The 43,832-nt window shown below is 31.8% G+C and carries 34 protein-coding genes (1 of these 34 only partly in view); 10 read left to right on the plus strand and 24 right to left on the minus strand.

Annotation, left to right across the window (positions count from 1 at the left end):
- The 17 genes from ACH5TW_RS06770 to ACH5TW_RS06850 all read right to left on the minus strand — a co-directional run.
- Positions 1 to 3,868 carry the start of a T9SS type B sorting domain-containing protein gene (locus ACH5TW_RS06770; protein WP_439335742.1) on the minus strand. 4,463 nt of this gene lie to the left of the window's left edge, so 3,868 of the gene's 8,331 nt are visible here — the first part of the coding sequence; it begins with the start codon at positions 3,866 to 3,868; its stop codon lies off the left edge, out of view.
- A 320-nt stretch (positions 3,869 to 4,188) separates the two neighbouring features.
- The gene (locus ACH5TW_RS06775) at positions 4,189 to 6,804 is read right to left on the minus strand and encodes a PorP/SprF family type IX secretion system membrane protein (RefSeq protein WP_439335743.1); all 2,616 of its coding nucleotides are present in this window, start codon (positions 6,802 to 6,804) and stop codon (positions 4,189 to 4,191) included.
- 3 nt (positions 6,805 to 6,807) lie between these two features.
- Positions 6,808 to 8,247, minus strand: coding sequence for a T9SS type B sorting domain-containing protein (locus ACH5TW_RS06780; protein WP_439335744.1), 1,440 nt, complete (start codon positions 8,245 to 8,247; stop codon positions 6,808 to 6,810).
- A gap of 66 nt (positions 8,248 to 8,313) precedes the next feature.
- Positions 8,314 to 9,651, minus strand: coding sequence for a beta-helix domain-containing protein (locus ACH5TW_RS06785; RefSeq protein WP_439335745.1), 1,338 nt, complete (start codon positions 9,649 to 9,651; stop codon positions 8,314 to 8,316).
- A 201-nt stretch (positions 9,652 to 9,852) separates the two neighbouring features.
- Positions 9,853 to 10,296 carry a hypothetical protein gene (locus tag ACH5TW_RS06790; protein ID WP_439335746.1) on the minus strand — a complete coding sequence of 148 codons (444 nt, stop codon included), beginning with the start codon at positions 10,294 to 10,296 and terminating at the stop codon, positions 9,853 to 9,855.
- Between the two features lie 349 nt (positions 10,297 to 10,645).
- Positions 10,646 to 11,605 carry a fumarylacetoacetate hydrolase family protein gene (locus ACH5TW_RS06795; RefSeq protein ID WP_439335747.1) on the minus strand — a complete coding sequence of 320 codons (960 nt, stop codon included), beginning with the start codon at positions 11,603 to 11,605 and terminating at the stop codon, positions 10,646 to 10,648.
- A 17-nt stretch (positions 11,606 to 11,622) separates the two neighbouring features.
- Positions 11,623 to 12,762, minus strand: a complete 1,140-nt coding sequence (locus ACH5TW_RS06800) for an FAD-dependent monooxygenase (protein WP_439335748.1) — start codon at positions 12,760 to 12,762, stop codon at positions 11,623 to 11,625.
- A gap of 25 nt (positions 12,763 to 12,787) precedes the next feature.
- A complete protein-coding gene (locus ACH5TW_RS06805; protein WP_439335749.1) occupies positions 12,788 to 13,903 on the minus strand; it encodes an alpha/beta hydrolase family protein in 1,116 nt (371 codons plus the stop codon).
- A 45-nt stretch (positions 13,904 to 13,948) separates the two neighbouring features.
- The gene (locus tag ACH5TW_RS06810) at positions 13,949 to 14,941 is read right to left on the minus strand and encodes a VOC family protein (protein WP_439335750.1); all 993 of its coding nucleotides are present in this window, start codon (positions 14,939 to 14,941) and stop codon (positions 13,949 to 13,951) included.
- Positions 14,942 to 15,117: 176 nt separating this feature from the next.
- Complete coding sequence (locus tag ACH5TW_RS06815; RefSeq protein ID WP_439335751.1) at positions 15,118 to 15,747, minus strand: O-methyltransferase; 630 nt, start codon at positions 15,745 to 15,747, stop codon at positions 15,118 to 15,120.
- Between the two features lie 6 nt (positions 15,748 to 15,753).
- On the minus strand, positions 15,754 to 16,047 hold the full coding sequence (locus tag ACH5TW_RS06820; protein WP_439335752.1) for a DUF3861 domain-containing protein: 294 nt from the start codon (positions 16,045 to 16,047) through the stop codon (positions 15,754 to 15,756).
- A gap of 112 nt (positions 16,048 to 16,159) precedes the next feature.
- Complete coding sequence (locus ACH5TW_RS06825; RefSeq protein ID WP_439335753.1) at positions 16,160 to 17,371, minus strand: MFS transporter; 1,212 nt, start codon at positions 17,369 to 17,371, stop codon at positions 16,160 to 16,162.
- Positions 17,372 to 17,383: 12 nt separating this feature from the next.
- Positions 17,384 to 19,012 (minus strand): arylsulfatase, encoded by a 1,629-nt coding sequence (locus ACH5TW_RS06830; protein WP_439335754.1) that lies wholly within the window; start codon positions 19,010 to 19,012, stop codon positions 17,384 to 17,386.
- 126 nt (positions 19,013 to 19,138) lie between these two features.
- Complete coding sequence (locus tag ACH5TW_RS06835) at positions 19,139 to 22,003, minus strand: TonB-dependent receptor (protein WP_439335755.1); 2,865 nt, start codon at positions 22,001 to 22,003, stop codon at positions 19,139 to 19,141.
- A 295-nt stretch (positions 22,004 to 22,298) separates the two neighbouring features.
- The gene (locus ACH5TW_RS06840) at positions 22,299 to 23,207 is read right to left on the minus strand and encodes a helix-turn-helix domain-containing protein (RefSeq protein ID WP_439335756.1); all 909 of its coding nucleotides are present in this window, start codon (positions 23,205 to 23,207) and stop codon (positions 22,299 to 22,301) included.
- A 106-nt stretch (positions 23,208 to 23,313) separates the two neighbouring features.
- Positions 23,314 to 24,072 (minus strand): cyclase family protein, encoded by a 759-nt coding sequence (locus ACH5TW_RS06845; RefSeq protein WP_439335757.1) that lies wholly within the window; start codon positions 24,070 to 24,072, stop codon positions 23,314 to 23,316.
- Positions 24,073 to 24,364: 292 nt separating this feature from the next.
- Positions 24,365 to 25,234 (minus strand): helix-turn-helix domain-containing protein, encoded by an 870-nt coding sequence (locus tag ACH5TW_RS06850; RefSeq protein ID WP_439335758.1) that lies wholly within the window; start codon positions 25,232 to 25,234, stop codon positions 24,365 to 24,367.
- A 207-nt stretch (positions 25,235 to 25,441) separates the two neighbouring features.
- On the opposite strand from ACH5TW_RS06850, the gene pcaH reads away from it, so the two are divergent.
- From pcaH to pcaF, 9 genes are read left to right on the plus strand one after another with little or no spacing between them, the layout of a single operon-like run.
- Positions 25,442 to 26,149 carry a protocatechuate 3,4-dioxygenase subunit beta gene (pcaH, locus tag ACH5TW_RS06855; protein WP_439335759.1) on the plus strand — a complete coding sequence of 236 codons (708 nt, stop codon included), beginning with the start codon at positions 25,442 to 25,444 and terminating at the stop codon, positions 26,147 to 26,149.
- 2 nt (positions 26,150 to 26,151) lie between these two features.
- On the plus strand, positions 26,152 to 26,694 hold the full coding sequence (gene pcaG / locus ACH5TW_RS06860; RefSeq protein WP_439335760.1) for a protocatechuate 3,4-dioxygenase subunit alpha: 543 nt from the start codon (positions 26,152 to 26,154) through the stop codon (positions 26,692 to 26,694).
- A 12-nt stretch (positions 26,695 to 26,706) separates the two neighbouring features.
- Entirely contained in the window at positions 26,707 to 28,017 is a 1,311-nt protein-coding gene (gene pcaB / locus ACH5TW_RS06865; protein WP_439335761.1) for a 3-carboxy-cis,cis-muconate cycloisomerase, read from the plus strand.
- Between the two features lie 35 nt (positions 28,018 to 28,052).
- The gene (locus ACH5TW_RS06870; protein WP_439335762.1) at positions 28,053 to 29,120 is read left to right on the plus strand and encodes an aromatic ring-hydroxylating dioxygenase subunit alpha; all 1,068 of its coding nucleotides are present in this window, start codon (positions 28,053 to 28,055) and stop codon (positions 29,118 to 29,120) included.
- Positions 29,120 to 30,103, plus strand: coding sequence for a PDR/VanB family oxidoreductase (locus tag ACH5TW_RS06875; protein ID WP_439335763.1), 984 nt, complete (start codon positions 29,120 to 29,122; stop codon positions 30,101 to 30,103). The genes ACH5TW_RS06870 and ACH5TW_RS06875 overlap by 1 nt, the downstream gene beginning before the upstream one ends.
- A 20-nt stretch (positions 30,104 to 30,123) precedes the next feature.
- Complete coding sequence (pcaDC, locus tag ACH5TW_RS06880; protein WP_439335764.1) at positions 30,124 to 31,248, plus strand: bifunctional 3-oxoadipate enol-lactonase/4-carboxymuconolactone decarboxylase PcaDC; 1,125 nt, start codon at positions 30,124 to 30,126, stop codon at positions 31,246 to 31,248.
- 11 nt (positions 31,249 to 31,259) lie between these two features.
- Entirely contained in the window at positions 31,260 to 32,450 is a 1,191-nt protein-coding gene (locus ACH5TW_RS06885; protein ID WP_439335765.1) for a 4-hydroxybenzoate 3-monooxygenase, read from the plus strand.
- Positions 32,451 to 32,461: 11 nt separating this feature from the next.
- Positions 32,462 to 33,808 (plus strand): 3-oxoacid CoA-transferase, encoded by a 1,347-nt coding sequence (locus ACH5TW_RS06890; RefSeq protein ID WP_439335766.1) that lies wholly within the window; start codon positions 32,462 to 32,464, stop codon positions 33,806 to 33,808.
- 6 nt (positions 33,809 to 33,814) lie between these two features.
- Positions 33,815 to 35,026 (plus strand): 3-oxoadipyl-CoA thiolase, encoded by a 1,212-nt coding sequence (pcaF, locus tag ACH5TW_RS06895; protein ID WP_439335767.1) that lies wholly within the window; start codon positions 33,815 to 33,817, stop codon positions 35,024 to 35,026.
- Between the two features lie 115 nt (positions 35,027 to 35,141).
- Here the strand turns inward: pcaF and mnmE are convergent, their stop codons facing one another.
- Positions 35,142 to 36,539 (minus strand): tRNA uridine-5-carboxymethylaminomethyl(34) synthesis GTPase MnmE, encoded by a 1,398-nt coding sequence (mnmE, locus tag ACH5TW_RS06900; RefSeq protein ID WP_439335768.1) that lies wholly within the window; start codon positions 36,537 to 36,539, stop codon positions 35,142 to 35,144.
- 354 nt (positions 36,540 to 36,893) lie between these two features.
- On the opposite strand from mnmE, the gene ACH5TW_RS06905 reads away from it, so the two are divergent.
- On the plus strand, positions 36,894 to 37,322 hold the full coding sequence (locus ACH5TW_RS06905) for a hypothetical protein (RefSeq protein ID WP_439335769.1): 429 nt from the start codon (positions 36,894 to 36,896) through the stop codon (positions 37,320 to 37,322).
- Here the strand turns inward: ACH5TW_RS06905 and ACH5TW_RS06910 are convergent.
- The 6 genes from ACH5TW_RS06910 to ACH5TW_RS06935 form a co-directional block, all read right to left on the minus strand.
- Entirely contained in the window at positions 37,314 to 38,144 is an 831-nt protein-coding gene (locus ACH5TW_RS06910) for a CvfB family protein (RefSeq protein WP_439335770.1), read from the minus strand. The two genes, ACH5TW_RS06905 and ACH5TW_RS06910, sit on opposite strands and share 9 nt — an antisense overlap.
- A 250-nt stretch (positions 38,145 to 38,394) precedes the next feature.
- Positions 38,395 to 38,733, minus strand: coding sequence for a DUF2853 family protein (locus ACH5TW_RS06915; protein ID WP_439335771.1), 339 nt, complete (start codon positions 38,731 to 38,733; stop codon positions 38,395 to 38,397).
- Between the two features lie 100 nt (positions 38,734 to 38,833).
- Positions 38,834 to 40,594: a 2-succinyl-5-enolpyruvyl-6-hydroxy-3-cyclohexene-1-carboxylate synthase gene (gene menD / locus ACH5TW_RS06920; protein WP_439335772.1), complete on the minus strand. Its 1,761-nt coding sequence runs from the start codon at positions 40,592 to 40,594 to the stop codon at positions 38,834 to 38,836.
- A 50-nt stretch (positions 40,595 to 40,644) separates the two neighbouring features.
- Positions 40,645 to 41,760: a chorismate-binding protein gene (locus ACH5TW_RS06925; protein WP_439335773.1), complete on the minus strand. Its 1,116-nt coding sequence runs from the start codon at positions 41,758 to 41,760 to the stop codon at positions 40,645 to 40,647.
- Positions 41,761 to 41,763: 3 nt separating this feature from the next.
- The gene (locus ACH5TW_RS06930) at positions 41,764 to 42,189 is read right to left on the minus strand and encodes a PaaI family thioesterase (protein ID WP_439335774.1); all 426 of its coding nucleotides are present in this window, start codon (positions 42,187 to 42,189) and stop codon (positions 41,764 to 41,766) included.
- Between the two features lie 251 nt (positions 42,190 to 42,440).
- A partial coding sequence (locus ACH5TW_RS06935; RefSeq protein WP_439335775.1) for a T9SS type A sorting domain-containing protein occupies positions 42,441 to 43,832 on the minus strand: 1,392 nt, incomplete at its 5' end.

The raw sequence follows: 43,832 nt of genomic DNA on the forward strand, positions 1-43,832 counted from the left end.
GAAATTGATACGTACCATCTGTAGTAGCTGTATGCGTAAAGGATGATCCTGTAACAGAAGTAGAACTTCCATAAGCAACTCCATTAAAAGAAACTTGATAGGTAAATGGTGCTATACCATTTGAAATATTTCCAGTAATAATACCATCGGGTGATGCAGTACAATCTAAATCTTTAGTTATTATCATGTTTACTGTAACAGGTGGTAATGGAGAGATTGTATAGGATTCTGCATACGTACAATCATTAGCATCTCGTACTTCAAAAGTATAAGTATCAGATACTAATCCTGTAAAAACATTTGAAGTTTGATAACCCGTTGTTGTTGGCAATATTATTCTATACTCCAAAGGTGTTGTTCCTCCTGTTGGGGTTAAGGTTACATCTGAAGTTAATACTGGACAACTTATAGACGTATTAGTAAAATCTAAATCTGTTGGAGGGTTTAAAGAATCTATAATTACAGGTGCCGTAACAAATGAACAGTTATTAGCATCTTGTATGGTTACTGTATAAGTTCCATCTGTTAATCCAGAAAAAGTAAGACCCGGCTGAAAATTTATACCATCTATACTATAAACATAAGGCCCTATTCCTCCAGTAACTCCTGAAACGGTTATTACACCATTAGTTGTACATGTATAAGGCGTTGTTAATGTAGCTGCTCCGTTAATTGCTGGAGCAATTTCAATAGTAATAGCTTGTGGTGTTGTAATACAAACATCGGTTCCATAAGTATACTGAACTAAAACTTCATAATCTCCAGCACTCAAACCAGTGAAAACTGATGAGTTCGAAAACGTAACTCCATTATCTATACTATATTCTAAAGTATTTCCATTAAGATTTGTAACGTTAAAATCTATGCTGCCTGAATTTACTGCATCAGCACATAAAATATCTGTTTTAGATACTGTGAAATCAGGAGAAGGTATTGTATTTACTGTTATTGATGTATCTGCAGAACAATTATTTGAATCTACAACAGTAATATCATAAACACCTGTTGTTGTTACGTTAATTATAGGTGATGTTTGAAAAATTGTTGTACTGTTTACAAAATAGAAATATGGTTCCGTTCCTCCAACTGGATAGACTGTAATTTCTCCATCTGTACAAGTTAATGGTTTTGTTAAAGCAGATGTAGCTTCTAATAATAGAGGATTTATAATTTCTATATCTCCAGTATATAAACAACCATCTTCAGTAGAAACATTTACAGTATAAATTCCTGGGTTTAAATTATTAAAAGTATAGTCACTTGCTATAATTGGCCCTACGCTATTTACAAGAGTAGCTCCTTCATAAATTGAGAAATAATATTGAGGACGAGCGTCATTTGCTGCGACAATTACACTACCAAAATCTCCATTACAAAATGGTTGGATTATATTTGTTGAAACCGTAAAATCACGTTGTCTTATTTGTACATCTGGAACTGAAAAAACACATGGGTTTGGAGTTACTCCAATTTGCCTTACGTTTACACTATAAATACCTGGTGAAGTTATAGGAAAAATATTAGTTGGTTGATAATTTATACCATCAATACTATATTCGTAACCACTTGGAACTCCTCCAACATTAATTTCTCCGGGTGTTGTACAAATTATATCTTTTGTTGTAGCTGTAGGTACTAATAAATTTGTATAAATATTGAAGTAAAACTGATTAAAGCAACCTCCTGTATAATTTAAAGTCAACCTATATTGACCCGCAGTATCTGCAATAAAATCTGGACCGGTTGTTATTTGGTTCCAAGTACAAGCAGAATCTTCATTAGCACAATCTTGATTTATAATTGCAGTACAACTTGTTTCATCTAATTTTTCCCATATCATAGATGTTGTATCAGTGATACCTGTTTGAATAAACCTTGAATCGTTTGCACCACACAAAAAGATATTAGGCAATAATTTACCATCATTAGGACAAGTAACCACTTGATCTGCAAAAGGGATAACTGGATTTGTAACATTAGCTCCAAATGTAATAACTTCAAACGTTTGCTCTGTGGATTGACAAGGTGCGATAGCAGTGTTACTTACATAATATGTTCCTGGTGTTGTAACTGTAATAGATTGTGTAGTCCCTATCACTGGAGTTCCTGAAGGACTCGTAGACCATGAATAGGCATCATATCCACTACCTGAAGTTAATAAAACATTATCACCACAAAGTATTACTTCTTCCTCAAAAGTACAATTTAAATCTGCTAAAAAATTTGTTGCAGCAGGTGTTAATAAACACCCAGTATTAGCACTAAAACTTGGATCATCAGTAATAACAAAAGTTGAATTTATTGTACCATTATATGTTACATAAGCTTGATTTGTTATTATATTAGAGCAAGCGTCATTTAATAAACTACATGAAGATACTACAGTTACCTTAAAACGTATTTCTTGAACAGGGTCATTCTCTTCAACTACAGAATCATCGACACTAAAAATAAGTTCTCTAGTTGTTGAGTTATAACTTTGAACTGTTACTCCAGGAGGTAATAACCCCATATCTGTTGGATAATTAAAATCAATATTTATAGGCAGTATATCTCTAATAATAAGATTGGTCGCATCATCATTACCGGTATTTTGAAAACCAATTACATAATTTAATTCATCACCAAGATTAACCAATTGATTTCCAATATCATTCCCTGCTGGATCTTCAACTATTTTAGTTAATGTTATCTTAGGTTCTATAATTTCAACAGCAAAAGATGTTAAAAACACACCATATCCATCTCCATTAGTGGTTAATTTTAAATCTCCAGCAGTAGCATCATTAGGCAAAACGGAGTTTAATGGATTTGGTAATCTAAAATTATTAACATCTAAACCAAGAGTATTTAAACTTGCTGGATTTCTATTAGTAACATGTGCACCATCAATAGTAATACTAGAATTAAAAAAATTATTTGGTTGATTTATTACGTCACTTAATACGGTATAAGTACCTGATGTACTTGCTTTGAATTGAAATGAATCACCAGTAATACCAATATCACCTTCCAAAGCTGCAACTCCAATATTAGAATTTACTGGTAAAGGACTTGGCAAGGTTTGAAAACCTGAAACTGGAATATCTAATTCTGTGGTATTTTGTACACCAGCATATCCATCAAAAACTGAAATAAATTTACTTGGCAATATAGGGCTTTCATAAATAACTACTAATGTCCATCCCGCTGAACACCCTCCTCTTCTTATTCCTCTTGTAGCTCTTAAATTTGCTACAGTATATTCACCATCTGCTTCTGGTAAACCTTGTAATAAGCTTGTTACATTCTTATAACATATTATTGGTGAATCTTTAAATGAATTTTCTACGCCAGAACCATAATATTCATATCCATCAAAAATAATATCATCCTCATCACCTACTGGATCAGGGTTATTATCAGCTACTAGATCTATAAATCCGCCTGTTGGAAGTTTAAACTTAATTTGATTCCAATCTTCCAGTCTAGGTGTGCCTTCAAATTGCACACTTCTATTATTAGCTACTTCTAATGGATAAACAGAAGCCCAATATAAACCAGCGTATAAAATATTTTTACAATTATTGTTTATAGCTAAATCTGCGCTACTTGAACTAAATATTGATGGGTCACCTCCACTTGCAACATTTACATAAACACCTTCATTATTATTATTTATTTCTGTACCATTATATGGCAAAGGCAAATCTTTAGCTGTAACTATACTATTACCAATTAAAATGATATCTCCTTTTACTTTTATACTTCCACCAGGAAGTCTAGGTGAAAAAGGGACAGGTAATTGAGCAAAAACATAGTTACTACAAAACAGAGTAATAAACAATAAAAAAACAATTCCTTTGTTTACATAAGTAGTTTTTTTCATGGTGGCTATATTTAGAATTTCTTTTAAACTTTGGGGAATAAAAAAGAAATGTCACTCGTTATTTAATTGCTTAATTACAAAAAAGATTACTAATACTACAAAAAATGAATTTCATCCTTTATTTAAAGTTTTTAAACGGCATAAATATCGGTATTTTTTTTGTAACAATGAAAAAACGAACCAAAATTAATGCGTTTTATCGACAAATAAGTCTTTTAAACCGCTTTTAACCTATAAAATTAAATATTTTACTTACAAAAAAAGATTTGAGGATTTATTTAAATTAATCAGATTTGAGAAACAAAGATTAGAAGATACTCTTAATTTTCTATTTTAACCATAGACATTTTACTATTGTAAGGTTTGTTTTCTTTTGATTTCATAGCATTCTTAGCAGAATCTATGTAATCGTACTTATTGTAATAAATATAGTATTTACTAGTATTTACATCAAAAAAGAAATTAACATTATTCTGTCCTGATGCAATAACTTTTCTTAAAAACTCATCTCTTTTATTAACATCACTATGAACTGCTATTACTAAATAATAACCACTTTCTTCATTAGAAACATTTTTTACAATTTTGATATTATTATTTAACTCTTCCCCAAAATCAAAATCTGACTCACTTAATGGTTCTGCACTTAAAGGCGTATTTTGTTTTATTTGATTTAATGATGCTCTATCTTTATTATAACGATCTTCTTCATTATCATAAGATGCACGTTTTATTCTTCGTTTTCTTTCTATTTCAGTAGCAACTTTAACAACTTCTAAAGTAGAAAGTAAACTTGCTTTTGTTTGAATTGCTCTTGATTGAACAGATTGTAATTCCTCAATCTTTTGTTGATAAAATACATTTGTAGCTTCAGTTTTATCTTTAACTATTTTTAATCTTTTGCTAAACAAATCTTGAAGCTCTATCAATTTGGATTCTTGAGAATTAATTAGATTATTAAGATTTTCAGTTAACACTTCTATTGCTCTGTTTTCTGCAGAAACACTTTTAAACACCTTTGGTTTAGCACTAATAACCCCTTGTTCACTTAAATCATTCTCTTCTTTTAAATCATCTAAATCTTGCTGCTTAGTTGTAATAAAAGCTTTTAACTTAGTTAATAAATCTTGTTGTTCAATTTTAGAATTTTCTGTTAATTCTATTATTTTCTTTATTTCTAAAGATTCTTTATCGCGAGCAACTTTAACTAACACACCATCTAATTCTAGTGTATCCATTAATTGATTTTCTCTTTCTTGCTTTAATACTTCTTTTTTTACTTTTTCTTCAGCAATAGTTTTAAGTCTATTTTCTTCTTCAATTCTTAATTGCTCTTCTGCTAATTTCTGCTTAGCTAATGCTTTAGCTTTAGCTTCATCTATTAATCGTTGCTTAGTTGCTTCTTCAACTCGTTTCTGCTCTTCTTCTTTTAATCTTAAATCCGCTTCTTCCTTTGCTAATTTTTGTTTAGCTAATTCTTCTTTTTTAGCCTGCTCTTTAGCTATTTTAACTCTGGATGCTTCCTCTTCTTTAGCTTTAGCTTTAGCTTCATCTATTAATCGCTGCTTAGTTGCTTCTTCAACTCGCTTCTGCTCTTCTTCTTTCAATCTTAAATCCGCTTCTTCCTTTGCTAATTTTTGCTTAGCTAATTCTTCTTTTAATTTAGCTTCATCTTTTATTTTCGTTTCAGTAGTAAATTGTTCTTTATTCTCAACTTCAGTTATAAACTGATCTTCTAATTTTTCTTGAGTTTCTTGAGAAGCTTTAGCTAAATTTTTATCTTCAGAAATTGCGTTAATTTTAGCTTCTCTTTTCGCTTTTGCTTCTGCAACCACTCTTGCTCTAGCTTCTTGTTTTGCCTTTAATTTTTCTAATGCTTCAATCTTAGCCTTTTCTTTAGCTTCTGCTATAGCGACTCTATCTACTTTTTCTGTTATTGAAGATTTGGATTTTGAAATTACTCGTCTTGATTTTCTAGTTGAAATGAATACCGATTGTTCATCATCATCACCACTATAATCATATTTAAATACATTTTTAAATTTATAAGCTAAAGTAACTTCATGAGAATTTCCAAAGGTTGACAAATCCCCCATAGACTGTTCATAATTATACTCCAATGAAATTTGATTGGTAATATTTAAACCAATTCCTGCAGAAAGACCATAAAGCGTATTATATCCTACTTGTGCCCAAATTCCTTTTGGAACAGTAAGCATCATTATAGCTGAAATTACTGTTTTATCTTTTTTAAATTCTGATCTAACTAGCCCAGAAAATTTACTTTCATCAAAAAAACCACGACTATTTAAATAACCAGTATACATAATATGACCTTGTATACTTTGTTCTGGATTATCTTCAATGATTTTAGAAGTTTGTAAATTATAAGATACTAGATTATTTATAGAAACTCCTAAATCTATAAAACCTGTTCCATAATTTATACCTGGATTTACAGTAAATATAGTGTTAGATGGAATATTGTTTAATGATAAATCATCAAAATTAGTTATAACTTTACCTGAATTTAATCCGCTTTTATAAGCCCCAAGATTCATACCAAAAGTTAAATTACTATCTCTACCCAAAACAGCATTATAAGCAAAATTTAAAACACCTCCAAAAGTAGTTAACACACCATAATCTTGCTGAAAAACAGCAACTCCTGCCCCTATATTTTCTTTAAACCTCCCTGCATAGCTAAATAAATACGTTTGCGGTGCATTATCAAACTGAACCCATTGCCTTTTATTAGTAAAACTGATATATTTATTTTGCTCTCTAACAAAACTAAAAGTTGGGTTAATAGCATATCTATTAAATTTTAAAGAGTTTCTAACAGGTAACTCAAACGCAACAACCCCACCCTCTTGAGAGTAAAACTGTTGCGAAAAACAGAAAAATAAGACTATATGTAATAGATATTTTTTCATTTTTTATTTGACAACTGTTATAGAGCCTTTTCTTATATTGTTAGTTTCGGTTGTAATTATATAATAGTAAACAGGGTTTATCTCTTTAAAATCTAATTGATTTATTGGCCAATTATTTTGATAATCATTGGTTTTTAGAACAACTTCTCCTTGAGCACTCATTATTATAACTTCTGTATTTGTTCCGCTTACATACTCCTGAGGGATTATCCATGTATCATTTACACCATCTCCATTCGGACTTATTAAATTTGGAATATTTGCAACACTTGGAAATTGTGTACTTACTTTAAATTGAAACTCGGTTGACGCTAAACATCCTGTGGTTTGAGTAATTACAACTTTATAATTTCCTGCTTGAGTAGCTTCATGACTATTACTGATGGCTCCAGATATAGCGACATCATTTAAATACCATACAAACTCTGGATTAACTGCAGTAGTTGTTACCGTAGCAATTAAAGTTTCATTTTCTTCTATAGGATTAACTTCTAAAACATCAATACTACTAGTAAATCCTGTGTTTTCTAAATTAATAGAAGCACTTGTATTACAATCACCTAAATCTATATCTACTGAATATTCTCCAGCTTCATTAGTTTCATACATTTGATTAGTTGCACCAGTTATAACTTCACCATCTTTATACCACTGATATCCATTTGCGTTTATAGCACTTAATGTTGTTGCTCCTTGACTTAAACAGTATGGATTACCTAAACTAGAACTAATTGTAGAAATACCTCCTGTTTTAGATTCACTTACTGTTACATGGTTAGAAGATGATTGTGAAGTACACGTACCATAATTTGTTTCAGCAAAATAAACTCCTGGTTCATTTACAGATAAAGTATTACCTGAAGTCACAAAAACAGATGTAGTAAGACTCGTTTCCTTATACCAATTAAAAGTAAGTGATGGATATTGCAAAGGCGAATTATTTGAATCATTCCCAGGGTTATCAATAGTTAACAAATAACTACCACCAGTACAATATACTCCCGTAGAAATTAAATTATTAATAGTAAAAGGTTCATCTTGAATTTTATAATAAGCAGCAAACGAAACAGAACCAGTACTAGTTGCTACTGGAGTTGTACTCTTTATTCGAAGTTTATAACTTTCTCCTGCAATTGTGGTTGGAAAAGAAAAAGTTAAATTAGCTGGTGATGTAGTAATAGCTCCTTGTTCTGTTGTATAAATAGCTGTAGCATTTGAAAAACTACCAGATTCATCAGAAAGTTCAAGAATAAATTGATTTGTTGTTCCTAACGAAGTATCAGGAGAAAAAGTAAATGAGACATTATATGTATTAAAAGAAGGACTAGCACAAGCTTGGGTAAAACCTAAACTTGGTGTGCTAATAACTATTTGAGCCTCTATAGTTTGAAAAAAACATAAAAAAACAAAAACCGACAGATTAATAATAACATAATTCTTCATTAGATATTAATTTTATTTATAAAATAATAATACCTATCAGCATTATTATTTTAGTGAGCAATAACCTTAGTCATCTACCCTTAATAAATCTTCAGAGGCATAATGATCTTTAGATGCTATTATTTTATTAATACGCAATCTAAAGTCTGGTTTTTTACTATTATCTAAATCAATAAAGGTTTCTGAATTATCGCTTTTTGAGTAAACATTATAAAATGCACTATTACCATACCAGTTTTCTAAATCTTCATTATTTGAATTGTTTTCAACAAAAATGTTTCCATTACAATTATTAAAATACATATTAGCAAACTTGATTTTTTCTAAATTATCTTGATTAATCTGAATTTTATCTTCAAATAAAACGGCTGGGTTAAAACCAGAAATTACACTTTTATCCATATCAAGAGATGTATTTTGACCAATAAAAACAGCTTCTTTAACTAAGCCCATACTAATATCAGACTTTAAATTATCACTCTCATTTAATAATGTTAAATTCTTTGCAACAACTAAAGTTCCTTTTTTGGTGAAATCTACTAATTCTCTTTTGTCATAAGATAAAACCATTATACATCTTGAACCTTCACTACTAGAAATATATGGAGACCTAACTGCTAATGAATTATTAATTTTACATTGTGCTCCATAATTGAACTTAAAATCATTACTATTTGATTTATATGATACAACCTTGTTTAAACAAATATCGCCACCTAAAACTTCAAACGAATCTCCTGCAGAATGACTTATCATAATATTTTCAAAAACAGTTTCGTTTCCTACACTTGCTAATAATAATCCGTTAAAATATCCAGCTGCTTTTATTCTTTTTCCTGCATATTCTATTCTTACATATCTTAATACTCCAGAATTACTTTGATAATTTTCTCCACCGTAATTTGTGTTCCCATAAGCATCTTCAGCTAATTGAGTGTAAAACGCAGATACAGAACCATTACCAAATTTATTAGTTGGAGCTTCACCTAATATAATTAAACCTCCCCAATCTCCTGCTCTTTTAACACTTTTGCTAGAAGTAAAAACAATAGGGTCTGTTTCTAGACCATCGGCTATTATTTTAGAACCTTTAGAAATAGTTAAAGATGCTTTTGAATCATAATCTCCAATTATTATAGTTCCAGGCTCTATCGTTAAAGTAGCATCGTTAGTTACAAAAACATTACCTAAAAGCAAATAAGTGTCTCTTTTAGAAAGTGTTAAGTCATTAGTAATATTACCTGTTAAGATTTGTGTTGGCTCCGGATAATCATTTTGACTTGGTTCGAATTCGGTCCAATTATATAACCAATTATTAGCACCAATTATTCCTTTTTCTTGTTGAGCAAAGACATTTCCAATTACAAAAAGAAATATCAATATTGTGTAAGTAAAAATTTTCATAACTAAATATTTATCGTTTAAGTAGATTTGGGGCACTTAAAAACATTAATCAAAAATACAAAAAACACTATGAAATACCAATTTTTTCGACAAAATACACATAATCTTTGATTTATTAATATATATTAACCGATGAAATGCAATTAATATAAAAAAGAGACTATATAGTAAAGTCTCTTTATTTATGAAAAAAATTAATTATTAATGAAATTCACTATACTCATGCAAAGATTTCATAGTTTCTTCGTAAAATAGTATAGCAGCAATTAAATTATCTGTATCAGAATATGGTAATATACGCCTTTGAAACTCTCCTGTTGATTCTAAAAAATCTTCAGTAGCTTCAAATTGATCATCTAATGCTTTTCTATTATCGCTATCATTTGGAATTCCTAAAGTAGTCATTGTAACTCCTGGCTTTGTAGCAAATGCAATATAAGGTAATAACTTAACAAGACTTTCAATACGCTCTACATATAAAACAAGTAACTCACCTTTTTGCATGCGCTCTAGGTCTTCTTTATTGTGGTATTTTTTTATAGCTACTTTAGAAATTATACTTTTAGCCTCTTTATTTTTTTGAGCAAAACCTATACCAGCTATCAAAAAAAAGCTAAAACTAAGTAACACAATTTTAATTTTCATATCTTAGATTTAAGGGTTTAAAAGACAAATTTATGCAATTAATCGTTAAAAACAATCTTTTTGTCGATTTTTTTGTATGTTAATATTTTATCTCTCGTGTTTATTTAACTAATTTTAGGACAAATTAAAATAACATAGCATTCATAATACGCAATTTCTTTAAATTAGTTGTTTATAAGTATGCGTGGTTAAATTATACTTATGAAAATGCTATTATTTTCATTCTAACAAACACAAATACAAACCTTTTTAAGAAAGACAGATTAAGATTAATTTAACATTAAAAATGCCCAAAACAAATTGTTTTGGGCATTTTTTACAGTATCAACACAAAAAAAAGTAAACTAACTCAAACTACTGTATTTTTTAATATTCCTATGTTTTCAATTTCTAATTCTACTACATCTCCAGGTTCTAGAGGCCTGTGTACTGAAAAATTATTCTCTATTAAACTTCCCCAGCCAACAGTACCACTTCCTAAAATATCTCCAGGCATAAGTGTAACATTGTTTTCAGAAGCTCTCTCCATCATTTCTGGAAATGTATAATGAACCGTTTTATAATTCCCTTCACAAATAGTTTTACCATTAATTTTGGCAGTCATTTTTAAATCTAGTCTACCATCGGTATGCTTAGGCATGGCTAAATGTTTAGGATGTGATTCTCGAGAAATAGAGCATCTAAAAGACTCCATTTCATCTTTAGTAACAATACAAGGCCCTATGGCATTCGCAAAATCTTTTCCTTTATGCGGCCCTAAAGGAACTGTCATTTCTTTTCTTTGTATAGCTCTTGCTGTCCAATCATTAAAAACAGTGTAACCAAAAATATAATCATTAGCATCTTCCACCTTTATATCTTTACCCTTTTTTCCAATAATAACAGCTATTTCTAATTCAATATCCATTTTCTCTTCACCAACTGGTCTTTTAATCTTATCATTAGGACCATAAATAGCTTGATGATTGGTAAAGTAAAATATAGGCATATCATACCAAGCTTCACTTACTGTATGACCAAAAGATTTAGATGCGTTAAGCATATGTTCTTCAAAAGCAACATAATCTCTAAAACTTCTTGGATTGGTTAATGGAGCTAATAACTTAACTTCAGATAATTTATAATGTGCTTCTAAACTTTCTAAATTATTATCGTTTATAATTTTAAAATATACCTCATGATTATCTATAAAGGTTAGCATATCATTTGGCAAACGCTTATCTGCCTTTTGCATTTCAACAACACCATCACCTTTTAACCAACCAATATGTACTGATTCATCTTTTTTCTGAAAAGTAACTAATTTCATAGTATATTTTTAATTGTTTAAAATGGTTTCATTAAAACACCCGTAGCCTGACCTATTACTTTTCCAACATTCGCACCTTCAGGTAGCGACTTCCCTTCAAATTCCAGAAGTTCCCATTCTGCCAAGGTTTCTGATGCATCTACAATAGCCATACAACGCTGATAACGTCTTTTCATAAACGCATTAAAAGCATCATCAATAGTTGCAGCTTTATCCAATTCTTCAGCTAGAACAACACCATCCTCTAGAGCTAGTGCAGCTCCAGAACCTAATTGCGGAACGGTTGCATGAGCACCATCACCAATAACTATAGCTCTATTTTTAAACCAAGGGTCTGGTAAATGACTTGCCTCTATTGGCCTGTAATTCACCAAGTCTGGTTCGGTTATTTGCCCTATAACATCTTTTACAATCTTTACAGAATATTCAGATAGATACTCTTTTAGCATAGGAATATAATCTGATTTTTTAATCCTAGGATTATCGGCTCCTTCTGCAGATACTAAGAACATATACATACTATCTTCAGACATAGGAACAAACCCAATCTTACTACGTTTTCCGTAATACATATAAGCGGTATCTAAATCTTCATGCTTTTTAAAAGCATAACGCCACACAGATACTCCCATATAGCTTGGTTTAAAATCTCCAAAAATCAATTTACGCATATCAGAATTTATGCCATCTGATGCAATCAAAATATCATAAGTCTTTTTAGTTTTATCTGAAAATGTTACAGTAACGTCATCTTTAGAATTTTCAATATGTGTTACGGTTGTCCCCATTCTATATTGCACCCCGATCTTAATAGCTTTATCATACATAATTTCATGTAAAGTACGTCTTGAAATACCATTATGACTAGGATATTTCCCCATTGAAGGAGCACCTGCAAGACCTATAAAATGACCTGTTGAAGTATGCATTTTTAACTGTCCGTAAGGATATCCATGTTTCATGGTTTCATCTGCAAGACCTAAAGCATCTAATGCCTTAAGTGCATTAATTTGTTGAATGATACCAACTCCATATACATCATAAGCATCTAGTTTTTCTGCTATTTCAACTTCAACCCCTTTTTGAGCTAAAGCAATTGCAACAGATTGACCGCCAATACCACCTCCTACAATTAATACTTTATTTACTGTCTTCATAGTTTGCTGGTTTTTAGTTGGTTAATTATTCATGGATTTTATCGGCTATCCAATCAAACATGTCTAAAGCAGGCATGAAATTATCAACCTGACAATGTTGTGATCCACTTTCTCCATCAGGAACAATTTTCATTTGATGTTCACAAGTCAGGTGCTTTTCTAAATTAATAGCGTGTTCAACAAAGTTTTGTTTATCACCTCCGCCATGCATTATGAATGTTGGCATAGATATTTTTTCTGCTATACCATTCTCTAAAGTAAAACCTTCTAATTTCTTAAGAACATCTTCATAACTATTCACTCCCATGATATGCTGAACAATTTCTGCTAATGGGTGTTTACCACTTCTACCTGCCCAAACAGAATAGTAAGACCAAACAGCCCCAAACACCATACATACTTTAAAGCGAGGTTCGAATGCTGCACAACGTGCCGCCATATAACCACCCATTGAAACTCCTGCTATACCTACACTTGTAGTATCTACTTCTTCTTTTAAGTTTTCTAGTACCCAATCTAAAACCGCAGTACCAGCAACATTATAATCGTGACGAGAATGAATATGATTTAATCTTAACGCAGCTCCCTGTCCTGGACCATCCATAGCCAATAAAGCGACTCCTCTCTCCATCAAGTGGTCTCCAATTCCAAAATAAAGTTCTTCGGCAAGACTATCCAAGCCTCCAAACATGACCATTACGGGCGGATTCTTAACACCTTTTGGTTTAAAAAGATACCCTGGTAAAAAGGAACCTTCAAAAGGTACTTCAACCTGCAACGGTTTTTCTTCAAAATATTTAGTTGCTTTTATAAAAGCTTCACGAGCCTTTAAATACGTTGGAATTTTTCTATCATCTTGAAGATTCATAAAAAACTCTGCTGTACGCAAATAATTAAAAGCTCTTAAATAAGTACGTCTAGCAGAAACAAAGGCCTTTTTATTTTCATATTCTTCTGCCCATTCATAAACCTCGTTTCCTTTATTTAACCAAGCAATGTTAAATGTTTCTCTATTATCTGGGTCAATATTACCAGCCGCTTCTAAAATTTCAGCAAATTCACCACCGCCGTAATGCGCCTGTGTTAATGCTCTATTTACTTGATAAGAAGGCATATACTTACCTGGAAAAAAATGCCACATAGTTTTATATATTTTTAAAATTAAAAATTTCTATTTATTGAAAAATTAAATATCTGCTGGTTTAACGGTGCCATCTTCTGAAAGCCCCATTTTTTTACCTTTCCCCATTTCTTTGAAAGGATTTGCAAAGCCCCATGCATCATTTGGATTATCTTGTAAATAATGTACGTCTAAATGATCTGGTGCAAACACCAATCTTGCACAAGCATAATATTCAAATAAAACGCCACTTCCAGGATCTATAATATAAATAAAGAATCCTTCATCTGCCTTATGTCTTGTAGGCGCTCCCATAACACTCTTATAACCTTTTTCGGTAAAATAGTCTAAAGCTAAAAGCACTTCTTCTCTACTATCTACATTCCAACAAATATGGTTTAAAACACCTTGATTTGGCTCTATATTAGGGTCTGTAAAAACAGCAATGTCGTGTGATAGATTAGCTAGAGTATGCAATCCGCCAATTGGTGGCTGTTCATCAGAAATTCTTATTTCATCAGGGTTTTTAAACCCTAAGGCTTTCCAAAATTCCTTTTCAGCTGGATATGCTCCTTTAGACACCATATATGTTACATGATCAAAACGTCGTGGATTAGCTCCATTTCCTCTGTTACTTGCATATCTATCTGCATAAATACTACCACGCTCTCCTTCTTCTCTTAACCATACAACATCCCAAAATACTTCATGCATATGACCTTCAGGAGATTGAAATCTAAATGCTTTTCCATGACCTTGGTCTCCTTCATTCCAACCTCTACCAGCACCAATACTTTCTAAATATTCTACTGCCTCATCTAAAGCTTCAGGGCTATCTGCACGCCATCCTATATGGCCAAGTCCTGAAGTATCACTTTGAGTCAACTTTAATGTATGATGAAAATAATCACCCCAAGCTCTTAGATAAACTGAACCTTCTTCTCTACCAGTTATATCCATTCCAACTATATCACCAAAAAATTCTACTGATTTATCTAGATCTTTGGTTAGCACTTCTACATGTGCCATTTGTGAAAAATAATGCGGATTCTTTGCCATATCTATTAAAATTTATACGTTTTTTTATTAATTTATTATTACAAAAATAAAGCAGTAACCTACTTTTAGTGAATCAAATACATTCTATTAATATTCAAAATCAATCTATTTATTTGTTTTTAAGAATAATTTGACACTTTTTTTATTCATTTTAACCCAAAATGAATATTTAATCTTTATCGTGAATGATATTGACTAACTTCTATTCCACTTCCTATGGGTAACAATATTGATGTAAAAGCCTCTTTCGTTCTAATTATATTTTGATAAGCTTCTGATTCTTTTTTAGAAATTGGTGGAAAAATCATATTATCACCCAATACCCATGCGCCATCATTTAATTTGGATGAAAACAAATTGAAACAGGGTACATATAATTCTTTCCATAAATCTAAAAGAACAAAGTCAAAAGTTTCTTTAGCATTTTTTATGTTAAATAAAGCATCACCAAGTCTGAAATCGACAAATTTTGACAAACCAGCTTTAGATATTTTATCTTTGGCATACATCATTTTATCTAAATTATTCTCTAAAGTAATAACCTTACCTCCATTTGTTCTAGCTGCTTCGGCTAACCAAAGTGTTGAATAGCCATAAGAGGTTCCTATCTCTAAAATGCTTTTAGATTTAGCTGCTTTTATTAAAGTATTCATAAAAATAGCAGCATCTTCACCAACAGGAAGCAAAAACTCATCTCGACGCTTCATTGCATCAATTCCAGATAATGATTTCATTAAATGATTTTCATCATTCAAGCGTTTATCATAATCATCTAAAACTTTATTAAAACTTGGATCTAGATGCATAAATGATTAATTTGACTTTATTTTCTTCATTAATTCACCAAAAGCAGGCCTAAAAGCTTCAAACAAAGGATTATCCTTGTTTTTCAACATAACCTCGCTAAATAATTTTAATCCTATTGCAAACTCTACAGATTGTTGTTCTGTTTTAAATCTATCTCTTTGTTTCATCCGTTCTATAATCGTAAATATATTATCATGATTATCAAACTCTAAATCAATAGGTTCATACGTTTTATCATCTGGTCTTAGCAGCTCCAAAAGCTCTAACCTTAGTTTATATTTATTTGCCTTTTTACTCATATTCTAAAAATCAAAAAATTTTATATTTCATTACTAATTGCAATACTTCACTATCAACTAAAAAAAGACTTAATCTATATTTAACTAATTCTAAGCTTTATTTTCCTAAAACTTAATCAAGTACATGAACAGGAAATTCTTTCCCTTTTGTTTCCTTTAACTTGAAAAGAAAAAACAAAGACAAAACCGCTAATACTGCTGCTACCCATAGGAAAGCAGATTCATGAATTATATCGGAAAGCGCTCCAGAAATAGCAGGTACTATTACACCTCCTACAATTTCAGCTACTGCTGTTGTTAAACCTATAGCTTTTGCTTTTAAATGATTTGGAACTGCCTCTGATGGCACAATTGCTGCAACAAGAGGTATAGCTCCTACCATAAAATAAGAAAGAAACATGGCTGGTCTATGTAATACTGAACCATTTAAATAATAAACGGCAAAAGGGTATAAAATTCCTAAAATAACAGCGATATAAAGTGCTTTTTTTCTTCCAATTTTATCAGAAATACCAGGAAGTACAAGAGATGCTACCAACATTGAAACACCTAAAAGCCCCATAGTCATCTTCATTTCATCACCTGTCATACCTTGAGTAGTAGTAAAATATTTTGTGATGAATGGTATAGTAGCAAACCACCAACCAAAAACACAACAAGCCAATGGAATACCCCATTTCATATTATGATATTTAAGTAATTCTGAAACCGAAAAACTAGATTTTTTGGCAATACCTACACTTTCAGCAGTACTAGGTTTTACATAAAAATACACTATAACTCCTAGAAGAAAACCTGGAGCTGCTGCTACGTAAAAGGCATTTCTCCATCCTATATTTTCAGCGATAGCTACTAAAATAATGGGTGCTAAAATAGACCCAAAAAGAGCTGCTCCAACACCTTGTAAAAGCCCTACATTTAAACCTAAACGATGAGGCGAAGATTCTCTCTCTACAAAAACTTGAGCTAATGGGATTAACGGACCTTCTGCTAGCCCCATAACAATACGAGCAACCAGTAAAGTACCAAATCCTATTGCCATACCAGACCCGAAGGAACAGATAGAAAAAATGAAAATAGCAATAATAAAAGTTGCTTTATTTTTGTTTCTAGAATCTGACCAAGCAGTAGTATAGTAACTCGACGCAGCCCATGCTAAAGATAGACCTGCTGCTAATAAACCTATTTGCGTATTATTTAACGCTAAATCTTTTGCCACGTATGGGATAAGATAATTAAGTGCTAAACGGTCAAAAAACAAACAACCAAAAACAAGTGACATTAAGGTTACAATACCGTTTTCGTATGTGAATAATTTTTTCATTATTTATAAAATTTAATGTGGTTGTTTTCTAAATCCAGTTTTTATTGTCATTTCATCTGTCCAATCTATAGCTCCATTTATTTTTGCCCAATCTTTATAAATAGCATCTATTTTTGATATGGTTTCTGGATGTAAAGCTGAAATATCATTTGATTCTGTTCTATCAATAGCTAAATCATATAACTCCCAAGTATTCCCTGGATAAACTGAAACAGCTTTTAAATCACCCATCCAAACTGCTCGGTCACCAAACCATTCGAAACAAATAGGTTGGTTTCTTTCCCAGTTATCTCCTTTCAATAGCGGTAAAAAACTTTCTCCTGCAAGAGCGTTAGCCTTTATGCCATTAAAAGTTTCTGGATAATCAATGCCGGCAAAGTTTAACAAGGTTGGCATAATATCGACCACATGCGCACCTCCTTTTAAAATTTTACCAGCTCCAACCTGCTTAGGGTAGCGAACAATAAAAGGTGTTGCTGTACCTCCTTCATAAGGAGAAGACTTGTAACTTCTTAAAGGACTATTTGATACTTGAGCCCATTTTTTTGTGTAAGCTTCCATAGATCCTGCTGTACCTACCGATCCTTCATTACGCTTTACTACGAAAGGCATTTTACCAACATCCATATTTTCTGCACCATTATCAGAAAGAAAAATAATCATGGTGTTATCTAATTGATTGGTAGTTTCTAAATAGCTAATTAATTTTCCTATGTTTTGATCTAAATTATCTACCATAGCAGCATAAACCTCCATTTTTAATGCCCAATCACTTTTTTCTTCTTCACTTAAACTATTCCAAGCTGGCAGTAATTTATCTTTTACTGGAGTCCAATTTTCATCTGCCAATCCCATTTTTTTTATGTTCTCAAAACGAATATTTCGTAATTCATCCCAACCTGCATCATACTTTCCTTTGTATTTTGCAATATCTTCTGGCTTAGCATGAAGTGGCCAATGTGGTGCATTATAAGCCATGTATAAAAAGAAAGGTTTATCTTCTGGAGTGCTTTTTACAAATTCAATTGCTCTACTTGTTAATTCGTCTGTTAAGTAAAAATCTTCTTTACCTATATTATAAACCTCATTATCAGCGTATAAAAATGCCGATGAAGGAGGGCCTTTTAATATTGGTTTTGTATCAAAATAACTAGCGCCGCCATCTAAAAAACCAAAGAAATTATCAAAACCTCTTTGCAAAGGCCAATGAGGTCGTTCATTACCTACATGCCATTTACCAGACATATATGTAGAATAACCGCCATTTTTAAATACTTCACCCAGTGTTAATGATTCTTTGTTTAGATACCCTTCATACCCTGGAATACCTAAATCTTCATTAAAAAAACCAATACCCGCTTTATGCGGATACTGCCCAGTAAGCAAACTTGTTCTAGAGGGCGCACAAATAGTGTTATTATAAAATCTTCTTAATCGTGTACCTTCAGTTGCAAGTCGATCGATATTTGGTGTGCTAATTTCAGAACCATAATTACCTAAATCTGAAAACCCCATATCATCTGCCATAATCAAAACTATATTAGGCTTTGTATCAGTTTGCTTTATTACATTATTTTGATTATTGGACTGTTTACAACTCGCTAAAAACAGAGTCATTACAACTAAAACAAGTGTTCTCATTATATTTAATTTAAAAATGAATTAATCAATTTAAGAAAAAAGCTAATTATTATTAAAAGTACTCCTAAAGACACCAAATATTAAAAGTCTGGTGTCCTTAGAAATAATTAGTTCAAAACAATAGCATTAGAATCTATAAGTTGCTGTTAAGAAATAAGCTCTAGGCATACTTCCTTGCGTTGAAAATATTGCATTCGGGTTGTTAGCTATATATTCTGGCGGAAATCCATCTCTGTTTAAAGCAGAAGGGAAACCTCCTGGACCTTGCCACCCCATAATACCATAGTTATCTAAAACATTATTAATATTTAACTGTAAACCGAATTTTTTAGAAAAATCATATCCAAAGGCCAAATCAACATTACCAAAGGCTGGCAAAAGAAAAGAGTTAGGTACGTTAGCCTGTCTAGCTCCCATATAACTATAGTTTAAAGAACCATAGAATTTTTTACCGTTGTAAATAGGATTAATATTGAAAATTACGTTAGAACTATTATCTGCCTCATTACCAGAATAATCGATAATAGAATCATCACCAGGTCCATCTCTACCTTCATCCCAAGCAGTGTATTTATCAGCCTTTGCTTTTTGAAAAACGGCATTGGCTCTAACTAACCACTTATCGGTAATGTTATAAGTTGTTTCAATTTCAAGACCTAATGTTGTATACTCATTAAATTGAAATTCTGGTGAATATCGTGTACCATCAGTGTTAGAAAAAGTTTGAATATTAGGCACATTATTTAAATTACTATAAAAAGGTGTAAATACCAGTTTCAGATTATCTGTACTAACTTTATAACCAATTTCAAATTGTGTAATTTCCTCTAAAAGAGCTGGAGTATTTTCAACTAAGAAATCATCATTTAAGTCTAAGTAAAAGAATGTAGACGGTGCTTTATTTCCACGTGCAAATCTAGCGTAAATAGCTTGTTCTTCACTAAACTTGTAATTAAGACCGGCTGTGTATGAAAAACTATCTAAGTTATAATCATAATTAACAGGAGCTCCTTCTGTTCCTCCTCCATTATCCCAAATTGTTAATGGATTTCCATCCAATCCTCCAAAACTTGGATCTCCTTGGCGTGGATTTGGTACTCCAACATTATTAAATCCTTCTGAGGTTACATTTTCATATCTAATTCCATAATCTAAAGTTAGTTTTGGAGTTATTTTCCAGTTATGACCAAAGAAAAGTGCAAATATACCTTGAGTTGTTTCTCCATTGTCTGAACCTGTCCAACCAACATTCATAAAACCTTCTGGACTAGTTACTTCATAAGTATTACCGTTATTAGCTGATAATGTTATTTGAGCAGGTACAGGACGATCTTGAATTAAACCACCACTTAAACCCATTCCTTTACTCCAGTTAGTTACATCTAACTTAGAACGGCTATAAAAACTTCCTAAATTAAAACTCCCTTTTTCTGTTTTTTTACTAAATACTAATTGATTAGCAAATTCATTTCTATCTATATCTTGATAAAACATTGGCATAAACAATAATGAATTTGGTTGTATATTAGACCCTGGGAAATTATTATTAGCACCAGGTGTTAATCGAAATGGAGGTCCTTGCTGTGTAGGATCAAATGCAAGATCTACAGTACCAAATACCTGTCCAGTTCGTGGATCTGCAAAATTATAAGTACCTGTTCTTGCTGGGTTTGGACCACCTAGTAAACTAGGTATAGCGTAAAATAAAAAGTTGGTAGTACTAATAGGTGTTACTACTGCTGTACCATTTCTTTCGTCATCTTTTCTAGAGTATTTAAAGTCATTTTTCAATGAAAATCCATTGCCAAGATCTTGCCTCCAATTAAAACCAATAGAACGATCTATATTATGTAATAAATCTGTAGAATTAAACGTCCTGTTACCCTCTTCATTGAATGGTATTTCAATAGAAAAATCATAAAGAGCGTATGAGTCATACTTAGAGAAACCATCTGCTATTTGAGGATCATTCCAATTAGTTGATGGAATAAAAGCCATTCTATCATTTTTATCATTTAAATATTTTAGATTTAATTTAAAAGATCCTGTTTTGTATTTTTTAAGGAAGTTAGCTCTAATTTGCCCTCCAATATTTATAGGGTAACCACGATCTCTAGCTCCATCAGATTTACGATAAAAACCTCCTACGTTATAGGTCCAACCATTTGAAAGAGGACCTCCTACATTAAAATCAGCTCTATAATATGGGTTTTCGCCATTTCCTTCTAGACCATATTTAGCTCTAATTTCACCTGCAAATTCATTCCCTCCTGTTTTAGAAACATAATTAAATATTCCTCCTGGTGCGTTTGCTCCAAGTATAGATGCAGTACCTCCTCTAACTGCCTCAACTCGTTCAGTCATAGCATCTGCTCTCAAAAATAAATCTGGAAATAATTCTACATTTGTTATTGGCAACCCATCCTCTTGTAAAGACACATATCGGTACCCATTAATATTATCAATCGAGTTAGCTGACAACCCCCTAGAATATACAGAGTTCCATACTTCTCCCCTTGCTTGGTTTACAAAAACACCAGGAATGTTTTTTAGCAAATCAGATGAACTCGTTGGAGCAACTCTTGCCAATTGTGTAGCACCTATAGTTGTTATAGCTACTGAAGCATCCATTCTGCTTCTAGCATCAAATACTCCTGTAATAACAACTTCATCAAGTTTTGATAAATCTTCTAACATAACAATAGCTAGAGGCTCTTTTAAAGGCACTGACACCAATTTTCTTTGTTTGGCATATCCAATAAATGAGAAAATTAATTGATGCTCTCCTTTTTCAATGTTTTTGATAGTAAATTCTCCATCAAAATCAGTTACTGCTCCTTTAGAAGTTCCATCAATATAGATGGATACACCTGGTAAAGACATTCCGCTTTCATCGCTAACTTTTCCTGTAATTTCACTTTCTTGAGCATTGACATGAATGTTCAAAAAGAAACAAAATAAAGTTAAACTTAGTTTAATAATTGTTTTCATAGTTAATTGGTGTTTATTAATATCTGCTATTTTTTATGAAATTCATCATGTTTTATTAAAAAAAATATTATTATGACAAAATTCAACTCTTCAAAATTAAGATATAATAATACACGATGAGAATCAAAAAAAGGGCAAAAGTATTCATTATCAATCTAAAAAAACACAAAGCCTATTTTACTAACTCATTCAATAATGAAATAACCTTAAATAATCTTAACGCTGTTTGTATACCAAATATTAATTCCTAAAGAGATTATGCTACTCTTTTGCTTTTTAAGAAAAACTATTAAAATTAACTCATTTGAGAATATTCTTTAGGAGTCATTCCTGTTTGCTTTTTAAAAAAACGGGCAAAGTTACTTGGGGTTTGGTCACACAATTTAACAGCAATTTCTGATACGTGTAAATCTGAATACTTTATAAGAGATTTAGCTTCTAAAACTAACATTTCCTTTAATAAATCTTGAGCAGTTTTATTAACACTTGCCTTTACACACTTATTTAAATAGTTGGGAGATATATTTAATAAATCGGCATAATCAGAAATTTGTTTATACTTATAAATATACTCTGTTAAGGCTTGCTTATAGGCTTCAGTTATTCTAAAATAAGAATTCTTACTTTTATTAGTTTCAACAACCACTTCTTTATGAACTTCCTCGAAAAAAGTTAATAAATAAGATGCTACAAGATTTCTTCTTGTCTTCTCTCCTGTCTTATACAAAAGCAACATTCGTTTTAATATGTTTTCACAATTTACTCTTGTTTCTTCTGATAATTTAACTACTGGATTAGATTGTAATTTAAAAAAAGAAAACCGATCTATTAAATAGCCTTTTGGTAAAAAATCAAACAAACTTTGATCGAAATGACAAAAATACCCTTCAGCATCATCACTCATTCTTGAATGTTGAGTAATTTGAAAAGCAGGTAGAAAAAATACTGCTGGACCATCAAATTCTATATTATTTAGCCCCTTACTTCTTTTTGAATATCCTTTTGTTAAAAACAAAAAATCGTGAACTGTTTTTCGGTGAGGACGCACTTTAAAAGCAGCTTTATTTTTAATAATATCTAGATTGTTAACATGATAATCTTTATACTTAACATTAGATGTTTTAGGAATAGAACCAAAAAGAGAATCGTGATAACTACTTATTTCCGATACATTTAAAGTTGGTATTTTATTTTGTTCTGACATATTTTAAATCTACATTTTATTTTCATTAAAATGAAATTTTAAACTAAAAAAAATATATTTCAGAAACAAAAACCAAAATTATTTTCAAGCATCTTATACTACAATTTTAATCTATTATAGCAACAGCTCTTGTCCATCCTGCACTAGCCTTTTCTATTTTAGTTGGAAAACAAGATACCTTAAAACCATATGGAGGCAACTGATCTAGATTAGATAATTTCTCTATCTGACAATATTCTTTATCAATCCCAACATAATGCGCTTCCCAAATAATTCCAGGTTTTGGATTCTTTTTATATTTTTCTACTTGAATATGCAAAGGTATATCCCAACCCCATCCATCTGTCCCTACTACTTTTATACCTTGATCAATTAACCAATGTGTTGCTTTTGCCGAAGCACCAACATGAATTTTCACATAATCATCATCATGAATTCTTTTATCTGCATCACATCGTATAAGCACAATATCAAAAGGTTTTAACCTGTAATTAATAGCTGCCAGTTTTTCTATTAAATCTTCAGGTTCAATTAAATATCCGTCTGGCTTATCTGTAAAATCCAAAACTACACCATCACTAAAAAACCATTCTAATGGTAATTCATCTATAGTTCTTGAAGGCTCACCATTACAGGTTGGTGAATAATGATACGGAGCATCAACATGAGTACCAGAATGAGTTGCTAAGCTTATTATTTCTCCAGCCAATCCTTTGCCATTCATAAAAATATCTCCTTCTACATCTTTAAACAATATTTTTCCAATATTCTCTACACACTCTTCATGGTTTTCATAAGCAATTTTAGTTGGAAGCGGCTCTTTTACCTTCTCAGATATTGTAACTGATAAATCTATAACTCGCATAATTAATTTCTTTTATAATTTATTATCACCCAATCTTTTAACAAAATTCAACCTATTAATTCAAAAAAAAACTATTGCTTAAATATTTATAAGCGATAATTAAAATTCTCAAATCCACAAACAACAAGGCTAAAAACCAACTATTTGATAAATAAGTTGTAAATATTTTACAAAAATGACAAAAAAAAATCATTTACAAGAATCAATTACAAGCTATAAGTATTCAAAATCAATCATTTTTTACATTAAAAACAGATATACCTAACATATTGTATTCTAAAGCACTCAAATACTAAGCTTTTCTAAATTCGCCAGGTGGCACTCCTACTACTTTTTTAAAAAGCCTACTAAAATAAGCAGGGTCATTAAAATTTAAAAAATATGCAATCTCCGAAACCGTATAAGAGGTATTTAATAAGTATTTTTTTGCCTCACTAATTACAAAACCTTGAACAACCTTTAAAGCAGATTCACCTACAACCGCATGACACACCCTATTAAGATGCATTTGTGTTATATTTAATTTCTCTGAATACTGTTCAATTGTTAAAGGGTTTTGTAGCGACTGTTTAATTAGCTTTTGAAAATTTCTAAAATGCACCAATGTTTTGTTAGATGCATTTAATTCAACATATTCATTTTCATACCCTTTTCTATATAGCTTTAAAAAAAGTAACTGAAAATAAGATTGAAGACTAAATTGTTTTTCAACACGGTCTTCTAAAATCTCATTTTTTAATTTATGAACTAAATATGTAAAATCATCAAAAGATTTGATATTATCATTATAAACAAATTGGCTTAACTTATTTAATTTCAAATACAGCTGTGCATTATTTTTTAAAATACTTTCAAAATAATTATCAGAAAACGTCAATACATATCCTTCTATATTAGAATCAAAACTAAACCCATGCATAATAGATGCTGGAACATTAATAACACACGGACTAGAGATAACTATTTTATTTTTCCCAGAAATCAACACGCCTTTTCCTGAGCGTATTATAAACATCTGAAATAATTCTGAATGCACGTGCTGACTTATTTCCCATGCATATATTTTGCTTCGCTTTTCTAAGGACTCAAAATGAATAAAATCTGATATAAAAGAGGCTTGGTTATCACCATAAGGTCCTTTAAACTGTAATATAGGCTTCATAATATGTTAATATATTACACTATAGTTAATTATACATAAAAACAAATTAAATTTTAATTTACTGTAAATTAAACATTTATATTATTAATTAGCAAAAAAAAGAAAACAATATTTTACAAAATGTTAATTTTGTGCAATTATAAAATTATTTAATCCAACACTAAACCTGTCTAATTAAATATTTTTGAAGGAAACAAAATAAGTGTCATGAGTAAACTAATTTATAACCAATTTGATATGGAGGTACAACCTTCATATAAGGCTCCAGATTACAAATCTACTATCCTTAGAGCTCCCAGCAAACCTTTAATTATCACAAAAAAAACACTATCTGAATTATCAAGTCCTGTTTTTAAAGATTTTGAATTAGGATCCTTAGATCATGACTTAACTAAAAATGCAATAAAAGATGGCGAACCTATTGGAGAGCGTATTGTAGTTAGTGGAAAAGTAACAAATGAATTAGGACAACCTATTCCTAATACTTTAATGGAAATATGGCAAGCAAATGCTGCTGGAAGATATGTACATAAAGCAGACCAACACAATGCTCCATTAGATCCAAATTTCTTAGGCGCTGGTAGATGTATGACTGATGCAAATGGAAATTATAAATTTTACACAATAAAACCTGGTGCTTACCCTTGGGGAAATCATCCGAATGCATGGCGACCTAATCATATCCATTTTTCGCTTTTTGGAGGCGATATTTCTAGCAGACTTATTACACAAATGTATTTTCCAAGTGATCCACTATTAGAATTTGACCCTATATATAATGCTATTCCTAAAAGAGGAAGAGAATTATTAATTTCAAGTTTCGACCTTACTGCAACAGAACCCGAATACGCATTAGGATATCGATTTGATATTGTTTTAAGAGGACACAACGCAACACCATTTGAAAACAAATAACCATGGCAACAACAAATAAAACATCACTACAAACACCTTCACAAACAATAGGCCCTTATTTTGCTTACGGATTAACACCTGAGCAATATGGCTATAATTTTAAAAGTTGGATTGACAATAAAATGGTCGACCCTTTAAAAAACACAGACACAATAACCATTTACGGTAAAGTTTATGATGGTGAAGGCAACACAATAAATGATGCCATGATAGAATTATGGCAAAATGATGGAGAAACTAAACTGTTTGGTAGATATGGCACAGGTACCGATGCAGACAATCGATTTTCTTTTTCAACTATTAAACCTAACTCTATTGATGGTCAAGCACCTTATATAAACGTTATTCTTTTCATGCGCGGGCAATTATTACACTCATATACACGCATTTATTTTTCTGATGAAGCACTAAACAATAGCGATATTACTCTAAAATCTATCCCTAAAGAAAGACAACATACTGTAATAGCCAATAAAACTAGTGAAGGTTACGAGTTTAATATTTATATGCAGGGATTAAAAGAAACTGTATTTTTTCAAATTTAATAGTCAATTTTCATGTCTTTATACTCTGAAACATTTTACTCTACTGAAATAAATCAGCTATTATCTGATAAATCTGTAATAATTAATATGCTAAATACTGAAGCAACACTTGCTAAAGCTCAAGCTGAATTAGGTTTAATACCTATTGAAGCTGCTGAAATTATTGCATTTAGCTGCAATGTTGAATATATAGATATTGACAAATTAAAAACCGACATAAAACTGGGTGGAAATGCCGCTATTCCATTAGTACAGCAATTAACAAAAGTTATAAAAAATTCTAATTTTGAAGCTTCAAAATATGTGCATTTTGGCGCTACTAGCCAAGATATTATAGACACCTCTTCTATCCTTTTAATAAAACAAGTTATTTCTTGGATGGAAAACAAGCTAAACATTCTAGAAAAAAGCTTAATAAATATTACTAAAGAACACAAACACACTATTGTTATAGGTCGCACCTTACTACAGCAAGCACGCCCTATAACTTTCGGATTAAAAACCGCAAATTGGCTAGAAAGTATTACCCGATCTAAAATTAGATTGCAAACAGTTAAAGCTAATGTTCTACAAATACAATTAAGTGGTGCTGTTGGTAGCGGCAACAACAATATTACAGATGAAGTTCAAATTAAATTTGCCGAACATTTAAATCTAAAAAACACTTCTCCATGGCAGTCGCAAAGAGATGGTTTAAACGAATTAGCTAGTATTCTTGGGATTTTAAGCGGTTCTCTAGGCAAAATTGCAAAAGACATATCCTTAATGATGCAAACAGAAGTTTCAGAAGCATTTGAAGGCGCTCAAGAAGGCAAAGGAGGATCTAGTACCATGCCACACAAAAGAAACCCTGTAACATGCGCACTCATATTAAGTAATAGCACCAGAACACCTGGACTAGTATCTACAATGCTATCAAGTATGCTACAAGAGCACGAGCGGTCTGCAGGTTATTGGCATGCCGAATGGGAAACATTAACTCAATTAATAGGTTTAACATGCGGTTCTATTGAAAAAAGTATTGATTTAATTGAAAATTTAGAAGTAGACACAGAACGCATGCTTCAAAATGTAGAAATAACAAACGGTCTTATTTATGCAGAAAAAGTAGCTTTTGTATTATCAAATACTTTAGGTAAAATGCAAGCACATGAAGCTATCAAAAAAGCATGTAAACGCTCTATTTCTGAAGGAAAACATTTAAAACAAATAATTATAGAAACACACCCTGAAATAAATAATATTGACACACTATTTCAACCAGAAAATGCTATTGGAAATAGCGTAAAATGGGTTGAAAAAATTCTAAATAATTATTCTTAAACTTTATTAAGAACTACAACTTAAAACTAAATAAAATGACCAAGAATACCACTACATTCACTATGAATGAATCTTTCCCAATGAATGCTTGGTATGCAGTAGCATGGGATGTAGAATTAAAGCATGAGTTGTTACCAAGAACTATTTGTAACAAACCCTTAGTTCTTTATCGTAAAAAAGATGGTACTCCAGTAGTTTTAGAAGATGCTTGTTGGCACCGCTTACTTCCGTTATCAAAAGGAAAACTACGAGGAGATACCGTAGTCTGTGGTTATCATGGATTAGAATTTAATAACGAAGGTCAATGCACTTATATGCCCTCTCAAGAAACCATTAATCCTTCTGCTTGCGTACGCTCGTATCCTACTGTAGAAAAACATCGTTTTATTTGGGTATGGATGGGTGATCCTGCAGTTGCAGATAGCAACAAAATACCAGATATGCATTGGAATAATGATCCTGAATGGGCAGGAGACGGAAAAATGATTGAAGTTAAATGCAACTATAAATTAGTAGTTGACAATTTAATGGATTTAACACACGAAACGTTTGTACATTCTGAAAGTATTGGTGATAGAAATGTAGCCGAAGCTCCTTTTGATGTACATTATGATGAACATACAGCTACAGTAACCCGTTGGATGAAAGGTATTAAACCACCTCCATTTTGGCATGGTCAATTAAATAAAAAAATAAAGCATGATGGCTTAGTTGATCGTTGGCAAGTTATAAAATTTGAAGCACCTTGTACCGTGAATATAGATGTAGGTGTTGCTGTTAGCGACACAGGTGCTCCCGAAGGCGATAGATCTCAAGGAGTTAATGGCTATGTATTAAATACCATTACACCTTCTACAAATCAAACCTGCTATTATTTTTGGGCTTTTAGCAGAAACTACAATCTTAAAGATCAAAGCAATACCACCGAACTAAAAAACGGTGTAGCTTCCATCTTTGCACAAGACGAAGACATACTTGAAGCACAACAGAGAGCTATAAACACAAATCCAACACGAGAATTTTATAATTTAAATATAGATGCTGGTGCTATGTGGGCTAGAAGAATTACAGACAAAATGGTTGAAAACGAAAATCAAGACTAATGCGCTACAGAAACACTTGGGTTAACGCCACCATTAACAATACCGAATTAATAGCTAACAATGTCATGAAAATACAATTAACTCCTGAAAATGGTGTTAAAAATTTTACTGTTGGCTCACATATAGACGTTTCCATCTTAATAAATGGAGTTACAGAAATTCGTAGTTACTCGTTAGTAGGTCAATATCAACAAAAAAAGCCTTATACCATTGCTGTAAAACGCCTACCCTCTAGTCGTGGTGGATCAAACTATATGTGGTCTTTAAAAAAAGGAAACCAAATAAAAATCTCTCAGCCTACCAATCATTTCGAATTAAAATACAATGCCAGTGATTATTTACTTATTGCTGGAGGTATTGGAATCACACCAATATTAGGTATGGCAGAGCAATTGTGCTCAAGAAAAGACATTAGTTTACGAATGTTATATTTAGGTCGAAATAAAGAAGAAATGCCTTTTATAGAACATTTAAAAACACTTTTAGGTGATAGACTAGAATTACATTACAGTGACGAAAGCGGGTATTTTGATATGGATAAACTAAACACTTTAGCAAATAACCAGACACACATATACCTATGCGGCCCCTTATTACTTATGAACAGTGTTCGTAAAACTTGGGAAGCTAGTCCTTTTGAAAATACACATTTACATTTTGAAACATTTGGAGCTTCCGGCTTATTTGCACCTCAAAATTTTACAGTAAAAATCGCACGTTTTAATAAAGAATTAGTTGTAGGCGAAAACCAAACCTTATTGCAAGCTTTAGAAGAAGAAGATTTAGAAATCATGTACGATTGCAAAAAGGGAGAATGTGGCTTATGTCAAGTTGATATTATAGAATATACTGGTGATATAGACCACCGTGATTTATTTTTTAGTGAAGAAGAAAAAAGTAAAAACTTAAAAATGTGCGCTTGCGTAAGCAGAGTTGCTAACGGACACGTAGTAATTGACACCGCTTACAGAAGCAACATTTAATATAAAGACTGAAAATAAAAATGAAAACTAATTATAAAATTCAAGGAACCCCCAATAGTCCAGTACTAATGTTCTCTAATTCTTTAGGAGCAGACCTAAAAATGTGGGATGAACTTGTACCATATTTATTGCCGTATTTTAGAGTTCTTCAATATGACACTCGTGGACATGGACAAAGTGAATTAACTGAAGGAACTTACACTATAGCTATGCTTGGTCAAGATGTTATTAACCTTCTTGACGAGCTTCATATTGATAAAGTCTATTTCTGCGGATTATCTATGGGAGGATTAATTGGACAATATCTAGGCATAAACCACCCAGAAAGACTACACAAGTTAATTATCAGTAATACCGATTCTAAAATTGGTACAGTAAATCGATGGAATGAACGTATTAAAACCATTAACAAACAAGGTATGCAAGCTATTGCAAATGCAACTATGGAAAAATGGTTTACAGAGAGTTATCATAAAACAAATCCTTCTCGAATTGCAGAAATGAAAGAGGTGTTTTTAGCCAATAGCACATTAGGTTACACTGCTTGTTGTGCTGCCATTGGAGCAGCTGATTTTAGATCGGAAATCAAAAAAATCTCTTTAGAAACCCTTATTATCACAGGAGATGAAGATGAAGTCACAAATATAGCTCAGGCAAAAGTTATGCAAAAAGAAATTGCAGGGGCAGAACTAAAAGTATTTAACGCCAGACATTTACCTAGCACAGAATTACCGGCATACTATGCGGAAACACTCATCGATTTTATAGTAGGAAATAAAACTTATGATAGAGGTATGCATGTTAGAAGAACCGTTTTAGGAAATACACACGTTGATAAATCTACTCTAAACAAAAATGAATTCAATAGTGATTTTCAAGAATTCATTTCACACTACGCGTGGGGAGAAATTTGGACAAGACCAGGACTAAACAAACATAATAGAAGCTTAATAACATTAGCAATGCTAATTCCACTTAACAGAAAACCTGAATTTAAAATGCATATTAAAGCTGCTTTTAATAATGGTGTTACTAAAAATGAAATCAAAGAAGTTATTATGCAATCTGGTATTTATTGTGGGCTTCCTGCTGCTAATGAAGCCATACACACTGCAGAAGAAGTCTTTAACGAATTAAGAATTTAACTTCTACCTAAATGAAAGCAATTAAAACACAAGTTGGCATTATTGGCGCTGGTCCTGCGGGATTAGTTTTAGCACACTGGCTAAAAAAACACGGTATTGCATCTGTTATCATAGAACTGCGCTCAAGACCTTATGTTGAAGGCAGAGTAAGAGCAGGATTATTAGAACAAAACACCGTTGATATTATTAAAGAATTAGGATTAAGCAATCGCTTAGAAAAAGAAGGTATTGAGCATGATGGTGTGTTTTTAAGTTTTGACGAAGAGCGAATACATGTACCTTTTTCAGAATTAACCGACGGTAGAAAAATAACAATTTATGGCCAACAAGAAGTTATAAAAGATTTAACTGACGCTTGGTTAGAACAGGGAGAGCAACTTTATTTTGAAGCTGGAGCCAAAAAGATTGTAGATTTTGATACAGATAATCCAAAAATTCATTTTGAAAAAGATGGTAAACCAGGTGTTATAGCATGTGATTTTGTTGCTGCTTGCGACGGTTTTCATGGTATAGGAAGAAAAACAATGCCAAAAGACAGCTATAAATCTTATGATATAACCTACCCTTTTAGTTGGTTAGGAATTTTAGCTAATGTTACACCATCTACTGATGAATTAATTTATGCGTATCATGAAAATGGTTTCGCATTACACAGTCTTCGTTCTGAAACTGTTAGCCGCTTATATTTACAAGTAGATAATAATGAAAATTTAGATGATTGGCCAGACGATCGTATTTGGAAAGAGCTTTCAACACGATTAGCAACCAAAGGCTGGGAATTAAAATCAGGCCCCATTTTCGACAAAAGCATAACACCAATGCGAAGTCACATGATTGACAACCTTCGTTATGGTAATTTATTTTTAGCTGGAGATGCTGGCCATATTGTACCGCCTACAGGAGGAAAAGGCTTAAATTTAGCTGTTGCAGATGTTAAACATTTAGTTGATGGATTTGTAGATTATTACAAAAACAATTCTACAAAACAACTAGATAATTATACTGAAGAAGCACTGAAAAGAATTTGGAGAGCACAAGATTTTTCAAACTTTATGACCACGCTTTTTCATAAACAAGATACACACGGCTCTTACACATACCGTTTACAAAAAGCAAAAATTGATTATATAAAAATGTCAAAAGCATACAAAACAACCATTGCCGAAAACTATGTAGGCATGCCATTTAAATCATTTGAATAATATTATAAAATATGAAACAAGTACCGCAAATAACTGCAAAAGAAGCAGCAGCATTAGTAAAGAATGGAGACACTATACTAGGTGGAGGTTTTGGAATGACAGGAAACCCTGTGCATATTATCCACGCTTTAGCAGAAACCAACACTAAAAACTTAACTTTTATAGCCAATAATGTAGGTGAACCTAATATGGGTGGAGGACGGTTATTAAACAATGGTCAATTAAAAAAAATGATTGGATCTTTCTTTACGTCAAATCCAGAAGCTGTAAAAGCAGCTCAAACAGGCACTATTGAATACGAATTATTACCCCAAGGTACATTAGCAGAAGCTATTCGAGCTGGAGGAGCTGGAATAGGCGGGTTTTACACACCAACTTCTGCCGGTACATTAATTGCAAAAGACAGAGAAACAAAAAACATTAATGATATAGAACAAGTTTTTATCGAAGGTATTCGTGGTAATGTTGCTATTATAAGAGCTTGGAAAGCTGATACTGCTGGAAATTTACAATACCGAATGACCGAACAAAACTTTAACAGAGCTATGGCAACAGCAGCAGATATAGTCATTGCTGAAGTTCAAGAAATAGTTCCAGTTGGAGACATTAATCCTAACGAAATTCACACACCAGGTTGTTTTGTTGATTTTTTAGTTCAAAAAACATTATCTGAAGCAGACTTAGGAACTTCTGCATCCGTGGGATCTTCTAAAGTTATTGATGAAAAGCGAATGAATATGGCTAAAAGAGCTTTTACAGAATTAAATAAAGGAGATGTTGTAAATTTAGGCATAGGAATACCAACACTTGTTGCAGATTTAATAAAACCTGAAGACGGCATTATTTTACATACCGAAAATGGTATGCTAGGTGTTGGTCCAGAACCAGCAGATGGTAAAGGCGCCATGTATTACCCTGTAAATGCAGGTAAAGTCCCTGTTACAGCATTACCTGGAAGTAGCTATTTTGATAGTGCCGATAGTTTTGCAATGATACGTGGTGGCCATATAGACGTTGCAGTAATGGGTGGTTTAGAAGTAGATGCCTCTGGAAACTTAGCCAATTGGGCTGTACCAGGAAAACCATTATTAGGTGTTGGAGGTGCCATGGACTTAGCATCTGGAGCAAAAAAATTAATTATAACTTTAAGACACACAGATCGATCTGGCGCATCTAAAGTTGTAGAAAAGTGTACATTACCTATAACAGATTATAATTGTGTAGATATGTTAATTACAGAATTAGCTGTTTTTAAATTTATAGATAGTCAATTAACACTAATTGAAATATTACCAGGAAGCTCATTAGAAGAAGTGAGATTGAAAACAGAAGCCAAATTTATTGAAAAACTAAATTAAAGAAGCATGAGAGAAGCATATATAATTGACGCTTTAAGAACCCCTATAGGAAGTTTTAGAGGCATATTAGCACCTGTTAGAGCAGATGATTTAGCTGCAATACCTATAAAAGCTTTATTAGAAAAATATCCTAATGTACCTAAAAATGCTATTGATGATGTGATTCTTGGTTGCCACAACCAAGCAGGAGAAGACAACCGCAATGTAGCTCGCATGGCTTTATTACTGGCTGGACTACCCTACTCTGTACCTGGAGAAACTATTAACAGATTATGTTCTTCTGGTATGTCTGCAATTATTCATGCTAACAGAGCTATTAAAGCTGATGATGGCGATGTTTTTATTTCTGGAGGCATGGAACATATGTCTCGCGGGCCATTAGTAATTTCGAAACCTACATTAGCTTATGGAAACAATTCAAAAATGGAAGATTCTAGTTTTGGATGGCGTTTTGTAAACAAAAAACTCCATGAAATGTACGGTACAGATGCCATGGGAATTACCGCAGAAAATTTAGCTAAATTGTATTCAATAAGTAGAGAAGATCAAGATTTATTTGCTTATAACTCTCAAATGAAAGCTAGTAAAGCTCAAAAAAATGGCGTTTTAGCAGAAGAAATTTGCTCTGTTGAAATACCTCAAAGAAAAGGAGATGCTATAATTGTTAACCAAGATGAATTTATTAAACCTAATTCATCTTTAGAAAAACTAGCAACACTTAGAACTGTATTTAAAAAAGATGGTACAGTAACTGCTGGAAATGCGTCTGGATTAAATGATGGAGCCGCAGCCATGTTAGTAGTATCTGAAGAAGCTTTAAAAAAATATAATTTGAAACCAAAGGCTCGCATTGTTACATCTGCAGTTGTTGGTGTTGAACCTAAAGTTATGGGAATTGGTCCTGTTTACGCTACAAAAAAAGCGTTACAAAAAGCAGGATTAAAACTAAGCGACATGGATGTTATGGAATTTAACGAAGCTTTTTCTGCACAAGCCTTAGCTTGTACAAGACAATTGGGACTCGAGGATAACGACCCAAGAATCAATCCTAATGGAGGCGCTATTGCTATTGGACATCCACTTGGCATGTCTGGAACAAGAATAGTGCAAGCAGCAACAAACGAATTAATTAGAACAGGAGGCAGATACGCATTAGCAACTATGTGTGTAGGTGTTGGTATGGGTTATGCCATTATTATTGAAAATACCAATAAATAATAATAATTACAAGTCTTAAAAAAAAGAAAAAACTAACAGGTACTTAAAATTATATATTGATTTAGCTAAGAAAGCAAAATAATAATTTAAGTACTTGTTTTTAACTAATGCTGCATTACTTCCCAATACAAAAATTAGCAAAAATATTACCAAGTAAATCATCGCTTGTAATCTCACCAGTAATTTCTCCAAAGTAGTATAATGCTTGACGAATATCTATAGCCATTAAGTCTCCTGAAAGCCCTGATTCTAATCCGTGCTTAACTTTATCTATTTCATCTAAAGCTTTTAATAAAGAATCGTAATGTCTTGAATTTGTAATAATTGTGTCGTTATTTCTTAAAGCACCTGTATTAACAAAACTGAGTAATTTATCTTTTAGTTCATCGACACCTAATCCGTTTTTAGCTGATAACAAATGAATATTTTCAATATCCTTTTGCAGAATTTTTATCTGATCTTCATTTAATTTATCAACCTTATTAGCTACAATCAACAAGGGTTTTAAAGGGTATTTATTTTTAATCTTCTCTACCTCTATTTTAAAAGTATGCACAAAAGATTCATCTTTAAAATTATTACTATCGGCAAGAAAAACAACTACCTGAGCTTGATCTATTTTTTCAAAGGTTTTTTTAATACCTATACTTTCTACTACATCCTTTGTTTCGCGAATACCTGCAGTATCAATAAAACGAAACCCAATGCCTCCTATAGATATTTCATCTTCAATAGTATCTCTTGTAGTTCCTGCTATATCTGAAACAATGGCTCGCTCTTCATTTAGTAAAGCATTTAAAAGTGTTGATTTACCAACATTTGGCTCACCAACAATAGCAACAGGAATACCATTTTTAATTACGTTACCAACAGCAAATGAATCGATTAATCGTTTTAAAACAAAGCTTATACGCTCTACTAAATCTTTAAATTGACTTCTATCAGCAAACTCTACATCTTCCTCTGCAAAATCTAATTCAAGTTCTATGAGTGAAGCAAAATTCATAAGTTCTTCTCGCAGTTTCGCGATTTCAGATGAAAATCCGCCACGCATTTGTTGCATTGCTATTTGATGAGACGCCTCATTATCACTCGAAATTAAATCGGCTACTGCTTCAGCTTGAGATAAATCTAACTTACCATTTAAAAAAGCACGTAATGTAAACTCACCAGCTGTTGCCATACGGCATCCTTTCCGAAGAAATAATTGAATAATTTCTTGTTGAATATAATTTGACCCATGACATGAAATTTCTATTACATTTTCACCTGTATAAGAATTTGGGTTTTTAAAAACAGATACCAAAACTTCATCTATAGTTTTCTTATCATCAATAATATGTCCTAAATGAATGGTATGCGTTTTTTGGCTACTAAGTGATTTTTCACTTTTTACAGATTGAAAACAACTATCTGCTATAGATAAAGCATCTGCTCCAGATAATCTAATAACTGCAATAGCTCCTGCTCCTGAAGGTGTTGCTAATGCTACTATGGTGTCTTTATGAATCATATCACAAAAATACTAAATTTGAGATGCTATGCACTATATCTATCAACACAAAACATTTCAATTTTAATCAGAACAACATCAAAAAAAATATTTCCTAGTATAAAAAGAAATAAACACCTTTAATTTGTGATTTTTTAAAACCAGAAATAAATCAATAACAAACTGTTTATCAATAATTTAAACTTGTACTTTAATACAGATACACAATGTTAAAAAAAAACCTTATTTGGAAGTAAGACAAAAAGCACTAGTGACTTCTTACATAATTGTGTGTCAAAACTTTAGATAATTTAAAATAATAATAATTTATAGTTTGAACCACCCCATAACAACGAGGTATAAATTTACAACAAAATGAAAATAATTGAATCAGATTTTTCAAATCAAATTTTAAAATTTGTAAAGAACCAATTAGGTAACATATTTTTTTTCAATCATATTGCGGTTGTAGAGCTTAATGAAGGTGTACATTTTGATATTAATAATTCTTCATTAATTATTGATGAACTTAATTCTTATTTTGGAGAATCTAAACCATATGGTGTTATTGCTAACAGAATTAATTCTTATTCTGTTAATCTTTTAGATACACCATTGTTTAAAAAGCGAGCAAAAAACCTATACGCTTACGGTGTAGTTGCTCATGATCTTGCAAGCAAAATGAATGCCGAAATGGAAAATGATTTCTGTCTTTCAACAAAAGTAAACTACGATACTATTAACGAAGCCATTGATAACGTTTACAACAAAATAAAAAAAAGTGATTTATTTCCTTTAAACTAAATAAATACCATCAGGTTTAATTTCTATTTCCTTTTGCTTATACAACGAGCCAATTGCTTTTTTGAAGTTTTTCTTACTCATTTGAAGTGTGTCTTTTATAAGTTCTGGACTCGATTTATCAGTCAAATTTAAATAACCACTATTATCATGTAATTCATGCATAATACGTTCGGCATTAGGCTCTATATTTCTATAACCTATTTGACCTAAACCAATATCTAACTTGTTTCCTGGGCGGATTTTTTTAACGATACCTTTTAGCTTATCGCCCACACTTATATCAGAGAAAATTTGATCTTTATAAATTAATCCTAAGTGTTTTTTATTTACAATCACATTCATTCCAATATCAGATGGATGCGACACAATTAAATCTACAGCATCAAATTGAGCTACGGTTAATTCATTATTATCTAAAAAACGATTGGTTTTACTAGAAGCAACTAACCTTTCAGATTTTTCATCTAAGTAACAATGTACCAAATACCAACCGCCTGGTTTCATTTTAAAAGCTTGCTCTCTAAATGGGCAAAACAATTCTTTCACTAAACCCCAATCTAAAAAAGCACCATGTTCAGTAACTTCGTTACAACGCAATAAAGCAAATTCACCACGCTTAATATATGGCATATCTGTGGTTGCAACTGGGCGTTGTTCATTATCTAAATACACAAAGACTTCAAGCTTCTCCCAAATTTTAAATTCCTTAGGAACATAACGGTTTGGTAATAACACTTGATTATCATCATCATCAATTAAATAAGCACCGTGATCTGTTTCACGAAGTATTTCTAATGTATTTATCTCTCCTAAATGTATCATTTGGCAAAGGTAATGATATTAGTTTTTTGAAAAAGAAAAAGCGCTACAATAATTGTAACGCTTTTTAAAGAACTTGTTTAAACTTTTTATTTTTAAGTGAAAATTAGAAGTTTTTAGTTCTGTTGAAGTCATTTTTAAATTGCATAGCAGCGCTACGAAAAGAGAAAATGATAAAAACAGAGCTGAAAACAGCAATTTTTTAACAAATAGAAAAAGCTTAAACGAGTTCTATATATAATGCTGCTATAAATTAATATGCAGACTCTTTTTTGAAATGTTTTGTTAATAAATAATAAACAACCGCTCTATATTTATTACGATTTGATTTTCCGTAAGTTTCCATAACAGCGTCAATACCTTTATCTAAATCTGCACTATCAGCAAGACCTAACTTTTTAATTAAAAAGTTGTTTTTTACAGTCGCTAATTCAGACTCATCTGATCCAGAAACCGTTGAAGCATCAGCGTTATAAATTGAAGGACCACAACCAATAGTCACTTTAGTTAATAAATCCATGTCTGGTGTTACACCACATTTGTCTTTTAAATCTGCTGCGTACTTAACAATAAGTTCATCACGTTTACTCATAATAATTTGTTGTTTTTAATGTGTTTATAAATACTTTAATTGATAACCGTTTTAAAGATAACTATTTTTTTAGACACAGCTAATAAGTATAAGTCACATTTTATTTAATAAACTTGAAATAATTTAAAAGCACCTCATCATTTAAATGTTTAGGAGTGAAGATTTCTAGTAATTTAGGTTTTGTACTTTTTTCATAAAAAGATTCCAAACTGATATCTAATGTAGCTTCGTTAGATGCTGTAATATATTCAAAATCATACATTTTACATAAATGTTCGGCTGTTAAATTGTGATTGGTTTCAAAATATGTATCAAAATTCTCGGTATTTTTATGTCCTGGCAAAATTCTAAAAATACCACCACCTTGGTTGTTAATAACAATAATTCTAAAATTATCAGGAACATAATTATTCCAAAGCGCATTACTATCGTATAAAAAACTTAAATCGCCTGTAACAAATATAGTTGGCTTGGTATTTGCAACCGCACACCCTATAGCTGTAGATGTACTTCCATCAATTCCACTGGTGCCTCTATTACAAAACACCTCTAAAGTTTTATTTATATTAAACAACTGCGAATATCTAATAGCAGAACTATTGCCAACCTGCAAAATATAGTGATTAGGAATGGCTTTAAAAATTGTATCAAAAACTTTAAAATCGCTAAACGGTACTTGTTTTAAATACTGCTTATGTTTCAATAAACGTTGTTGTTTTACAGCTATCCAATTAGCTTTATAGTCGCTCTTTACATAATGTGTAATTTTAGGTAAAAAGGCTTCAAAAAATGTATTAGGAGTTGTTTCTATATGCTGGCTTAAACAGAAAAAAGTGTCATTTGCTGATTTTTCATCTAAATGCCAATGTTGCTTAGGCTGATATTTTCTTAATAACTGTTTGATTTTTTTTGAAACAATTAAGCCGCCAAAAGTTAAAAGAATATCGGGTTGTAATTCCTTCTGTTCCTCTTCTGATAAAGGTGCAATAATTTGATCGATACTAGGAAAAAAGGTTTTGTTATGAAAGTTTGAAGTGGTTTCGGTAAACACAACAACACTATCATCTTCAGTCAATTCATCTAACCATTTTTGCTGGATAGCGTTAGGTTGATTCACTCCTACTAAAATCATTTTTTTATTAGCGGTATTCCAATCTTCTAAACATTCTAAAACAATATGCTTCTCAATAGTTTTTTCTTTAATATCGGGCGTCATTACTTTTGGAAATACACTTAATTTATCTACCATATCATAAAGCGGTTCATCAAACGGAATATTTATATGTACTGGCCCTTTCTTTATATTTGAAAAATTTATAGCTATATTAATTTCTTCTTCATTAAAGGTTTGAATATCTTTTTGCAAGCCTAAGAAACGTTCTAGCTTATCCTCTAAATTTTTAATTATTGGCAACTCTTCATTACCAGGAATGTTTTTTTCATCTTTTAAATCGAGCTTTAAATTAGCTGAATATAAAATATGATTTTTAAATACATTTTTCTGATTAATAGTTTGTCCATCTCCAATACCAATTAAATGCTTTGGTCTATCTGCCGATAATACCACTAACGGAATATTGCTATAAAAAGCCTCTGCTACAGCTGGATAATAGTTTAAAAGCGCACTCCCAGATGTACAAAGAACTGCTGTTGGTTTATTAATTTGTTGCGCGATACCTAATGCAAAAAATGCAGCACAACGCTCATCAACAATACTGTAACATGTAAAATAAGAATCGTTTGTAAATCCTATGGTTAATGGCGCATTTCTACTACCTGGAGAAATAACTATATGTTGTATTCCTTTTGCTTTACAAAGTTGAATAACGGTTTGAGCAAGCGGAATTTTAGGGTAAATCATATACTTTTAATCAAAACGTAAAAGTAATAATAGCCTATTAAATACCCTAATTACAAAATACTTTTAATTACTTGTGATTTCGATACGGTTTCCTCCCACTCACTTTCGGCATTAGAGCTTGTAGTAATACCACCACCAACATAAATAATAGCTTTTCTATCTTGAATTTGCATACAACGTAAATTAACATAAAGCTGTGTGCTTTTTTTGGTTATTGCATAGGCTCTGTTTTCAATATTACGTCTACCTGAACGTGGTGCTTTTTTAATATCAAAATTTAACTCACCTAAAAACCCTGTATAAAACTCACGGTTATAATTTTCATTTTTTATAATAAATTGTTTCGCTTCTGCTTTAGGCAAGCCACAAACTGCTGGCGTAGGATGAATATTTGTAATAACCTCCTTTAAAGAAGCATTAGGTTTTAAACGTGCAGAAATCATGGTTTTTAAATGCAATAAATTACCTGCTTTTACAGTTTCAGTATCCGATATTTTTAAATGCTCTACCTTGTTTTGTAAACTATCAACAATATAATCGGTAACAAATTTCTGCTCTTGCCTCTCTTTGTCTTGCCAAACCACATCTAAAGTTTCTTTATAATCTTGTGTACCTGCCAATGCCATAATAGAAAACTGAGAGCCCTCTATTTTTACCAATGTTTCAGGTGTTGCTCCTAACCACAACCCTATTTTTGGATGATACCAACAATATACAAATGCCGAATCATATTTATTTAGTAACTTTTTAAATACAGAAATAGGATTTGTTTCTGAAATAAGAACACGTTCTGTTCTAGATAATACCACTTTTTTAAACTGATTGCCTTTTATGGCCTCTACTCCTGTTTTTATAAGGTTAATGTGAAATTCTTTAGAAGCCTCATCTACATCATTATGCAATTGAGACCTTTCAACTGATTCTGAAATGGCATAAGACGAAGCTATTAACTCTGAAACTTCTAAAGGCATTAAAACCGTTTTTTCGGCATCATCAAATGGAGAAAAAACAAAACCCTTTTCGGTAAAATCTTTAGCAAAAATTAAATCCTCTGTATTTTGTAGTACGCCAATAACCTTTGTTTTATTTGGCTTTCTGTAAACTACAAAAGGTAAGTTAGTGTTGTATTGGCTTTCAATACGTTTAAAAAAATCGTCGTGAATCATTAACTACTGCTTTTTAGGTAACGAAATAGTAGATAGCTTACAAACCGATATTAAATTATTAGCTTCATCGGTAACTCTTATATCAAGCAATTGTGTGGTTCTTCCTTTATGAATAAAAGTAGCTTTTGCATACACAAATCCCTCTTTAATACTTTTTAAATGGTTTGCAGTAATCTCTATACCACGTACAAAAAAATTCTCAGTATCTATAAAAATATGAGACGCAAAACTACCAACACTTTCAGCCAAAGCTGCTGTAGCACCACCATGTAAAACACCATCTGGCTGATGCACTCTAGGTGTTACAGGCATTCTAGCAACTAAAAAATTTTCGCCATAGTCAATAACCTCAATGTTTAAGGTTTCCATTAAAGTGTTTTTACAAGTCTTATTAACTTGCTCTAAAAGTTCTTTCTTAGATAATGGCATAAAATAATTTGTTTTTAACTTTTGATGGTAAATGTACAAAACCGAAGTCAAAAATGAATTCAACAAAAAAAGAAATATCCGGAAATATTTAACGCAAAACAAGTTAATTAAAACCTTCAATAATATTTAATATTGGTATACAGTTTTTACTTTATGCTTACCTCACAAACCTTATTTACAGTATTAAATAAAAAAGCAGTCACTTTCATGACTGCTTTTTGTTAAAATAAATTAGCTATTAATCTAAAAGACTATTGTCTATCTACGGAAATTATTTTCTTAATTAAATCTCCTCTGTTAGTTGATAACCTAACAAATAGTACTCGATTTGTATTTCTTGTCATATCAAACTGCACATTACCTTGTGAACCTTTTTTGTAATTAGTAATATCCTTACTCATAACACGCGCACCACGAATATCATAGATATCAATTGCTATATTGGTATCAAAACTGTAGTTATATCGTATATTAAGTACATTAGAGTAAGGTACCGGATATGCTGTAAAGTCTATCCTTTTAGCAGTCATTGATGATTTACTAAAACTCTGTGATGAAATTTCTTGTTGAGACGGTAAACCACAGGTATCGTTACATTCATTAAAAGCTGTTAAAGGCTCTATATAAGTTGATAATTCTGCTGCCGAATCGAAATCATTGAGACAGAAATTTATTGAAGCTACCTCATTCATGGTTACATCTGGTGTACCATTAAAAATATTAGGTATATTAACTCCGTTAACCACATCAATACATACTAAGTCACCTACAAGATTGTCTCCAAATGTTCCTCCATTATATAATAAATTCAATCTTGCCGCTAATAAATGATGTAATAATGTTTCGCCATTAGGGAATGGAGCAAAATGCTCTGCTATGGCAACTACCGCAGGAGTACAAGAAGGTGGTGTTTTATTCTTTCCACGAGTACTAGCACTATATTTGAACAAGCATGTAATATCACTAGCTGTTAAGGTATATTCTTCACCACAAAGAATAAATCCTATTGTAGACGTTTCGCCAGAACACGAACTTTTACCTTTAACCTTGGTAACTGTACCACCTAGTACACCACAGATTTCTGCTGGGTGATTTTTCCAAAAACCTGGTGTCCATGTACATTCATCAACACACTTCTGGGTAGTAATATCAATTTCACAAGTGGTAATACACAAATTCGCATCTGTTATTTTGAGCGTAATTTTTGTAGCACCTAATGCAAAACTAGAAACACTTACAGTTCCACTTGCATTATTGGGTGAAAATGAAGCACCATTATCACTTGTCCATTCATAGCTGTAATTTGTAGTTCCACCTGTTGGGTTTGCTGTTAAACTAATAGATTCTCCTAAACAAATATTTGTAACCGCACTATTATTTGTAATTGAGCATTGTAGTAAAGGTGGCTGTGTAATATTCTCTTCTTGTGTAAACTCACAAACACCTGTATTACCTTCTCCATCTGGATAGGCGACTTTAATAACATATTTACCCGGTCCATAACTTCCGCCCTCGATCGTAGCCTCGTCTGATACAACAAATGGTCCATCATCTGTAGATAATGAGAAGATTGGTGTACCTGTACCTGAAGTACTTACTATGGTTAATGTGCCATCGGCATCATCATAACATGTTACATTCGT

This window comes from Thalassobellus sediminis (assembly GCF_044386045.1).
Classification (GTDB): domain Bacteria; phylum Bacteroidota; class Bacteroidia; order Flavobacteriales; family Flavobacteriaceae; genus Thalassobellus; species Thalassobellus sediminis.

Coding starts and splice junctions, on each gene's coding strand:
- ACH5TW_RS06775 (WP_439335743.1), bottom strand. CDS start 6,804: ATGAAAAAATATCTATTACATATAGTCTTATTTTTCTGTTTTTCGCAA.
- ACH5TW_RS06780 (WP_439335744.1), bottom strand. CDS start 8,247: ATGAAGAATTATGTTATTATTAATCTGTCGGTTTTTGTTTTTTTATGT.
- ACH5TW_RS06785 (WP_439335745.1), bottom strand. CDS start 9,651: ATGAAAATTTTTACTTACACAATATTGATATTTCTTTTTGTAATTGGA.
- ACH5TW_RS06790 (WP_439335746.1), bottom strand. CDS start 10,296: ATGAAAATTAAAATTGTGTTACTTAGTTTTAGCTTTTTTTTGATAGCT.
- ACH5TW_RS06795 (WP_439335747.1), bottom strand. CDS start 11,605: ATGAAATTAGTTACTTTTCAGAAAAAAGATGAATCAGTACATATTGGT.
- ACH5TW_RS06800 (WP_439335748.1), bottom strand. CDS start 12,762: ATGAAGACAGTAAATAAAGTATTAATTGTAGGAGGTGGTATTGGCGGT.
- ACH5TW_RS06805 (WP_439335749.1), bottom strand. CDS start 13,903: ATGTGGCATTTTTTTCCAGGTAAGTATATGCCTTCTTATCAAGTAAAT.
- ACH5TW_RS06810 (WP_439335750.1), bottom strand. CDS start 14,941: ATGGCAAAGAATCCGCATTATTTTTCACAAATGGCACATGTAGAAGTG.
- ACH5TW_RS06815 (WP_439335751.1), bottom strand. CDS start 15,747: ATGCATCTAGATCCAAGTTTTAATAAAGTTTTAGATGATTATGATAAA.
- ACH5TW_RS06820 (WP_439335752.1), bottom strand. CDS start 16,047: ATGAGTAAAAAGGCAAATAAATATAAACTAAGGTTAGAGCTTTTGGAG.
- ACH5TW_RS06825 (WP_439335753.1), bottom strand. CDS start 17,371: ATGAAAAAATTATTCACATACGAAAACGGTATTGTAACCTTAATGTCA.
- ACH5TW_RS06830 (WP_439335754.1), bottom strand. CDS start 19,012: ATGAGAACACTTGTTTTAGTTGTAATGACTCTGTTTTTAGCGAGTTGT.
- ACH5TW_RS06835 (WP_439335755.1), bottom strand. CDS start 22,003: ATGAAAACAATTATTAAACTAAGTTTAACTTTATTTTGTTTCTTTTTG.
- ACH5TW_RS06840 (WP_439335756.1), bottom strand. CDS start 23,207: ATGTCAGAACAAAATAAAATACCAACTTTAAATGTATCGGAAATAAGT.
- ACH5TW_RS06845 (WP_439335757.1), bottom strand. CDS start 24,072: ATGCGAGTTATAGATTTATCAGTTACAATATCTGAGAAGGTAAAAGAG.
- ACH5TW_RS06850 (WP_439335758.1), bottom strand. CDS start 25,234: ATGAAGCCTATATTACAGTTTAAAGGACCTTATGGTGATAACCAAGCC.
- pcaH (WP_439335759.1), top strand. CDS start 25,442: ATGAGTAAACTAATTTATAACCAATTTGATATGGAGGTACAACCTTCA.
- pcaG (WP_439335760.1), top strand. CDS start 26,152: ATGGCAACAACAAATAAAACATCACTACAAACACCTTCACAAACAATA.
- pcaB (WP_439335761.1), top strand. CDS start 26,707: ATGTCTTTATACTCTGAAACATTTTACTCTACTGAAATAAATCAGCTA.
- ACH5TW_RS06870 (WP_439335762.1), top strand. CDS start 28,053: ATGACCAAGAATACCACTACATTCACTATGAATGAATCTTTCCCAATG.
- ACH5TW_RS06875 (WP_439335763.1), top strand. CDS start 29,120: ATGCGCTACAGAAACACTTGGGTTAACGCCACCATTAACAATACCGAA.
- pcaDC (WP_439335764.1), top strand. CDS start 30,124: ATGAAAACTAATTATAAAATTCAAGGAACCCCCAATAGTCCAGTACTA.
- ACH5TW_RS06885 (WP_439335765.1), top strand. CDS start 31,260: ATGAAAGCAATTAAAACACAAGTTGGCATTATTGGCGCTGGTCCTGCG.
- ACH5TW_RS06890 (WP_439335766.1), top strand. CDS start 32,462: ATGAAACAAGTACCGCAAATAACTGCAAAAGAAGCAGCAGCATTAGTA.
- pcaF (WP_439335767.1), top strand. CDS start 33,815: ATGAGAGAAGCATATATAATTGACGCTTTAAGAACCCCTATAGGAAGT.
- mnmE (WP_439335768.1), bottom strand. CDS start 36,539: ATGATTCATAAAGACACCATAGTAGCATTAGCAACACCTTCAGGAGCA.
- ACH5TW_RS06905 (WP_439335769.1), top strand. CDS start 36,894: ATGAAAATAATTGAATCAGATTTTTCAAATCAAATTTTAAAATTTGTA.
- ACH5TW_RS06910 (WP_439335770.1), bottom strand. CDS start 38,144: ATGATACATTTAGGAGAGATAAATACATTAGAAATACTTCGTGAAACA.
- ACH5TW_RS06915 (WP_439335771.1), bottom strand. CDS start 38,733: ATGAGTAAACGTGATGAACTTATTGTTAAGTACGCAGCAGATTTAAAA.
- menD (WP_439335772.1), bottom strand. CDS start 40,594: ATGATTTACCCTAAAATTCCGCTTGCTCAAACCGTTATTCAACTTTGT.
- ACH5TW_RS06925 (WP_439335773.1), bottom strand. CDS start 41,760: ATGATTCACGACGATTTTTTTAAACGTATTGAAAGCCAATACAACACT.
- ACH5TW_RS06930 (WP_439335774.1), bottom strand. CDS start 42,189: ATGCCATTATCTAAGAAAGAACTTTTAGAGCAAGTTAATAAGACTTGT.